The organism is Roseofilum capinflatum BLCC-M114 (assembly GCF_030068505.1).
GTDB lineage: Bacteria > Cyanobacteriota > Cyanobacteriia > Cyanobacteriales > Desertifilaceae > Roseofilum > Roseofilum capinflatum.
Genome location: NZ_JAQOSO010000028.1, coordinates 1 through 46,462 on the forward strand (window position 1 = coordinate 1; position 46,462 = coordinate 46,462).

The 46,462-nt window shown below is 46.0% G+C and carries 44 protein-coding genes; 12 read left to right on the plus strand and 32 right to left on the minus strand.

The genetic code is table 11. The features are described 5' to 3' along the window. Window positions 1-313 precede the first annotated feature (313 nt). From PMG25_RS06270 to PMG25_RS06280, 3 genes are all read right to left on the minus strand, one after another. Complete coding sequence (locus PMG25_RS06270; RefSeq protein WP_283766047.1) at window positions 314-1,585, minus strand: DUF3747 domain-containing protein; 1,272 nt, start codon at window positions 1,583-1,585, stop codon at window positions 314-316. Between the two features lie 140 nt (window positions 1,586-1,725). Then, window positions 1,726-3,963 (minus strand): CHASE2 domain-containing protein, encoded by a 2,238-nt coding sequence (locus tag PMG25_RS06275; RefSeq protein WP_283766048.1) that lies wholly within the window; start codon window positions 3,961-3,963, stop codon window positions 1,726-1,728. A gap of 75 nt (window positions 3,964-4,038) precedes the next feature. After that, the gene (locus PMG25_RS06280) at window positions 4,039-4,770 is read right to left on the minus strand and encodes a DUF928 domain-containing protein (RefSeq protein ID WP_283766049.1); all 732 of its coding nucleotides are present in this window, start codon (window positions 4,768-4,770) and stop codon (window positions 4,039-4,041) included. Between the two features lie 258 nt (window positions 4,771-5,028). Between PMG25_RS06280 and hypE the strand changes: the two genes are divergently transcribed. Then, window positions 5,029-6,093 (plus strand): hydrogenase expression/formation protein HypE, encoded by a 1,065-nt coding sequence (hypE, locus tag PMG25_RS06285; RefSeq protein WP_283766050.1) that lies wholly within the window; start codon window positions 5,029-5,031, stop codon window positions 6,091-6,093. On the opposite strand, the gene PMG25_RS06290 is transcribed toward hypE, so the two are convergent. From PMG25_RS06290 to PMG25_RS06320, 7 genes are all read right to left on the minus strand, one after another. Further along, window positions 6,094-6,894, minus strand: coding sequence for a ParB/Srx family N-terminal domain-containing protein (locus PMG25_RS06290; protein ID WP_283766051.1), 801 nt, complete (start codon window positions 6,892-6,894; stop codon window positions 6,094-6,096). A gap of 115 nt (window positions 6,895-7,009) precedes the next feature. Beyond that, entirely contained in the window at window positions 7,010-8,650 is a 1,641-nt protein-coding gene (locus PMG25_RS06295) for an adenylate/guanylate cyclase domain-containing protein (protein ID WP_283766052.1), read from the minus strand. Window positions 8,651-8,813: 163 nt separating this feature from the next. Further along, the gene (locus PMG25_RS06300; RefSeq protein ID WP_283766053.1) at window positions 8,814-9,803 is read right to left on the minus strand and encodes a GNAT family N-acetyltransferase; all 990 of its coding nucleotides are present in this window, start codon (window positions 9,801-9,803) and stop codon (window positions 8,814-8,816) included. Window positions 9,804-9,844: 41 nt separating this feature from the next. Next, a complete protein-coding gene (locus PMG25_RS06305; protein ID WP_283766054.1) occupies window positions 9,845-11,164 on the minus strand; it encodes a diacylglycerol/polyprenol kinase family protein in 1,320 nt (439 codons plus the stop codon). A gap of 21 nt (window positions 11,165-11,185) precedes the next feature. Next, on the minus strand, window positions 11,186-12,361 hold the full coding sequence (locus PMG25_RS06310) for a GTPase family protein (RefSeq protein ID WP_283766055.1): 1,176 nt from the start codon (window positions 12,359-12,361) through the stop codon (window positions 11,186-11,188). A gap of 9 nt (window positions 12,362-12,370) precedes the next feature. Then, window positions 12,371-13,447 carry an anthranilate phosphoribosyltransferase family protein gene (locus PMG25_RS06315; RefSeq protein ID WP_283766056.1) on the minus strand — a complete coding sequence of 359 codons (1,077 nt, stop codon included), beginning with the start codon at window positions 13,445-13,447 and terminating at the stop codon, window positions 12,371-12,373. A 14-nt stretch (window positions 13,448-13,461) separates the two neighbouring features. After that, a complete protein-coding gene (locus PMG25_RS06320) occupies window positions 13,462-14,409 on the minus strand; it encodes a LysR family transcriptional regulator (RefSeq protein WP_283766057.1) in 948 nt (315 codons plus the stop codon). A gap of 180 nt (window positions 14,410-14,589) precedes the next feature. Here PMG25_RS06320 and PMG25_RS06325 point away from each other — a divergent pair, with 180 nt between their 5' ends. Beyond that, entirely contained in the window at window positions 14,590-15,207 is a 618-nt protein-coding gene (locus PMG25_RS06325) for a chorismate lyase (protein WP_283766058.1), read from the plus strand. Between the two features lie 29 nt (window positions 15,208-15,236). Here PMG25_RS06325 and PMG25_RS06330 read toward each other — a convergent pair whose 3' ends face one another. After that, window positions 15,237-15,659, minus strand: coding sequence for a GPW/gp25 family protein (locus PMG25_RS06330; RefSeq protein ID WP_283766059.1), 423 nt, complete (start codon window positions 15,657-15,659; stop codon window positions 15,237-15,239). A gap of 138 nt (window positions 15,660-15,797) precedes the next feature. On the opposite strand from PMG25_RS06330, the gene PMG25_RS06335 reads away from it, so the two are divergent. The 3 genes from PMG25_RS06335 (at window position 15,798) to rsmI (ending at window position 18,046) form a co-directional block, all read left to right on the plus strand. Next, complete coding sequence (locus tag PMG25_RS06335) at window positions 15,798-16,325, plus strand: DUF1269 domain-containing protein (protein WP_283766060.1); 528 nt, start codon at window positions 15,798-15,800, stop codon at window positions 16,323-16,325. Window positions 16,326-16,480: 155 nt separating this feature from the next. After that, a complete protein-coding gene (locus tag PMG25_RS06340; RefSeq protein WP_283766061.1) occupies window positions 16,481-17,158 on the plus strand; it encodes a response regulator transcription factor in 678 nt (225 codons plus the stop codon). Between the two features lie 51 nt (window positions 17,159-17,209). Further along, window positions 17,210-18,046: a 16S rRNA (cytidine(1402)-2'-O)-methyltransferase gene (gene rsmI / locus PMG25_RS06345; RefSeq protein ID WP_283766062.1), complete on the plus strand. Its 837-nt coding sequence runs from the start codon at window positions 17,210-17,212 to the stop codon at window positions 18,044-18,046. Here rsmI and PMG25_RS06350 read toward each other — a convergent pair. Further along, complete coding sequence (locus PMG25_RS06350; RefSeq protein WP_283766063.1) at window positions 18,043-18,642, minus strand: DUF4126 domain-containing protein; 600 nt, start codon at window positions 18,640-18,642, stop codon at window positions 18,043-18,045. The genes rsmI and PMG25_RS06350 overlap by 4 nt on opposite strands. Window positions 18,643-18,718: 76 nt before the next feature. Between PMG25_RS06350 and PMG25_RS06355 the strand changes: the two genes are divergently transcribed. After that, entirely contained in the window at window positions 18,719-18,856 is a 138-nt protein-coding gene (locus PMG25_RS06355; protein WP_283766064.1) for a hypothetical protein, read from the plus strand. Further along, entirely contained in the window at window positions 18,843-20,195 is a 1,353-nt protein-coding gene (locus PMG25_RS06360) for a hybrid sensor histidine kinase/response regulator (protein ID WP_283766065.1), read from the plus strand. The genes PMG25_RS06355 and PMG25_RS06360 overlap by 14 nt, the downstream gene beginning before the upstream one ends. Window positions 20,196-20,241: 46 nt before the next feature. On the opposite strand, the gene PMG25_RS06365 is transcribed toward PMG25_RS06360, so the two are convergent. Then, entirely contained in the window at window positions 20,242-21,153 is a 912-nt protein-coding gene (locus PMG25_RS06365; protein WP_283766066.1) for an FTR1 family iron permease, read from the minus strand. A gap of 217 nt (window positions 21,154-21,370) precedes the next feature. Between PMG25_RS06365 and PMG25_RS06370 the strand changes: the two genes are divergently transcribed. The 3 genes from PMG25_RS06370 (at window position 21,371) to cbiM (ending at window position 23,458) form a co-directional block, all read left to right on the plus strand. After that, complete coding sequence (locus PMG25_RS06370; RefSeq protein ID WP_283766067.1) at window positions 21,371-22,231, plus strand: hypothetical protein; 861 nt, start codon at window positions 21,371-21,373, stop codon at window positions 22,229-22,231. Window positions 22,232-22,329: 98 nt separating this feature from the next. Continuing rightward, a complete protein-coding gene (locus PMG25_RS06375) occupies window positions 22,330-22,833 on the plus strand; it encodes a carboxypeptidase-like regulatory domain-containing protein (RefSeq protein WP_283766068.1) in 504 nt (167 codons plus the stop codon). After that, a complete protein-coding gene (gene cbiM / locus PMG25_RS06380; protein WP_283766069.1) occupies window positions 22,820-23,458 on the plus strand; it encodes a cobalt transporter CbiM in 639 nt (212 codons plus the stop codon). Before PMG25_RS06375 ends, cbiM begins: the two co-directional genes overlap by 14 nt. Before the next feature lie 18 nt (window positions 23,459-23,476). Here cbiM and PMG25_RS06385 read toward each other — a convergent pair whose 3' ends face one another. From PMG25_RS06385 to PMG25_RS06395, 3 genes are all read right to left on the minus strand, one after another. After that, window positions 23,477-23,926 carry an SRPBCC family protein gene (locus tag PMG25_RS06385; protein ID WP_283766070.1) on the minus strand — a complete coding sequence of 150 codons (450 nt, stop codon included), beginning with the start codon at window positions 23,924-23,926 and terminating at the stop codon, window positions 23,477-23,479. Window positions 23,927-24,034: 108 nt separating this feature from the next. Next, window positions 24,035-24,445, minus strand: a complete 411-nt coding sequence (locus tag PMG25_RS06390) for a hypothetical protein (RefSeq protein ID WP_283766071.1) — start codon at window positions 24,443-24,445, stop codon at window positions 24,035-24,037. Between the two features lie 146 nt (window positions 24,446-24,591). Next, window positions 24,592-26,196, minus strand: coding sequence for a B12-binding domain-containing radical SAM protein (locus PMG25_RS06395; protein ID WP_283766072.1), 1,605 nt, complete (start codon window positions 26,194-26,196; stop codon window positions 24,592-24,594). A gap of 288 nt (window positions 26,197-26,484) precedes the next feature. Here PMG25_RS06395 and PMG25_RS06400 point away from each other — a divergent pair, with 288 nt between their 5' ends. Further along, window positions 26,485-27,567, plus strand: a complete 1,083-nt coding sequence (locus tag PMG25_RS06400; protein WP_283766073.1) for a tetratricopeptide repeat protein — start codon at window positions 26,485-26,487, stop codon at window positions 27,565-27,567. Here the strand turns inward: PMG25_RS06400 and PMG25_RS06405 are convergent. From PMG25_RS06405 to PMG25_RS06475, 15 genes are all read right to left on the minus strand, one after another. Beyond that, window positions 27,564-28,529: an Npun_F2552 family protein gene (locus PMG25_RS06405; protein ID WP_283766074.1), complete on the minus strand. Its 966-nt coding sequence runs from the start codon at window positions 28,527-28,529 to the stop codon at window positions 27,564-27,566. The genes PMG25_RS06400 and PMG25_RS06405 overlap by 4 nt on opposite strands. A 51-nt stretch (window positions 28,530-28,580) precedes the next feature. Continuing rightward, the gene (locus tag PMG25_RS06410; RefSeq protein WP_283766075.1) at window positions 28,581-29,519 is read right to left on the minus strand and encodes an isopenicillin N synthase family dioxygenase; all 939 of its coding nucleotides are present in this window, start codon (window positions 29,517-29,519) and stop codon (window positions 28,581-28,583) included. 162 nt (window positions 29,520-29,681) lie between these two features. Continuing rightward, entirely contained in the window at window positions 29,682-30,623 is a 942-nt protein-coding gene (locus tag PMG25_RS06415; RefSeq protein ID WP_283766076.1) for an isopenicillin N synthase family dioxygenase, read from the minus strand. A gap of 114 nt (window positions 30,624-30,737) precedes the next feature. After that, window positions 30,738-31,469 (minus strand): sulfotransferase-like domain-containing protein, encoded by a 732-nt coding sequence (locus tag PMG25_RS06420; protein ID WP_283766077.1) that lies wholly within the window; start codon window positions 31,467-31,469, stop codon window positions 30,738-30,740. Window positions 31,470-31,525: 56 nt separating this feature from the next. Then, window positions 31,526-32,629: a mandelate racemase/muconate lactonizing enzyme family protein gene (locus tag PMG25_RS06425; RefSeq protein WP_283766078.1), complete on the minus strand. Its 1,104-nt coding sequence runs from the start codon at window positions 32,627-32,629 to the stop codon at window positions 31,526-31,528. 298 nt (window positions 32,630-32,927) lie between these two features. Beyond that, window positions 32,928-34,238, minus strand: coding sequence for an NAD(P)-dependent oxidoreductase (locus PMG25_RS06430; protein ID WP_283766079.1), 1,311 nt, complete (start codon window positions 34,236-34,238; stop codon window positions 32,928-32,930). A 22-nt stretch (window positions 34,239-34,260) separates the two neighbouring features. Next, window positions 34,261-35,331 carry an alcohol dehydrogenase family protein gene (locus PMG25_RS06435; protein ID WP_283752954.1) on the minus strand — a complete coding sequence of 357 codons (1,071 nt, stop codon included), beginning with the start codon at window positions 35,329-35,331 and terminating at the stop codon, window positions 34,261-34,263. Window positions 35,332-35,519: 188 nt separating this feature from the next. Next, window positions 35,520-36,212, minus strand: a complete 693-nt coding sequence (locus PMG25_RS06440) for a class I SAM-dependent DNA methyltransferase (RefSeq protein WP_283766080.1) — start codon at window positions 36,210-36,212, stop codon at window positions 35,520-35,522. A gap of 298 nt (window positions 36,213-36,510) precedes the next feature. After that, window positions 36,511-38,397 (minus strand): precorrin-3B C(17)-methyltransferase, encoded by a 1,887-nt coding sequence (cobJ, locus tag PMG25_RS06445; RefSeq protein ID WP_283766081.1) that lies wholly within the window; start codon window positions 38,395-38,397, stop codon window positions 36,511-36,513. Between the two features lie 151 nt (window positions 38,398-38,548). Continuing rightward, window positions 38,549-39,460: a glycosyltransferase family A protein gene (locus PMG25_RS06450; RefSeq protein WP_283766082.1), complete on the minus strand. Its 912-nt coding sequence runs from the start codon at window positions 39,458-39,460 to the stop codon at window positions 38,549-38,551. 124 nt (window positions 39,461-39,584) lie between these two features. Further along, window positions 39,585-40,649, minus strand: a complete 1,065-nt coding sequence (locus PMG25_RS06455; protein WP_283766083.1) for an ABC transporter ATP-binding protein — start codon at window positions 40,647-40,649, stop codon at window positions 39,585-39,587. Window positions 40,650-41,210: 561 nt separating this feature from the next. Then, window positions 41,211-41,549: a HepT-like ribonuclease domain-containing protein gene (locus tag PMG25_RS06460; RefSeq protein ID WP_283766084.1), complete on the minus strand. Its 339-nt coding sequence runs from the start codon at window positions 41,547-41,549 to the stop codon at window positions 41,211-41,213. Continuing rightward, a complete protein-coding gene (locus tag PMG25_RS06465) occupies window positions 41,546-41,890 on the minus strand; it encodes a nucleotidyltransferase family protein (RefSeq protein ID WP_283766085.1) in 345 nt (114 codons plus the stop codon). Before PMG25_RS06465 ends, PMG25_RS06460 begins: the two co-directional genes overlap by 4 nt. Before the next feature lie 119 nt (window positions 41,891-42,009). After that, window positions 42,010-42,861, minus strand: coding sequence for a carbohydrate ABC transporter permease (locus tag PMG25_RS06470; RefSeq protein WP_283766086.1), 852 nt, complete (start codon window positions 42,859-42,861; stop codon window positions 42,010-42,012). A 178-nt stretch (window positions 42,862-43,039) separates the two neighbouring features. After that, window positions 43,040-43,642 carry a Uma2 family endonuclease gene (locus PMG25_RS06475; protein WP_283766087.1) on the minus strand — a complete coding sequence of 201 codons (603 nt, stop codon included), beginning with the start codon at window positions 43,640-43,642 and terminating at the stop codon, window positions 43,040-43,042. Window positions 43,643-43,931: 289 nt separating this feature from the next. Between PMG25_RS06475 and PMG25_RS06480 the strand changes: the two genes are divergently transcribed. Next, complete coding sequence (locus tag PMG25_RS06480) at window positions 43,932-44,930, plus strand: PEP-CTERM sorting domain-containing protein (RefSeq protein WP_283766088.1); 999 nt, start codon at window positions 43,932-43,934, stop codon at window positions 44,928-44,930. A gap of 492 nt (window positions 44,931-45,422) precedes the next feature. Here the strand turns inward: PMG25_RS06480 and PMG25_RS06485 are convergent, their stop codons facing one another. Continuing rightward, window positions 45,423-46,334, minus strand: coding sequence for a carbohydrate ABC transporter permease (locus PMG25_RS06485; protein ID WP_283766089.1), 912 nt, complete (start codon window positions 46,332-46,334; stop codon window positions 45,423-45,425). Window positions 46,335-46,462: the final 128 nt, after the last annotated feature.

The following is a 46,462-nucleotide window of genomic DNA, read 5'->3' on the forward strand; positions in this document are numbered from 1 at the left end:
ACAAATACGAATATAACCAATCCTTCTCTTCCTTGTCAACCCTTTTTTTGGAAAATCTTGAAATTATTTTTCGAGAAACGCTACAAACTATATATGGCGAGGAGTTGAAGCTTTCAATATTTTTGGACATTTTGGAGATCCTTGAAGAGGTTAGGGTTGCCTTTGAACCGGAATGAGTCTAAATACTCAGTAAAATTATTTTGAAATTCTTTGAGGGGGATGAGTGTACCTGAAATACGATCGCCAGAAAAAAGAAGGAGGAAGGATTGATATCCCTCCCTCCTTGATAGGATGAGTCTTTGAACTCCGAAGGCTACTGAGCAGAAGCAGTGGGAATATCCGATTTCACGCAATTGAGCATTCGTAGAGTTGCGGCGGCAGCATAGTTGCGGCGAGCGTTATCGTTGGGAACAAACTGAGTTCCAGATTCATTGAGTGGAGAGGCAACAGAGCAATAGGTAGACATCTGGGTAATGAGATCGGAGGCCCAATGATTATCAACATCACTAAAGGGTTGGGGATCTTGTTTGGCTTGAAGTTCGGGATTTAAGCCGCTAGTTTTACGGGCAAACTCGGCTGCACGACGTTGAACTGCCATTAGTTCTGCACGGGTGACGGATTGAGCGGGTTTAAATGTACCATCTGTATAGCCACTGACAATGTTGTTGTCTTTTGCCCATTGGATTTTGGCGGCACTCCATCGAGAGGAAGCTACATCAGGGTAGGGATTAGTGGCGGTATTGGTGGGAATATTGACGTTAGTGCCAGGAATGGTTTTGAGAGATTCTAAAACCATGGATACTAATTGTTCGCGTGTAAGGGGATTTTGGGGACGGAAGGTGCTATCTTCTGCAAAGCCAGAGATAAAACCGATATCGACTGCTTCATTAATTTCGCTGGCATATATATCATTGGCGATATCTTTAAAGCTGGGAGTTGTGGGATCAACGGGATTGGGATCAACGGGATTGGGATCAACGGGATTGGGATCGACCGGATTTGGGTCAACGGGATTGGGTGTTGTACCAATTAATGAACTGAGCTGTTGATCGTTGAGAAGGTAAACATGGCCTAGGGTTTGACCTTCATAGGAGCGTTTGGCAAAGCGCCAACCGGGGTTGAGATGAATTTTGACAAAATCGGAGGTTGCACCATAGGTGCGACCAATTTCTATCTCTGGGCCTCCTGGGGTATTGGACGATCCAACTAAGACTAAATCATTGTTGCGATTGACGATTCGTAGGCTGTACTGGAGGGCAAGATCTTGATTGTTAACTCGAATGGAAAATCCGTTACTGTCGGTGCTGCGGCCACAAATACCGCTAAAGTCAAAGTTGAGCAAAAGAGGATCGACAATCGTGGGACTTTGGCCGGTTTCACTCCAACATTGACGGGTACTGGATTTTTGTTCCAAAATAAGGAGTTGATGGGCGTTTGTGCCTCGTGGAGCGGCGATCGCAATAAAATCATCCTGTCTAACTTCGCTATGATCGAAGAAGGCGCGAGCGGTAGCCACCCAGGTGGTCATCCCAACGACAGTAGTGGTGGCAATAGCAGCTAAACGGGAGAGGAGTGATTTATTCATAGTTGTAGAAGAGTGAGTAGACTTAATTTAAGCAGTGTACAAGAGAGGTGTTCTGTTCTCCAGTACCTCCCCAGTCGAAAGGTATCCGTAAATTGTTGCTAGGGGGTGTGACAGTTTTAGAGCTGTCTATGGCTACACAATTAGGCGCTTTTAGAGATCGCTTGATATAAGGTCTTTAACTTGGCTTCTACAGAGGGGGGTTTAGAGGTAAATCGGATGGAAAACCGATCTTTAGACCGATGGTTATCTAGAACTTTGGCATACACATCTTCGCGGTTTTCTGGTTGCTCATCCTTAAAGAAATTAATTTTTAAGTTGGTTAACCCGGATGGAATTCGATCGCCGGATTCTGGGGTGAGCAGAATGGTTGCACCTTTTTCTGATAGGGCAATCAATTGACCCTGGTTGACGCGATCGCTAATATTTTTACCTTCTAACACAGCATACTGAAGGGGAAGGGCTGGGGATAAGGGAAAGAAATGCTCTTCTTCTTTAGGCAGATCGAGCTGATAGGGGCCAGCAATCCCGCCAATATCGTAGATAGTAATAGGGGTTTTCACTCCCTTGGGGGTAACTTGTTTCTCGCCATTGATTTTGACTTCTGGGCCGGCTTCAAGCAGGGTGGATTCAGAAACTAAGATCTGGCCGGCGGTGGTGTAGGATTCAATGCGATAGGTTAAATTCACTTGAGAGCCGACTACGCCGTATTTGGTTCGTTTTTCAGAGCCAATGTTACCGACGACGACCTCACCGGTATTGATACCAACTCCCATTTCTAGGGAGGATAGTCCCCATTCTTTCATTTGCACGTTCACCTGTTTCATGGCTAGTTGCATGGCTATGGCACAGGCGATCGCCCTTTGAGCGTCATCTTCACGGGGAATGGGAGCGCCAAATAAGACCAAAATGCCATCACCCATAAACTCATCAATGGTTCCTTGATATTCGGTAATCACATCGGCCATGTAGCCTAAATAGAAGTTGAGGATTTTAATCACTTCCTCTGGGGAAAGGCGTTCAGACAGGGCGGTAAAGCCCCGTAAATCTGAGGTGAGAATGGTGATTTTGCGTCGTTCACCACCTAATTTTAGGCCTTCGGGATGCTCTAATAGGGTGGCGACAATTTCCTGACTTAGATAGCGGCCAAAGGTTTTGCGGATATCGCCAGCACTGCGGGCAATATAGGCGGTAATGGCAACACAGGAGCCAACTAAGCTGAGGACTGGCGGAACGACAGGTAACCACCATCCGATGAGAAAAGCTCCATAGGTGGCAGCCATGAGCAGGGGGAGCGTGGCGATGGGGGCGATCGCCTTACGAATGGTGGATGAGTTCAAACCGGTACTATGGCGTAATCTCCAGGTTAAAACGGCTCCGACCCAGGCCCAGAAGAGAATCCATAGGTTTTCCTGAGTTTCATTCCAGGTTTGAATCAGGGGTCGTCCTTCTAGGGCAGAACTCAGGATCAAACTGGTAATGTTGGCATGGATTTCTACGCCAGCCATCCGTTGAGAGGGAGTCCTGGTATAGGGAGTGGGAAAGAGGTCTTGAAAGGATTCTCCCACCGCACCAATTAAAACGATGCGATCGCTTGCCCAATCCTCTGGGACTCGATCCTCCAAAACATCCATCAGAGAAACGGTCTCAAAAGACTTGCTGGGGCCATGATAATTGAGGATTAACTGATATCCCCCCTCTGCTTCCCCCAAGTAGGCCCCAGCATTGGGTTCAATGGGAGAAAAGATGCCTTTTCCTAAACGCCAAGTGTTTTCACTGACGGATTCAGGAACAATTCCTTCGGGTTGTAGATAGAGTAGAGCCAGATAAAGGGGCAGACCATGAATCCTTTCCCCTTCTGGCGTGTCCAGAAAGGCCAAAGCCCGACGCACTTTACTATCGGCATCGGGCAACAAATCATTGGCTCCCACCTGGTTTTTCGCTTTTAGGGCTGGAGGAGGATCGACGCGATCGCGTTGGTCATCTCCAACTGCCTTTTCAATGCCGATCAAATAATCGGTATTCTCAAAAATCTCCACTAGAGCTTGATGGCCGGGTTCAACGGGTAAATCCCGGTAAATATCTAAACCAATGGCTCTAGGTTCCATGGCGATTAACTTTTGGAGCAGGTCGGCATAAATTTGATCGGGAATGATGGCCTGACCAATGGCTTCTACATCTGCTTCATTAATGCCGACGATCGCAATTCGCGGATCGCGAGGTTCTAGAGGTCGCCAGCGCATATATAAATCAAATAGGGCCCATTCTCCTCCTTGGAGAGCGCCTATAAATCGTAACAGAATGACCAATAAAGCTACAGAAGGGGTCGCAATCCACACCCCTCGCTGTTGCCATAACCAATCCTTAATTGTTTCCCACATAGAACCCAGGGTTACAGTAAACAGTAATCTTCAGTTATGCTGCCTGTGAATCTGCACCCTAAAATCTCAATGATACTAAGGATTTCCGGTAATTCTTTCTATGGAAAGCATCGGCGTTTGGGTTAATTTGTCCAAACCTACGGATTTCAAGAGACTTTCCCAAGGGCCCGCATCTAAATCTCGTAACTGAGCGGCGATCGCCAGGCTATCGTACCAAACTTCGGCCTGAGCCAGCAGTTCTGCTTGTTTAAGTAGGTCTTCTTCGGCTTGGGCTTCTTCCAAAGCCGTCATTACATTTGGATCTAGAGTAACATGACGAATTTGCCCTTGAATGGACTCATCAGCTCCTCGGTCACTGGGATTACACACCAGGAGAAATAACCAAGTATATTCAGTTGAATCGCCCATAGCTTCGGGGAGTGTCATGTTTACACTGACTAATCCGCCATCTTTAGAGAGTTCTAGCTCCTCAGTATAGACATCATTGCCTTGCCGATCGACTAAAATAAACTCTGCCGATCTAGCTTTGGTTTTGGGCACATAAAAGAACATGGTCGGGGTATCACTGACCGTTTGACCGACATAATTATCGGGTTGAGGCGGTTTTAAGGCCATTAAGGAGAGTTCATTTTGGGGAGTGACGCAAGCCGAAGCTCCTCTGACTCCGCCCCCAGCACTTCCTCCTGTAGGAGCGCCCACCCCACCAGTGGGAGGAAATTCTAGGGCCAAAGCTCCTGGAGCTAGGAGAGCGGGAGCTAGGGCAAATGCCAGCAATTTCAGAGGGGAAGGGAAAAGTTGAAAGGCCATAACGTGAATACATCTCCTTGTGGGCAAACAGTTGGGTCGCTTGATCTACTCTGGCATAGAATCCCAGGTCAAGGGTTGACTGGGTAGGCTAATCTCTATTGTGTCTACTTATCTTTGTCTGAGAAACTCTCATGTGATAAGAATTGAGGGTTAGATTTCAGGTATGGTTTAAAATTACCTGAAACTGAAACGTCTTGATGAGAAGACGCTGAAAAAGAGCGTGAGTTCCAGGCTGTTTTATCCTATTTAACTACGAATATGGCTTCTGCACCGGATTTTTCCCTATCTTGTCCGATTCCGATCCAAAACTATCCCCAGGTGCTGTTAGCCCATGGAGGGGGCGGTAAGCTTATGCATCAGCTCATTGAGCAGATGTTTCTGCCGGTTTTTGGTCGTCCTGATGTTTCCCATGATGCTAGTGTGTTTGCTGTTAAGGGCGATCGCCTGGCGTTTACCACAGATTCCTATGTGGTCAATCCCCTCATCTTTCCAGGGGGGGATATTGGCTCGATGGCGGTTTATGGGACGGTGAATGATTTAGCTATGGCTGGAGCGAGGCCGCTGTATCTAAGTGCGGGGTTTATCTTGGAGGAAGGGTTATCGATGGAGACGCTATGGCAGGTGGTGCGATCGATGCAAGGGGCTGCCCAGAAAGCAGGAGTACAAATTATTACCGGAGATACCAAAGTGGTCGATCGCGGCAAAGGGGATGGAATGTTCATTAATACGTCTGGTGTAGGGGTAATTGAGTCAAAAAACAAGATTTCTCCCCAACAGGTGCAGTCAGGAGATGCCATTTTAATTAATGGGGATTTAGGCCGACATGGGATCGCGATTATGGCTGTGCGTGAAGGATTGGACTTTGAAACGACCATTGAGAGCGATTCCGCTCCCGTTGCAGCACCAGTTCTCCGGTTACTTGAAGCAGGGGTTCAGATTCATTGTTTGCGGGATTTAACCAGGGGAGGATTGGCCAGTACCTTAAATGAAATTGCCCTCAGTTCAGGATTAAACTTGCACATTGACGAATCCTTAATTCCCGTTCGGGAAGACGTGCGCGGAGCTTGTGAAATTCTGGGTTTCGATCCCCTCTATGTTGCGAATGAGGGAAGATTTGTGGCCTTTATTCCCCAGTCTGATGTGGAGTTAGCCCTATCGATTTTAAGGGAAACTTCAGAAGCAGACAGGGAAGCATCAGTGATTGGACAAGTAGGGGAACCAGCAATTTCAGAGTTTTCTGCTCAGGTGAGTCTAAAAAGTCAGATTGGGGCCAGTCGCATTCTGGATTGGCTCAGTGGCGAACAGTTACCCCGGATTTGTTAATTATCGTTCATTTTGTTGGGCAATGGCCTCTAATGATAGCTCTTTAGGGGGAGGAATCGTACAGGCAGAACTGTTTTCATAGGTGTACTGAGGATCGTGAATCATAGCCAGGGTTTGATAGACATGGGAACGGTTAATTTCCTCTGGTAAGGTTAAGCCAAATTCTTTTAAACAATCTGCTAACTTAAATTGGTAGAAAAAGATTTTTTCGCCTTTCGGTCGCTCAAAAAATCCCCAGTAAAGTGCCATTCCCACTGCGGCCCGATAAGGGTCGTTTTTTAATTCACCGAGGTTACGGGGCAAATTTTCAGGATTGATTTGATTTCCAGGGGTTCCCAAATAAGTATAGTTTTGTGCTTGCATTGCTGACCAAAAATCGGGCCGGTTTCTCCAATCTTGAATAATCTCAATGTTGACCCTAATGTTGGGATCGCCCTGATAATATTCCCAGATTGAACTCATGGTGTGGTGAGAGTCAACCATATAAAATTGATTATTTGGCCCTAAGACAACGGGGACTGTTCGCTGATTTACATAGTCTTCAACGGTGGCATATTTAGAGGATTCTCCGCGCTCGATAACTTTTAAAAATGCGACTTGATATTGGACTTGGTACTTGCCAACGACGGGTTGTGTGGGATGCAAGTCACCGATCGCCATCTGACACTCTAGGGGTGTTCTCAGGAAGAGAGGACGGGAGGGACAGGGGGCAATTCTAGCATCTGCGGAGGGAGGGATAATGAGGGATAAACCGATCGCTGTCAGGATCAAACAGAAAAGCCAAATTTTTTTCACAGTCATATTCACCTAAGTCATAGACACTTGTTCAGGGTAAAAGGGAATGGTCTCATCCGTCAAATCAAGTAAAAATTGCCTATTCCGTAACTCTCAAGGCTATATTCTAGGGTTACCTACCTCAACTTTCTTCTACATTTAAGGTGTCTTGATGGGGCAGTTCTTCCCAAAGAACGCGATAGACTTGTAGGGGATCTTTTTTTCCTTTGACTTGTACAAGAGGTAAACGTTCTACGGGAATTTTGTTCTGCTTCAGTTTAAGAAAAGTGCTGGCAGAAATGAGGATTTCATTGGCTTTAGCTTCGCTACAAATACGACTGGCGACATTCATGGTATCGCCAATATGGGCATATTGAATCAGACGTTCTGTACCAATATTTCCGGAAGCGACTCGTCCTGTATTTAAGCCGATATGAATATGAATAGGGTGATGGTTGCGCTGTTGCCGTTGGATATTGAGCCGTCTGACCGCCCATTGCATGGCGATCGCTGCTTTGACGGCTCGTTCTGCATCATCTTCTCTTTGGTAAGGCGATCCCCAGACGGCAACTAAGGCATCTCCAATATATTTTTCTAGGGTTCCTTCGTAGGGAAAAACAATTTCTTCCACCATCATGCCAAAATATTCATTGAGCATTTCAATCACGGCACGGGGAGACATGAGGGAGGACATCTGTGTAAATTGACTGAGATCAGAAAAGAGGGCAGTAACTTCTGTATCTACAATTTTGTTGAGGTTGCCTTCTTCCCGCAGTTTACGGCTCACGGCTTTGGGGAAAAATCGCTCTAGTTTGTCCCGGAGAACGGCTTCTGATTCCATTTTTTGATAGAGTTGACTATGGTCAATGGCGATCGCTGCTTGATTGGCTAAAGCAGTTAGAAATTCTACATCTTCATCAGAATAAACATTAGCTAAGGATAAATTATCCACATATAACACCCCAATCACTGTATCGCGGGGTTTGAGAGGGGCACAAATAGAGGCGTGAATGCATTGACTAATTACCGAGTCAGAATCCCTAAATCGACCATCAATTTGGGCATCTGCGGTCATGATAGTTTGTTGTTTTTCACAGACAAAATCGGTGATTTTTTTACTATAAAATTGATAGTCTGCATGAATGCCGGGGCGAGAATTGACCGCTTTGACTTGGAGTTTATTGGTTTGGGGATTAATTAATAAAATAGCAGCACGATCGATCTGCATTAAATCTAACAGAATTTCTAGGACTTTCTTGAGTAATTTATCTAACCTTTTTGGATAGGAGAGCTGTTTACTGACCTCTAACAGAAGTTTCAGCTTATCTTCTTTGCGCTTTTGCTGATCTTGCTCTCTTAATTTGAGTAAGGATAAGGATTTTTCCTCATCTGATAATAATTCTGGCATTCCTACCTCTCCTTGTTCTACGGAGAATTCTTTAATAATGGTAGGATTTTGCTGAGGATCTAAACCTGTTTTTTCTTCCAATACTTCGAGTTGCTCTCGATATTGGAAACTTACTTTACCACATCGAATAATATCCTTATCCTTGAGCCATTTCTTTTCAATGCGACTTTCATTAATAAACGTATGATTACTGCTATGAAGATCGCAAATTTCCACCCCTCTCGGTGTCCAGTGAATTTCTGCATGGTGTCGGGAAATACTGGCGTGACTGATGACGATCGTATTATCAAGCGATCGCCCCAGGGTATTAATTCCCCAACGTAATTCATAGAGTTTTTCATCCTGACTATGGGGAGCGTAGATTAAGTACGGCATGGCGTTCTCAAGCGGGATGATATAGCGCTTTCCGCTTTCGCGGACATGAAACGCGCTGGTTATGGAAATGGGTAATGGGTAAACCGTTTTCCCTTAACGTCACACTTTTAAGGCTTCCCCTGCACTCTACTGAAGGGGAGATTTATTTCCAAGTATAAGCGATTTAAATAGCTTTGGCAAACAGGGTATACTGACGGATAGGTTGGGCATATCGATGGCTGATGTTCAGGGATGAATTGCCTTGATACATAAGAGCATGAATTACGGATTGATAGCCTAATTTTTGGGCAATTTGATGACATTGGTAGACCAATAAACTCCCTAGTCCGGCGTATTCCCTTTGGGGCAAGACGGCAACGGTCTTAAGAATAACGGTCTCGATAGGTAAGTTCTGTTGTCTTAAGCAAAAATCCGGAAGAGAAAATAAAAACCCTACAATCTTTTTTCTCTGGTGGGCTAATAATACCAATTCTGGCTGAATGTAGTCACGAACTGGGCTATATTGGGCGATAAATTCGGACTCAGGGAGGGGGGTATATAAGAAGTTTCGCGTAAAGGCAATGCGAGAGACTTGATAAATTTGATGCAAGTCTTCTTCCCAGTCTTCTAAGTTGAGGGGGCGAATGGTAATGTCGAGTTTTTTCAGGCGATCGCTCACTCGCTCTAAGCGGCGATCGCTTTGATTTAAATCTGTAACTAAGGCAGAATAGTAGCGAGCCAAAGGACTAAAACCAGCTTCTAGAATTTGCTCAACGTACTCTGGAGGATGATCGGGTTCGAGAAAAAAAGTCGAATGATTTCCTCGATCCGTAATCCAGCGATAATTTCGCCAGGTATTGCCATCAATGGGGGAAACCGCTAAGGTACAGTTCTGTTGCCGCAGAATTTCTAGACTATGACTAAATAAAGCCTGGGCACTGGCCTGATCTTGAGCAGCATAATGGCCGATTAATCCTAATTTTTCTTGACTATAGTTTGGGGTATTTTTCCACCAAAGGGAACAGCGAGCGACTAAGGTTTGATCCTGCAAAACGGCCAGATGTGAATCGGGTTGATGTTGCTTAAAAAGGCTTCCACTTAAGGCAGTAATCCGATTATTACCCGGTAAAGAGTTTAGCTCGGAGGCTTTTTGAATTAAATGATATTTGTACATATAGCATCTTCATTTAAGTTGTAAACGGTTAGCAATCTCCATTACCCATTACCTATTACCCAAATGCTTAAACTGATGGCCGATCCGAAAGCAACGATCGCCGATCGCCCGATCCACATCCAAGTCTCATCGAGTTCCCGGCAACTCTGTTGTAGGATAGCAAAGGCAATGGCTATCAGTCCCACGGTAACCAATCCTTCTCCAGCATAGGCGATCGCCTGAGCTTCCCAACCTTGAATCCAGAGAAATGGTACAAAAATTAACACCCAGCCTTTAAGAACAGAGCGCCCAATAAACGCCCCATTAGGTAATTGGGGATGAAATTGAGGTACAGCAATATCAATGATAGCTAGATGAGCCGCAAAGGCCAGGGTATAAGCATAAAAACAAACCGGTTGACCCGTTACTTTTCCCAGCAATAACCATAAAATCCCCGTTGAGCCAATACTCAAAACGGCACGCATATCATGACGGCGTTCCTGATATTGTTGAGTCCAAGGACAGAGCAAAGAATAGGCTAAAAATAAAATAACTGGGGGAAGAAACCAGCGCCAATCTGCTAATACCCAGGTTAAATACCCCAACCAAGCACTTCCCAGAACGGCGCTATCATTCAGGGTCGTTCGGTTTCGCCAACCCAGGGTTAATATGCCCACAATTAAGGTAAGGATGAGACGAAAAATAAGGTCAGGAATATCCATCGGCAGAAATAGCTTTAACATGATCAATCCACCGACGGGAATAAATAAATTATCCAATCCTTGCCAGGCGATCGCCTCTAAAACCATGACCTGCAAGCCTAAAATCACCCCAATTAATAGGCTTTCGGCTCGTCCTGTATCTGTGAGCAACAATAAAGGAACATGGGTGCTTAAAAAAGCAACGGTGAAAAAGGCGATCGAGCCTTCCGCACTTTTACGCCCTTCTGAGGTGCTGTAGGTGTGCAATCCATAGCTGACCCCAATAAGTGCTGCTACTGCATCTCCGAGGGTTAGAAGCAACATGGGAATCAGATAGCAAACCAGATCGCCTTGGGATAAGGTAAAAACTAAGGCAACTGATAGGGGGAAATACACCTCTCCCCAGGAGCTACGGCCGACACCATCGGTTACACTGCCGAGCCGTGCATGAAAGAAAGGGATAAACTTAATACTGCATAAAAAGGCGATCGCCCCTATGGCCAACCCGATTACCGGTACGGGAGAATCAAATAACCAGGGAAAGCTTAAGGTGACTAATCCCATTCCCACATGAAGCAATTTACGCACCCATTCTGGATGGGGAGAGTACCACTGCTGATAGACCCGCAATAGTATGATTAATCCTGCCAGAATTGATAAAACGAAAAGGACACTCAGCATTCAATTTAATCCTAGCGGTGATCATTGATTTTTAAACCGTTCTTTTGCTCCTTGAAAGGCTTCGCGCATCACGGATTGAATTTTACTGGGATCGGGTTTTTTGCCCCCCATTAAATCGCCAAAATAAACACAAGCAGTTTCTCCTAATGCAAAGGTATAAGCGGCGGCCCAAGACGCGGCGATCGCACTGCCAAAACCGGGAATAAACTTCACCAGCTCTCTGCCAATGGCTTGAGCTAAGAATCCACCGGCGATCGCACTCACCAACCCTCCCGCCTGAGACACGCTCAAGGTTTGGCCATAAAGTTTACCCAATACGCCCACCATTGACGCTTGCAGCGCCGTTAACACCGGCATGGTGGCAAAGGGCAAAGGAACTGCCGCAACCGTTGCTGCCATCACCGCAAATGCTGCAATATAACGCCGTCCCACATCTCTATATAAACTGCCTAACTGCTTACCAACCCCTTGATCCAAAAGCTGATAAATGGCACGAGACTCGGCTTCTGGCAGCAAATCTCCCAAAGTATCCCGCAATTGTTCTAGACCGTAAAATACGGGTGTATACCCATCTTCCTCTAGGGTAAAATCAATTAAAATGACCCGATCTGGCTCTAGAGCGCGATCGCCCTTCAATCCCTCTTCAATGGCAGAGGCTGCCCGTTGTAAAGACTCGAACTCTGGAGGATAAACCGGGTGATTCTCCACATCCGCAGGATACAGCTCATGTAAACAAGTAATTGCCAACAAACAGGGAACCTGGGGATACTTTTGGCGCAGTTTTTGCACCACTTGACGCAGAGTATCGGTGGCAAAATCATTAATCTTAACCGTTAAAATCAATACCTTAGCGCCCTTTGTCTCCCCTTCCAACTCCTGCGCCAACTCCTCAATAATCCGATCCGTATCCTGCTCAACATCTCCCAACCCCACTGTATCCGTAAAAATCAATAACGGTAAATCCTCTGAGGGATAAGCATAGCGTTCTGTATGTTGGGTATGGGGACGGAACCCTTGACCGACAATTTCCGCCGAAACTCCGGTTAGTCCCCTGACTATGGAACTTTTTCCGGTTTGTGGTTTGCCAATGAGTAGCGCTTCTGTCGTGGGTAATTCCGATCGCACCCGATCCAGAATTTCGGCGATTTGCTCCTCACTGACTTGAAACCACTGATTCACCCTAAACCACTTATGCATTGTTAAGGATTAATGATTAATTATCTGACGCAGATCCTGTAAGGTTTTGGCTATTTTGTCCCCAGAAAGGAGATCTTGAGCCATGGATAAACCCGTCTCTACGCTACCACAATACCCACAGCGCCAGAGATAAAATCCACCGTTCCAGATTGCAGAGTTCAAGAGGGGGGTGGGTTGATGGTCTAAAATGGCTTGGATTGAGGCGATCGCCATCTCTTCCGATTCTAATCCTACATCCGATGGGGTTAATCCATAGTCTCGACAGTTAATCGAGAAGCGTTCGAGAACTATTTCCGGCTCTTGAGTGTCCGAAACCTCAGCCTGTTGCTCCTTACTCAGTCCCATAATAGCGGTGCGAGAGAGGGGTAAATCGCAACTCCCTTCTAATCCTTTAATCGTTGTTAGTTGCTCTATACCCCGCAGGGCTAAGGTGCGTTTAAATAGAGTTTCTGTGGGAGGATGCACATACCCAGCTATCAGATGAACTGGCCCCCAATAGGGACACCACATGAGTTCAACCGTTGCAAAGGGGGGGCGTTTACCGATTTCTTCTCGGAAAGGAATTAAACTATTTGCCTGCGGAAAATGCTGAGGTAAATAAACAAAGCCTAAACCCGTGTGATTAAAGATCTCCTGAGTGCGATCGAGGGAAAGGGAGTCCCAATTGACTCCTAATCCTTTCCAAAGGTCAATTAAGGGAATGCCGTATTTCGTTGGCATCCGACTCCCTCCATGGAGAATTACCGGAATCCCCACGGTTTTGAGAATGAGGGCTGTAATTATATTGACTGGAACCAGGCGCGATCGCCCATCATAGGGAATTCCCAGAATCACCACCTTTTCCCCATCCTGACGAGGCTGCAATTTTGGCCCTAACTCATCATAAGCATCCAAAATTCCCGCTAACTCTTCTGGTGTCGGTCGTCGAATGCGGTGAGCAATCATAAAGGCCCCAATTTGCGCTGGTGTCGCTTCTTGCAGCAGCATCTGTCGCGCAGCTTGGGCCGATTCTGTGCGCGTGAGGAGTTTTCCAGTATGGGGGCCACTGCCTACTTTTTTTAACAGTTCTCGGAAGGAATCACTCATAATTTATGGTTTATTTATCTTCGAGTGGCGATCGCCGCTTGTCGAGTAAATTGGGGCGGAATATATTCTAGGGCTAAGGCACGGAATTTTTCAATAGGTGGAATTTGTAGTCGATCTTTAGTCGTAACCAATACAACATTACGAATCAAGGGTTTTCCCCCATCCTGAAGGCTCGGTTGTAGAGGACGAGAAATCACGCTAGGGTCTTGGGAGGCTAATCGTACTGCTGATTCGGGTAATACAGCGATAAATTCTCCTTGGCGAATCACACCTCGAAAAGCGTCTAAGGTATTGAGTTCTAAAACGGCTCGATATTGAAGATTGTGCTTGCTAAATTGCTCATGAACCAGTCGTTGCATCCCATATCCATCCTTAAACATCACTTGCGGATAGTGGGAAATTGCCTCCCAAGATAACAGTTGTTCTTGACCTAGGGGATGATCGGCCGCCATTAATACGGCTATGGTTTCTTCAAAGAGGGGATCGACGACTAATTCAGCACTAGCCGTTAAAAAGCGATTTTGCATAATGAGTGCTAAATCTACTAAACCATCTTTCAGCACTTTCAAGGCGCGATCGCTCCCTAAAGCCGTTACCCGTAATTGCACCTCTGGATGAGACCAACAAAATCGCTGTAACACTAAAGGTAATCCATAGGAACACAAAGAAGGAATCGCCGCTACACAGAGTTCCTGCTGTTTTCCCGCTAACAGTTCCGAAACTTCCTCTTGAGCGGTTTGCCATTCTTGGCAAATGCGTCGAGCATGGGGAAGCAGCACTTCACCTCCGACCGTCAATTTGGCGATCGAAGAACGATGAAATAAGGGAATCCCCAAATCTGCCTCTAATCCCTGAATTTGCCGACTAATGGTAGATTGAGTGACCCCACACTCATGAGCTGCCTGTTGAAAATTGCCAGTTCTAGCAACGGATAAAAATGCTTGTAATTGCTCTAAACGCATAGGCTGCCTAGCCTATTCCTAGTTTAAGTGATTTCCAAACCTTAGCGAACCTCAAACCAGGATTTAGTATTTAAGACTACAAATAAAAAGGGAACTCCCCATTACCCATCACCGATTACTCATTACCCAACCGATAGCGCTATCATAAGACTGAGAAAACGTTAAGTTATATGAAGAGCCTTGACTGTAACCGCCCAATCTCAAACCCGAACCCCAGTCCCCACCACTTGGTATCGCCTGCATCCCCTATGGCAAGGCGATGAAACCGAGATCCAAACCGGACTACCCCACGAACAACTCTCTCCAGCTTGGCAAATTCTCTTACTTGGCGATGGTTCCCCCACTCGTCACTTGCAATTGTTAACCCGCGAACGGACGGAAGTTGATGTAATTGATATGTCCTCCATTGGCATGAATCCCGATGGCGCACCTGCCCAGATTTCCGCCATTCCGGGGCCGAGGTTAAGGCGACAGGTTTGGCTGAGAACCGCATCAGGACAACGGTTAGCCTATGCCACCTCTTGGTGGGAAGCCAGCCATGTGGATGACTATCTACAAAACCGCTCGTTACCCATCTGGGCGAGTTTAGCTCGGTTGCGAACGGAGTTGTATCGAGATATTCAAGGGCTTTATTATGGCCATTCCCAAGCCTTAGAGGAGGCATTTGAGCAACCAGGGCCGTTTTGGGGTCGCCATTATTTATTTTGGCATCATGGACGACCATTTACGTTAATTTATGAAGTATTTTCCCCCTATTTAATTCAATATTTGGGGCCAACGGTAATGAGTCAGGAGTAAATTACACCCTACCGAACATCAATTAAAAATCACCCTTCTTCGGACTTGAGATAAAACGGGAACACCATACTGCGCTGATCGTGATTGGCCCGAATTTCATATTGAATAATCAGGTCAACTCGTCCTTCTTCTTGACGAGGAAGGGTTAACACTTGTCGCACAATAATTCGCGGTTCCCACTGTTCCAAGGCTTCTTGCACCCAAATTCGCATCAGAGTTAAGGTCTCTCGGTTCATGGGTGCAAAGGCTAATTCTGATAACCGACAGCCAAAGTTAGGGCGATAAACCCTCTCCCCCAGGTCAGTCATCAAAATAATAACGATGGACTCCCGAATATTGAGATCTTCGGCACTCAAGGCCAAACTACCTTGACGAGTCACCTGCAAGGGGAAGGAGACTCCCTGACCGACGAAGGGACGACGCTGTTTAGATAAACGAGATGAATTGACCATAGGGTATGGCACTGTACGCTGGGGACATCACTCTTATATAATAGAGTAGAAATAGGTTAAAAATCTCCTTTTTTAGGTCAGACAGATAAGCCTAAATGTTGTTTGAAGTATTGCAGAAACTTGAGCAAGGTGCTTTCTATGAGTAGTGAATTAGTTGTTTTAGCCTTCGATAATGAAGCAGATGCTTATGCCATGCGGGATAAACTAGCCCAATTGCAAAAAGAATATCTGATTGAGTTAGGAGATGCTGCCATTGTTAAACGCAATTCCAAAGGTAAAGTTAAAATTGACCAAGCGGTTAATTTAGTGAGTGCCGGTGCATTAGGGGGTGCATTTTGGGGTATGTTAATTGGCCTACTGTTTTTTGTCCCCTGGTTTGGCGCGGCTGTTGGAGCCATTACCGGTGCTTTGAGTGGCAAAGCGACCGATTATGGAGTAGATGATAATTTTATCAAGGATGTGGGTAAAACCATTGAACCCGGTCATGCAGCTCTGTTTCTATTGATTCGGAAATGGACAGAAGATAAAGTGATGGAGCAATTAACCCAATTTAATGCCACAGTTTTGCGAACTTCTTTGTCTAAAGAAGATGAAGAAAAATTGGCTAAAGCTTTCTCAAAAGAACAGAAAGAGCAAGTTATTAGTGCTTTAGAAAAAGAAGAGTAGTCTGAAGGATTGAAGAGTTGACTGACTCTTAAAATTCATTATCAATAAACTCAAGATGAATGGGGTGGTTGGGTGATGGCCCGATCGCCCTAAATTTATAGAGTGAGTCAAAAAATTGTTACAATAGTAAGGTTAACCCTATCGCTTAAAACGCTATGTCAGCAAAACTGTTATTGGTCGATGATGAACCGGGACTACGGGAGGCGGTGCAAGCTTATCTCGAAGATTCAGGCTTTACGGTAGAAGTGGCGAATAATGCTATTGAAGGTTGGGAAAAAGTCCAACACATTGTGCCCGATCTAGTGATTTCGGATATTATGATGCCGCAAGTGGATGGCTATCAGTTCCTGCAACAGTTGCGGGAAGATGAGCGGTTCAAGTCTTTGCCTGTTGTATTTTTAACAGCTAAGGGGATGACTTCCGATCGCATCCAAGGCTATCAAGCGGGATGCGATGCCTATTTACCGAAACCTTTTGATCCAGAAGAATTAGAAGTAATCATCAAAAACTTACTCGAACGACGAGCAGCAGCGAGTAATTCAACAGAATTGGATGATATTAAACAACAACTCAATCAAATTCAGGGCATTCTGCAACAAGGGCATACGGTATCGACTCAAACCAGCCCGATTCAAATTGATTTTACCCCTAGGGAGCAAAGTGTTTTGAACTTAGTCACAGAAGGCTTGATGAATAAGGAAATTGCTCGCCGTCTGGAAACCAGCGTGCGGAATGTGGAAAAATATGTGAGCCGATTGTTTGTCAAAACGGGAACCAACAGCCGCACGGAGTTAGTCCGGTTTGCGATCGAGCATGGATTAAATCAATCTTGAGGGGAATGGGGGAATAGGTATATGCCCTATGACCCATAATTTTTAATTGAAATGACATTATATGTGGTGGGAACGCCGATTGGAAATTTAGAGGATATGACGTTTCGGGCGGTGAAAGTTTTGCAGTCGGTGGAGATCGTTGCTGCTGAAGATACTCGCCATACGGGTAAGCTATTGCAACATTTCCAAATTCAGACTCGGCAAATGAGCTGTCATGAGCATAATCAACAGCAGCGTATTCCAGAACTGTTGGCGCTGATGCAAGAGGGAAAGGCGATCGCCTTAGTCAGTGATGCGGGGATTCCAGGTATTTCCGATCCGGGCTATGAATTAATTCAAGCTACGTTAAATGCTGGACTAGATGTGATTCCTATTCCTGGGGCAAATGCGGCTCTAACGGCTCTGTCTGCTTCCGGTTTGGGGAGCGATCGCTTCTGTTTTGAGGGCTTTTTACCCCCCAAAGGGAAACCCCGTAAACAGCGTTTAGAGATGCTCAAAACAGAGACTCGTACGGTTATTCTCTATGAAGCGCCCCACCGCTTGCCAGCGACGCTGCAAGATTTAAGCCATATTTGTGGAGCAGAGCGCAAAATTACTATTGCTCGCGAATTGACTAAACTCTATGAGCAGTTTTGGCGAGGAACACTAGAGGAAGCGATCCAATATTATCAAGAGCATCACCCCAAAGGAGAATTTACCCTGGTGTTGGCAGGTGCAGAGATGGAGACTGTAGCGTTATCTGAAAGTGCCCTGAAAGCAGAGTTAGCTGATTTATTACAACAAGGATGGTCGCGATCGCAAGCCAGCCGCCATTTAGCCCAACTTACCCATGTTCCCAAACGCAAATTGTACCAAATGGCTTTAGAGCTGCCGGATGCGATCGATTAATCGGGATTCTGTTTATGGCGACGGGGATGGTGGCGATCGCCCGATTTTGCCTGCTCCACATACCAGCGATACCACTCCTTAGAACTGCGAATCGCCAACCATAACAACAATAAAGCAATCAATCCCCCCTGTTCTGGGGCATCAAAGGCAAATAACACCAAACATACACAGAGAAAATCTTGCAGAAAAATGGCCCATAGGGGAAGTCCTCGGAGACGATAAAACCATCCCGCTTGTACTAATTGCAAGACTAAAGCTAAGATCCCACCCACTCCACCAACGATCCAAGTCATCCAGGGGGGGTGTTCCAGAGCAGTCTGGGCGATCGCCATTCCCATGATCGTTCCCACCACAGGACTCAACACGATCTGAAGTAACTGCTGCACCCGTTGACCTAAAAGTTGCTTAGGTGCAAGCAACTCAAATAATGACCAACTCACCAACACTCCCAACACAACTTGGGGCGGAATTAAAGATAGAATAGGAACACGAGACCAGAGGGAATCACCGTGTAATAGACCAATCACTAATAATGGTAAGGCAATTCTCAGACCTGCCGACGCAGAAGCTGAGAGAGCAGCCAAAAGCTCAATCATAACTTATGAACTTGCACACTCTGTGAAGTATCAATGAGGAATCCTCCATATTTGGATCAAAACCGAGACCAGTCTGATGATAGAGATCACCCCCGTCCCTTCAGATGTTCCTTATGAGTCAGCACTCTCCCTCTACTGTGAAGCTTGCCGATGGGGAACTCCTAAAGTTAGTCTAACAAAAGAGAATGGAGAAATGACCTATGGAAACACCTAAACAAGACTTGATCTTAATTGTCGATGATAATCCGACAAATATCAAAGTCCTCTTTAGCTTTTTAAAAGAATCTGGGTTTAAGGTTTTGGTGGCTAAGGATGGGGAAAGTACCCTAGAAAAGCTCCAGGAAATTACCCCCGATCTGATCTTATTGGATGTGATGATGCCTGGGATTGATGGGTTTGAAACTTGCCGTCGGATTAAAGCGTCTCCCCAAACCCAGGATATTCCCGTTATTTTCATGACGGCTTTATCAGATACGGTTGATAAAGTCAAAGGGTTGAAGATTGGCGCAGTGGACTATATCACCAAACCGTTTCAACAGGATGAAGTTTTGGCTCGGATGAATATTCATCTTAAGTTACAAAACTTAACTCATCAATTCAAAGTTCAAAATGAACAGTTAAAAAGCTTAACAGAAGATCTCGAACAACGAGTGGAAGAGCGCACCGCACAATTAAAAGACTCCCTCAGTCAACTTCAGCAAGCTCAAATTCAACTCATTCAAAGTGAAAAAATGTCGAGCTTAGGGGAGTTAGTGGCTGGAGTTGCCCATGAAATCAATAATCCTGTGGGCTTTATTGCGGGGAATATTAGTATGGCGATGGAATATACGGAAGATATTTTTGAGCATTTGAAGTTATATCAAAAACAGTTTACCGATCCGGGAGATGAAATTGCTGAACATGCAGAGGATATTGAATTAGATTATTTAATGGAAGATTTGCCCAATATGCTCTCTTCTATGGAGTCAGGAATTGAACGAATTCGCAATATCAGTTTATCTTTGCGTAATTTTTCTCGGTCTGATAGTAATACTTGTACGGATTTGGATATCCATGAAGGTTTGGAAAGTACGTTGATGATTTTGAGGCATCGTTTAAAGGCTAACGATCAACGACCAGAAATTCAAATCAATAAACATTATGGAGATGTACCGATCGTTAATTGTTATGCTGGCCCCTTAAATCAGGTGTTTATGAATTTGTTAGCTAATGCGGTTGATGCTCTAGATGAGCAAAATGAGAATGAGCATAAAAGTTATGATGATTTGAGAGAGAATCCCAATGAAATTACGTTAACGACTAAGGTGATCAGTGGAGGTAAAGTGGAAATTAAGATTGCGGATAATGGGCCAGGGATTCCAGAGGATAAAATTAAGGAAATTTTTAGTCCCTTTGTGACGACAAAACCGGTAGGAAAAGGTACGGGTTTAGGATTATCTATTAGTCATTCTATTGTGGTGGAAAAACATAAAGGTTTTTTAGGCTGTAATTCTGAGTTCGGAAAGGGTACGGAGTTTATTATTCAAGTGCCAGTTAAACAAGCTGATAATTAATCATTAAGGCAAAACGTACAACCGGGTTTTTGCTTTTGCCTTTTGCCTATTCCTCATTCCCTCTCATAGGATTGAGGGCACGAAAATATAGACCACCCATGAGGGTTATGAACATGAGATAACTGACAGCTTGCACCAGATAGAGGTGTTGTCGATACCCGAAGAGGGCTTTGAGGAGAATACCAGGAAATTGGCGATCGGGTAAAATCGCGGAGGTATCCCAAACTCTGGGGCCGAGAATACAGGAGGATTCGGAAGGATTGATACAGAGGGATTGGGCTTGAGGATGGAGGTGAACCCAACGATAGAGGGCGATGTCATAGTGGATGAGGGCAGAGAGTAATAAGCCGCCAATGATGAGGAGTAAAAGTAGGCCCATGATTTGAAAGAAAAGACGGATATTGATTTGAATTGAGCCTTGGAAGATGAGGAGGCCTAAGACGATCGCCAAACTGAGACCGATCGCTCCTCCAAACCAGGGTGCAAATCCTTCTTGGAAATAGGATAACAGGAAGATGACGGTTTCAAACCCTTCTCGCAAAACGGCGATCAGCACCAGGGTGAATACGGCCCATCCTGCGCGAGAATTTTGCTGCAAAGCTTGGGAGAGGGAAGTTTCGATCTCCGTTTTGAGCGATCGCGATTGTTGGGTCATCCACAATAACATCCAACTGAGCATCACAATGGCGATCGTGCCAAATACAGCTTCTAATAACGGTTTAATTACCGTCTCATATTGGGGATAGGCCACACTTAGGGCCTCAATCCCCCAGGTTAACAACAGACCTACCAGCACACTCCCCACTAACCCCAAGCCAATTCCCCCATACACCCAGGGATTCAAATGGGTTTGTTTCGCCTTGTATAAACAGGCCAGAATTAAACCCACCACTAAAGCGGCCTCAAATCCTTCCCGTAGGGTAACCAACAATGTGGGCAGGGCTGCTGTCCAATCCATAATGATAATGACTGATAGACTTATACACTCAAAAAGATTATATCGGATACAGGAGAGAGTTTTCCCTGCTGCAAAAAAAAGATCATCATTTTTTAACAGAGGTCGTAAACCCTTGATTGGATAGGGTTTAAAGCCCCTAGTTGACTCATCGCGTCCCACTTTTTATCCCCACAGGGGGCATTGTAATCCCTACAGAGATTCGCTTGACTAGAAATAGATGTCAAGTCAAAAAGATATGGTCAATCAACGTTTTCAGAACTTGCTGATTTCCCTTATGGTCACCAGTAGTTTGATCGGGTGTAACAGCTCTTCACCTCCAGAAGAAGTTTCTCAAGAGGGGACAGGAAGCTTAACGTTTCAGGCGAATGGTGAAGATTTTGTTCGCCAAGGATTTACTTCTAAAGATGGTTGGCAAATCGATTTTAACCATGTCTATGTGACTTTAGATCAAGTAACGGCTTATCAGACTGACCCAGCTTTTAATTCGGAAGAAGATGGCGAAATCGACGCAACAACAACCCTAACCTTTACTTCTCCCCAAACCGTAGATTTGGCGGCTGGGGATGCTGAGGCGGAACCGATTGTGGTCGATCAGCTCCAGGAGGTTCCAGTCGGGGTTTATAATGCTGTCTCTTGGCGAATGGTTCCGGCTTCAGAAGGGCCAGCCGCCGGTCACACCGTGGTACTCGATGGTATTGCTCAAAAAGAGGATGAGACAATTAATTTTCAGGTCAGTATCAATCAAGAGTATACCTATACCTGCGGTGAATTTGTAGGCGATCAAAGAAAGGGAATTGTGATGGCCGATCAAGGGGCTGATGTGGAAGCAACTTTTCATTTCGATCATATTTTTGGGGATGCTAGTGCCCCTGCTGATGATGCGATCAATGTGGGTGCGTTAGGGTTTGAGCCATTGGCAAAATTGGCCAACAATGGCACAGTCGAGTTGGATGAGTCCATGTGGCGATCGCAACTGACCCCCGAAGAGGTGAAACGCTTGGATGTAGCACTGAACTCCCTAGGCCACGTGGGTGAAGGCCATTGTCGTCAATCTGAGGCCATACCCACACAACCTTAAGTTACTCTTCAAAAACCTCGATCTGCACTTCAGCCCTGACTATGCTGATTCTTAGAGGTTCATTGTCCTCACCTGTCCCAGTTACCCAAGTATTGTTTATGAGATGGAAAACACTAATCCCACTAGGGATCGTCTCCCTGTTGGCGTTCTCGGAAAAAGCGATCGCCCATGGGGTACAAATTCAACATCATCAGATCCCGGCCGTTCAAATCCAAGCCACCTACGATTCTGGGGAACCGATGGATAACGCTCAAGTGACTATCTACGCTCCTGATGACCCGGCTAACCCTTGGATGCAAGGCATATCCGATACTCAAGGTGAGTTTGTTTTCGTACCCGAACCGGGTCAAACCGGAACATGGACAGTCAGAATTCGTAAAGCGGGGCATGGTCAAATTTTCCATATTCCCAACCCTGAAGCCCAAAACTCTGACTCTCAAGCCTCCCAACCGGCGATCGCCAATGCGACTTTAGGAGGGTATACTTCTATGCAAAAAGGCTTGATGATTGCCTCAGCGATCTGGGGATTTATCGGAACCGCCCTATTTTTCTCCCGCAGTCATCCCCGCAGTAATCGGAGTCAGTCGAATGCACATTCCTGATGGTATGCTTCCCCCGCAAGTGGCGATCGTGGGATATGCCATGAGTGGGGGAATCATGGCATGGTCTTTAAAACAGATTGAAAGAAGCGATCGCACCCAAGAACAAATTCCCAAAGCCTCCTTACTCACGGCTGCTTTTTTTGTCTCGTCCTCCATTCATCTTCCCATTCCTCCCGCCAGCGTCCATTTAGTTCTTAATGGATTACTCGGAGCCATATTAGGCTATTATGCCTTTCCCGCCATTGTGATTGGATTATTTTTTCAAGCCGTCATGTTCCAACATGGAGGACTATCCACCCTCGGAATCAATGCTCTATTAATGGGACTTCCCGCCTTACTTGCCGGATATATCTTTCGCTCTCGCTTTGCCTTCGGTGGTAGAGATCGACCCTGGACGGGTTTATTTGGCTTTCTTTCTGGCAGCACTGCCGTCGGTTTATCCGCTACCATGTTCTTAAGTGTGGTATTACTCACCTTACCCGTTGATATTGACCAAACCCTAGAACAAGCCTCTTTATGGGGCTTAATGTTTGCCCATATTCCCTTAGTCATTTTAGAAGGCCTATTTACCGCCATGGTGGTCATCTTTTTGGAACGAGTCAAACCTGAATTAATTAATGGGTAATCGGTAATCGCTAATCGGTTAATTACCTCCGCAGTAGCGTTGAATCACTTGGTGACGATAAGTAAACATATCCTCCAACCGGTCAATTACAAAGCGACCCAACAAAAATTCTGTTATCTCTCCCCCAAACAATTCCAAGCGAATGGTATCCGTTAAGCGGGTTCGATCGCCTTCGCGGGTGAACTCATGGCGATGCACCCAACTCTGACAAGGGCCTTCCATTTGGCGATCGACAAAATATTCATAGGGAACACAATCTGTATGACGGGCCAACCATTTAATCGGAATTAAGCCCAATTGAATTTCAAACTCTGTAATTGCCCCCACTCCTAAACCCCCTTCCCGACGCAACACTTTCACCGGTTGCCAAGGGGGAGTTAACACACTCAAAATATCCTCCCGTTCATGGAATTCCCAAACCCTTTCTACGGTTGCATCAATTAAAGTCGATTTCTCAAAATTCAGCATAATTCTAATCCAGAATAGCCTTAAAATTGTTAATCAACTTCCCTTCTTCCACAGGAGAAGGGAATGGGGGTGAGGGCAAATCATCCTTACCTGGTGGGTTATTGCTGCCTATTCCCAATTCAGAATTGGTTCTTGCAAAATTTGCCTACCGTCCTCTTCAACAACCAAAAAAGACCCTTTAGCGGTGTTAAAAATAATATAATACAGATAGTTACCATTCCGAGCTTCAAAATATTCTCCACTAGAATCATAATCGCTCAATTCTAGGCGAATATCATCTCCTGTCTGTTTATCTACACCCACATAAGTGTAAGGGGCATCACCGCCACAAATACTCACCCAAAAATTGGCAGTTTCGGCTAATAAATAAGTGCTTTCACTCTGATAACAATAATCTTGTAGTTGAGCCATTCGAGTTTGCCCCAGCACTTGACGGAATGGAACCAGAGTGGCTAGTACACCCAGGAGAACAGAGGCACTCAGGGTTAACCCCTTGTGAGTTAAAAATAGATGCTTCATAGTTTTGTAAGGATGATGGTGCATAAGTTGAAATGCCCTCATCATAGCAAGCCCATTCCTTTGATGTCATCCTCTCTTTTTCCAAGGGAGAAGCACTGCTCTACCAACAGGGAAGGTTGACTGCTTTTAAAAAAGAGCGCCAATTGCTATATCTTCTGACTCATGGCTAAATGCTGTTTCAGGGTTTCTACTGATAGGGTTCCTTGGATATGCTGCCAAGGTAAAATTCTGTCAGTTGACCAGTTTTCATGCACATAATCTTCTAAGTCAGGAACTTGTCCTTGAAAATGCTTAAACGCTTGCCGATAACTCCCTAGGGAATCCCCGGAGTTTTGCGTGAATTCTAGGATATGGGATAAGCGGCGATCGCCCCTAGAAATAAGTGCTTGAATCACCGACCAGTTGTAACTCTCTGGGCGGAACTGTACGCCCATTTTTCCTAATCCTTTTTGTAAGAGCTTTAATCGTTTCTTGGCTTGGGGGTTTACCCCATACCATTGAAAGGGGGTATGAGCTTTGGGAACAAAGGTGCTACATCCCAAGGTTAAGCGCAATCCAGGCGCAGCTTTTTTCAAGTCTTGCATTAAGTCTAAGGTAGGCTCTAAATCCTCGACTTCTTCTCCGGGAATGCCTACCATACCATAAAATTTAATTCCTTTGAGTCCTCCAGCTTTGGCGTTAATGGCAGCTTGGAGTATTTCGTCTTGTTGCAGTTTCTTATTCACAATGGCTCGCAATTTTTCCGATCCACTTTCGATGGCAATGGTGATCGAGCGGCTATCCCGTTGACTGAGAATGCGGGCGAGTTTTTCGGTGACTGTATTGGTGCGGACGGAAGCTAGACTTAAGCGCACTTGGTCGTATTTGGGTTGACTGAGATAATCGAGAAGGGTATTAAATTCGGGATGTTGGGTGACGGAAGCGCCTAATAATCCCAGCCGGTTGGTGAATTTTAATCCTTGTTCGATCGCCGGAATTAATCCTTCTTGTAAATTCGCTGTCCGAAAGGGTAAGGTCAGATAACTGGCTAAACAAAATCGGCAGAGTTCGGGACAAGACCTGACGACTTCTACCATATAAATGTTTTCCCAGGCTGCTTGTGGGGTAACGACTCTAGAAGCGAGGAGGGTTGTACCGCGATAGGTTTGTTTCGTGGGTCGTTCGGGAATGGTATCCTCAAGGGGAGTAATTGCGGCGATCGCCCCCGTAGGACTCTCGTAGGTTACCTCATATAAACTGGGTACATAAATTCCTTCTCCCTGAGCCAGATATCTCAATTGCTCTGCTCTTGATGCACCCCGCACCTGTTGATAGCGGGCAATGAAGTCCCCTAATAACTGTTCTCCATCCCCCAATAAAATCACATCAAAAAAGTCGGCAAAGGGTTCTGGATTGGCTGTTAATACTGGGCCACCGCCGAAAATTAGGGGATGATGGGGGTGGCGCTCCTGGCTCCGTCTCGGTATGCCTAATTGATCGAGCAGGGCCAAAATATTGCCATAGTCCAATTCCCAGGATAACGAGAAACCAAGCAGTTCAGCCTGTCTGGGCAGTTTTTCCTGCCCATCGGTAAATAAACGACTCACAGCCACGTCCGATCGCTGGCATAACTGCGACCAAATCACCTGATAACCTAAACTGGTGATGCCGATACTGTAGCTGTTAGGAAAGGCGAAGATTGCCGGAATAGCAGTGCTTTCAGGAGAGGCTGGAGAGAATAGAAGCTGTTCTTCATGCAGGGGAATAGACAAGGAACGATCCGGTTAATTTAAATTTTTGACATAAAACGGGCAGAATAACTTATAACTTTACAAAAAAAACGCTTCTTTGTCAAATTGATAGAAATTGCCTCAAAAATTGGTTGGATTGCTAATAATAATAGTCCTTTTTTAAAGACTTGATAAAAAATCAGCAAAAATACGGAGTGATTCCCCCTATCCGGTCGGCTATCCTAAAAGTATACCCTTCTTAATATTTAATTCAGGTGCAGTCGAAGGGGGTAAACCGGGTGAATCTGTTAGAAGGGAGCGATCGAAACGATGAAATCGAGATCAACCTATTTAAAGGGGAAAGCACAAACCGTGGTTAGTCTTCATCGAGAGGGGGTACACCGGGATACATTGGTTCCGCGCGAAGAGGGGGACTTTAATCCAGCCAGTCTATCCATGATTACCCTTGCCGATCAAGCCGATCTCCTTTTTGAACAAGCCAGGATTTCTCAGCAACAAGGAAATGTGAAACAAGCTCAAGCCCATTGGCAAGAGTGCTTAACCCTCTATGAAGCGCTGCAAAACCATCAGCGAATGAGTCAAATCTTGGGTTATTTAAGTCATACCTATTATGCCCAAGGGGACTACGATCGCGCCATTGCATATCAACAACAACGATTAGAATTAGCCCACGAACTGGGTAATGTACGCCTAGAAGCTCAAACCTGGGGCAATTTAGGCAATGCTTATCGCCATCAAGGAAACTACACAGAAGCTATTGCTGCTGAAAGTCGCAGTATTGAACTGGCGCAACAAATCGGAGAGGATCGCCTATTAGCGATTGGTTATAACAATTTGGGCCTGGTTTACAAAGCTCTCAACGACTTACCGGAAGCGATCGAATACCAAACTCGAAGTTTACACCTGATTCAAGAGCAAGATAACCCCCTAATGGAGAGCCAAATTTTGCGGAACTTGGCCAACGCCCACCATGCCCTAGGGAATTCCGATAAAACCATCGACTATTACCAACAACTCCTAGCATTAGCTCGGAGAACCAACAATCAACGTTTAATCACCAAAGTGCTAAGAAACCTAGGCAATACGTTCCACACTTTGGGAGACTACGCCCAAGCAATTACCTATTATGAAGAACGGCTACACTTAGCCGAACAAATGCAAGATCAACGGGTAAGAGAACAAACCCTAGGCAGTTTAGGGGTGGCTCACGATGCCCTCGGTAACTATCAGAAAGCAACTCACTATTACGAGCAGCGCTTGCAAATTGCCCTACGCCTCAAAGACAAACGCTTAACTGGACAAACTCTAGGCAACCTAATTGTTGCCTGTAGTGCCCTCGGTGACTTGCTGAAAGTGGAGCAATACCGAGAGCAACGCAAAGCACTGGCTTAGGAAACGTTCTGAGCTTGATAGGCGCTGATGGGTTCTTTAATTAAGCGAATATACAAATGTTTAAATGTAGATTTAATCACCCGTGGCATTCCAAAATCAATGGGTTGCATTCTATCGGGTAACTTCCAATCGGCGATCGCCAACTCCTGGGGATGACACAAGGGAAACTCCACAGCCTCCTCAGCATAACACCCCGCCGCCAGAGCCGCCTTATGGGTAGGAACCATCATGGGATCGACTCCCAACAGCTCCAACAGGCTCAAGTCTAGAGCAAACACATCCTCAGATGCCCCTAAAATGCCCAGGAACCGGGGTGTACCGTTCATCGGCCCATTTCCCTCATGGGCAATAATCCCATCAATAATGGTCAAATTTGGCGCAAGGGTACGAGCTGTTTCTACAAGCATCGCCCCAAATTCTTGGGGATTTTTCCCGGCTTGCATATGCCACCATGCCTTCATTTTACCGGGCACACAGCCAAATAAATTCTTAACCCCCAAGGTCATAGTCAACTGTTGATGGGATTTAATCTTGGGTAAATTAATCACCACATCTGCCTCCATCGCTTCCTTAGAGAGCAACAAATGACCCCAGCGATCGCCCTCCGTTTCATATCGTCTTCCCCGAAATTCTACGATCGGTAATTCTACCTCCTGCAAAAATGGTAAATAACCATTAGACTGAGCCACCCCTTCAGCCGTGCCAAACGCCGGACTATCGCCCAAAAAGGGGATACCTCCCGCTTGTTTGACCAACCGCGCAACCTCAACAACTAACTCCGGACGAGTCACACACTCATTTTTCGGTCGCGATCCCGTTAAGAGATTGGGCTTCAGGAGAACGCGATCGCCCGGTTTAACCAGCGACTCGATCCCTCCCAGAGGAGCCAAAACCTGCACCAAAGCAGCCTGTAGAGCTTCGCGATCGTAGGAGTTGGCCCGCACAAAACTAACTGTAGTCATTGTATTTTTTAACCCGTTCACCACTAAGCACAAGATAGCACGATCAACTCATTACACTAACTCTTGAGCGCGACCGCCTCCCGTTTTCTCCACCCAAATGGAATTAAAATTTTTCAACATAATCTCAGTCGGATTGATCTTTTCATCGCTGCCGATGGGCTGAAAAACGGCATTCACCTTGGGATAAACAAAAAATGGAATCGAAATCCGACTTTTCGCCAGAGTATGAATCACTTCATGGGGAGTGCTGATAAATAAGCCATTAGTCCACAGTTGTAACATATCCCCTAGATTCACCACAAAGGCATCTTTGAGACAGACCGCATCAATCCAAGCCTCTTTAGCGTATACACGCAAGGAAGGGTTGGGAAAATATTCCTGGATTAAGATCGTGAAAATCCCATTATCGGTATGTTTCCCGGCAATCCCACCTTCGGGGGGATAATGAATGGTGCGATGGATTAAGATCGGTTCATCAAAATAAGGGTCAAAGTAATCGGGTTCCTGCCCTAAAGCAACGGCTAATCCTCGTAAAAGATGGGGAACAATTTTGGTCAGAATTTCCCCTTGAAGCTCATAGTGACAGGAGGCAAAACCCGGAGCTACCGTATCATCAGGAATCAGGGTGGTTCCGGTAAAAGGTTGGTCAGCATGGGGGCGTTCTATGCCTAAATCAAACAGCTCTTTGGGATCGGGCCCTTCTTCTCCATTGAGAGCTTCACCATAGAGGGGGCTGTATCCTCTACAGGTATTTGGATAAACAGTTTGTTTGTCTTGACTATAGGCTTTTTTCGTTTCTTCCGGCAACTGGAAAAAATTGCGAGAAGCCTGAATGGTTTTCTGGACTAATTCGGAGGAGATACCATGATCTTTAAGATAAAAAAATCCATGCTCTAAGCAAGTATCATATAGCCGTTTGTGTTCTTCATTTCCGGAGGGAGAACTTGATTTTTTAAGTTGGGCTAATGAAATAATCGGTAACGTATTCATTTGTTTTTCTCCTAATTGTTAATCCCATAGGTAACGATATAGGGCTTGTATCTGCACTGATTATATCATCTTTTAGTCCTCTCCCATCACGAGAGAGGACTAAAAACCCTTAATTGCCAAACTATACGATCAAACACTTAGGGGGCAATCTAGGAGACCGGTCTATTGTGTTAATTCTTTAGCACGACCTGAACCGGATTTATCTACCCAGATAGAGTGAAAATTCTCTAACATTACGTCAGTCGAATTGATAGTTTCCTCGGTTCCCATGGGCTGAATCTGGGTATTGTGATTGGGGAAAACAAACAAGGGAATAGAAATGCGAGTCTGAGGCAGTTTGTGAATGACTTCGTGGGGGGTACTGACAAATAAACCATTCGTCCAATATTGCAACATATCCCCCAAATTGATCACAAAAGCATCCTCTAAACATCCCGCATCAATCCAAGCATCTTTCGCATACACTCTTAGGGAAGGAGTGGGGAAATATTCCTGAATCAAGATGGTAAAAATGCCGGTATCTGTATGTTTTCCGGCAATTCCTCCAGAAGCAGGGTAGTAAATGCTTCGATGGATTAAAACGGGGTCTTCAAAGTAGGGATCAAACCAATGGGGGTCTCGGCCCAGGGCAACCGCTAATCCTTGTAACAGGGGGGGAACTACTTGATTCATAATTTCCCCTTGAAGCTGATAATGGGATGAGGCAAAACCGGGAGCGACTTCGTTATCAGGAACAACAGTTGGCCCGGTAAAGGGTTTATCGGATGGAGGGCGTTCTAAACCTAAATCAAAGAGTTCTTTGGGATCGGGCCCCTCCTCTCCATTGAGGGCTTCACCATAGAGGGGGCTGTAGCCTCTAGAGGTTTTTGGATAAACAGTTTGCTGGTCGTGACCATAGGCTTTTTTAGTTTCTTGGGGAAGTTGAAAAAAGTTTCGAGAAGCGTCTATGGTTTGCTGAACTAACTCTGAAGAAACGCCATGATCTTTGAGGTAAAAGAAGCCGTGTTCTAAGCAAATGTTGTAAAGTCGTTTATGTTCTTCATTTCCGGATGAATAACTGAGATCTTTGAGTTTTTCTAATGAGATTACGGGTAAGGTATCCATTAGTTAATGAGCCTCCGGGTTGGGTAGTTCTCCTTTTTTCTACAAAATTAGGTTAAATAATGTATTCAATGGAATTATACCATGAAAAGGGGGCTTAATTATAGAAATTCTGGGTTAATCAATGCGTAGTCGCTGTTCGTATAGTTTTTCATAATAGGGTAAACAATACTTATAAGCTTGCTGCAAATGCTCGTTGTCTTCAATCTTCACATAATTGTTGGGTTTCGTTGGTTTAAATCCTTGACTCGATTGGACTTGTTTATGCCAGCTTTTCCATGGAAGGAGTTCTGGTTGTTGCTTGGCTTCCCAGGTTAAGGCTTGAGGGAGAAAGGGAATGCCCACTGCATGACAATAGGCTTTGACAGTTGCTTCTGGTTTATGGACTAAATCATCGGAATCAATCAAAGGGGGGACTTTTCCCAGATAATTTTTGGTTGCTTCAAACAAGTGGTAAATTGCTGCATAGCCGGTTTCGACTAGACTAAAATCGGGCCGACGGGCGAAGAGGGAGGGAAGGGCTTTAGCTGGATGGCGAATCAAGAAGGTGTTCTCAAAGTGGGATAAGAAGGTTGGATCGGCCCGATCGCAAATACAACGAGCCATATCTTTCATAAAGATTTTTTGGCTTTGGGCCTTATCAATCAGGCTTTGCAAGACGGGTTGAAAGCTCTTGGACTTCTGAATGTTGTCATCACTATAGCGATCGCTCTTTCTTTCCTCGCTACAGCAAAAGTACAGACCAAAGGGTTCGTGAAGAACCAAAAAGTCTCCCCTTTGGCGCATCATGGTTTCAAAAGCAGTAGAAGTCGATCGCGGCACTGCCCAAAGTGCAAGTATTTTTTGCATCAGAAAATTTCTCCCAGTGTCAGCCATAACCATCCTTTCATCTGTACCCAGACCTATTATTGATAGACGGCAATGGGTTCACCCAGCACCTCCATAATCGGCTCTACCCCTAATCCTGGCCCCTCTGGAGCCACCGTTTTACCCCCTTGACCCCGCGGCCCACCCGTGGCTGTATTCACTGTCAGCATCTCATGGCACAACCACGTCGCCCGCAGGTGAGTCGCTGGAGTAGACTGGGCCAAATGCACCGATCCCGCATCCCCGATCGCACTGCCCCCCGTCACCTCAATATTCATGCGAATCCCCGTTTCCACACAGAAATCCCGAATCCGCTTGGCCTTCGTCAAACCTCCCACCCGACCAATTTTCAACCCGATCGCCTCACACGCACGATCCCCTTGAGCGCGAACGATATCCCCATAGCCCTGAATGCATTCATCCAGGATAATCGCATGATTCGTTAGCCTCCGCAGTTGTAAGCACTCTTCATAAGTTTCACAAGGTTGCTCAAAATAGAGAATCGGCTCTTTCACCGCATTCATCACCCGCATCCCCTCATCCACCAACCAAGCGCGGTTCACATCAAAGGTCGCCGTTTCATCGGGGGGTAAATATGCACCAATGGCTTTAATGCGCTCAATATCTAAGGCCACATCTGCGCCAATTTTACAGGTATGGACTTTTTCTCCCCTAGCTTGACCCCGTTTAATCGACTCAATCATGCCCTCTGGAGTATCTGTGGGCACAGAATTTTGAATCGTAATCTCTTGGTCAATGCGACCGCCAAACAATTCACACAGGGATAATCCCGTGAATTTGCCCAGGATATCCCAACAGGCCATATCCAGAGGGGATTTAATGTAGGGATGACCCGGTAGAGCCATATCCATCGCCCGATACACAACATCGATCCGTCGGGGGTCGAGGCCAATCAGTTGGGGCGCTAACTCCTCAATTCCCGCCCGAATACCTCTGGGAAAGGCGGGTAAATAAGTTGACCCCCAAGGGCAGCCTTCCCCCCAGCCCCGGATGCCTTCATCCGTATCCATGGCGATAATGGTGGAATCGAGTTTATCAAAGTACAATCTTCCTCCAGAGAGTCGGTAGGGATGCTCCAGGGGTAAGGTCACTTGATAGACGGTGATTTTTGTGATTTTCATAGAGTTTTAGGCAAAAGTGTTGAATTGTAGTGCCGTGACACAGCTAAAATAGGGCTTTGTTTGTAGTAAGCACTTTAGTGCTTAAAAGCCTAGCTGGAGATGGCTTGAGCAATCACTACAAACAAAATCTATTGCATCAAATTAGCTGTGTCACGGCTACAAGGATTGGTAATTATAGCTGTTTAATCGGACTTGGTATTACTAGCGAGCGAGACGCTCGCACTCCTCGTATTGCTTCATTTTATTGCGGTCACGGGACTACCCGCTTTTCACCATTGGGCAATGGGAGAGCTAGGGATTAACTCAGATGCTTGAGGATTTTGGTTAAAACCGGGAGCTTGGCGTGACGACCGAAGTCAAAGGATTGGATTTTGGGGACAATGGCTGGATCGGGTTGGTAGGAGGTTATATTATCAAATACCCAACAGGTTCCACAACTCCAGCGAATCACATCCTCGATTAATTGGTCGCTTAAGCCCATGTTTTTGCCCAGGTGGTGAGCTTCCCCTAAAATCAGGTAGTTGATATAGGCCATGAAGTCGGTGAGCGATCGCGCCATATCCATTAGAATTGGATCGTCTAAGGGTTCCGGTGCAGGATATTGGAGTTCGTAGGGACGGGGTTTGATGCGACCGAAAATATCGCTGATTTTTTCCTCAGAATGAATATAGCTGCGATTCAAACCATAGGGAGAGGGAGCGGTAAAATGGGGCACTCTCAGATTCACCCCATTATCCTCTTCGATCAGCTTAGTGACTTTCACATGGTTATCATGGGCATCATATTTCTGTCCCGCTTCCCGGTATCGTTCTTCGATGATGCGACCGATGGGGAGGGGAACGTTGAGTTCGTTGGCTAAGTTTACCGTCAAGTCCGTATCTTTAACGGTGATTTCTAGGGAGCAGGAATAGTCGTAGCTGCCGTCAAAAATAAACGGGGTAACTTGCTCGGCCACGAAGCTACTGCCTTGGGAAGAGCGGATTAAATCCCACATCCAGAGCAGGGGAATGCCATAGATTTTACAAATCATCAGCACTTCGCCCACGGTCACCATGCCGGTGTAGAAGAGCAGGTTGGTCAACAGTTTGATGGTCTGTGCTTCGCCGATGGTGTCACTGACAAAGAACGAGATTTCGCCCATGGAGTCCAGGGAGCCTTTACTGAGGTCGTAGCCTTGGCGATCGCCGCTCACATAGAAGCTAACGTTACAAAAATCAACCCCCATATGCGAGAGATTACTAACCGGCGACTCCAGACTAAAAATCCCTTTTTTCCTCGCTTCTCTGGCAATATTTTGGGTATTGTGGTAGTCCGTTGTCGAGAAATCCATCCAAGTTGACCCCGGTCTCATCCCTTCCACCGCTCCACTCGGCCCTAACATATTCTCTAAAACATGATGGGGTAGGGGCAAATTGGTAATCACTAAATCTGAGCCTTGAGCCGCTTCTTTGGGGCTGTTTTTCCAGATGGCTCCTTTGGCAATCACCGGCTCGGCCGCTTCTTTGTACTTATCGTACACTTGCACGTGATAGCCATCTTTGAGCAGTTTGTAGATCATCTGCTTGCCCATAGCGCCTGTGCCAATATAGGCAATTTTTTGCTTACTCATCCGTGAGTTTCCTTTCTCTTACTTAAGGATTGTTTTCAGGCGTAATTACAACTTTGCCAAAAAAGCTTTTGCTTTGAAAAAATTTCTGCGCCTCTTGCATTTGACTCAGGGGAAAAACTTTAGCGACTGGAGGTTTCAACAGACCTCGTTCGATATATCCGAGCAAATTCTGAAATACTGCGGGTTCATAACGGTTGCCTCCATGCATCTCTACATCTTTGTAGATCAGATCTCGCAAATCCAGCTCAACCAGTGGCCCGGCGATCGCTCCAGAAGTCACATACCTTCCACCCACCACAAGGCTCTTGAAGATCAGACTAAAGTATTCTCCGCCCACTACATCTGCAACTACTGTAATTTCATGCTTCCCAACATTAGAAGCAAGTTGGTCATCTCGGCAATAAGCATAATCAGCACCCAACTCCTTAGCTAAATGCTCTTTGTTTGCTCCCACAATCGCAATCACAACTGCGCCTCGAATTTTCGCTAATTGTATGGCTGCACTGCCCACACCACCGGAAGCTCCTGTAATCAGGACTGTATCTCTAGCTGCGACTCTCGCCTTAGTTAACATATTCTCTGCTGTGGAATAAGCACAGGGCAGCGTTGCTAACTGAGTATCCGGTAGAGGGGAATTAATGGGGTAAGCATTAGTCGCAGGAACTACTGCATATTCAGCAAAACCTCCATCGAGTTCGCTGCCCACATACTGATATTCTGCGAATTGAGCAGTACGAATCCAAGGATATACAATCACCCGTTGATTGAGGGTTTCTGGCGCGACACCCTCACCCATTCCGACAACTTTTCCCACGATATCAGCTCCCTGAATACGAGGAAATTCTACTCCTAGCTGATTCCAGGTTGCTTTTCCTCCTTCGTTGGTCTTTGTATCTTGCAGAATTTCTTGAAATCCTTGATCTGCTGCATACCAACCTGTACGAGTATTGATATCTGCATTGTTGATCGAACAAGCTCCTACTTTAATCAGGATTTCTCCTTTCTGGGGGGTTGGTTTAGGAACTTGAGTATAAACTAATTGTTCTGGGCCGCCATATCCGTTGAGAAGGACGGCATTCATTAATTCTGTCATAGGTGTTAATAGTCGGGGGTAAAAGTCTCTCTTCCTGGGGAAAGGGATTTTCCTTCGGACATGAAAGGGAGAGGGCGCAACCTTTAGCTAATAGTCGTTTGCCCTCTTCCCCCAGCCCCTTCTCCCGTGGGAGAAGAGGGGTAAGAAGTCCCTCTCCCTGGGGAGAGGGATATAGGGAGAGGGCTTTCTTAGAGAACCTCAAACGCCCAATAGTGAGCGCCTTCTTCGGCAATATAGGGGCCATCGATGATGGAGCTAACGAGCTTCACTTTCTTCTCGGCTTGTAGGCGATCGCACTCTTCTTGGAAGTTAGTGCTATCGTAATAGCTCTTCCGGGTGCTGACGACCACCAGACCACCGGGTTTGGTAAACCGGATCATCTCTTCTATAGCAGTGGGGGGCACATGACCCAGGGTAAACACCCCGCAACTAATGGAAGCATCATACTGGTTATCGGCATAATACTTGATCCGTTGGGTCAGATCGCATTCTGTTCCCCCCTCTAGCTTCCGATAAGAATCGGTTTTTTCTGCCGCTTCCACCATCCCTGGGGAGATATCAAAACCATCCACATTCTTATAACCTTTGCGACGCAGAGCTACACCGACCAATCCTGTACCACAACCCGCATCTAGGATTTCGATCTCTGGATCGCGCAAATTCAGGAATTTACCAAATTTTTTGGGTAATAAATCAAAATAGGCACTAATGTATTCCGGGCCACAATACGCTTCATTTTCTACATCATGGTCATACTTTTGAGACCACTGGTCATAATAGTCTCTGAGGACATCAGCATCGCCAGAAAGCTTGTGGGCTTCCTTGATCGCATCAAAACTGCTCTGATTTTCTTCGGTTTTGACTTGACTTGTATTGCTCACAACTTGTACCTTGGGTAACAACTTTTGATATATCTCTCGATATTTCTACAATTGGGGGCGATTACGATTATTGGTCATAATTAGCCCGTTCTTATCAGACCAAGATTTCTGCGGTTTGTCAAGCGATCGCCGGTTCAATGAAAAATTAAAAATTGACCATCGGAATAGGGCGGTGGGGCGATGATCGCCTCCTAAACACAAAAAATCACCCCAAACCCCCTACAAGATTTGGGTATAACCCGCCCCTACAGAGATCTGTAGCGCAAATAAATAGATTTGATATAACTATATAACTGATTCACCGTAAAGGAAAATAACCCCTGGGAGTAATCATCCATTGACCTTGGGTTCGGGTCGTGGGATTACCGATGAGGACGGTGGTTAACATATCAATGTCGAGTTGGGCAAAGTCTTCTAATGTGGTGAGGGTAATTTGCTCGTTTTCCCGATAGGCACAGCGTACAAGAGCGACGGGGGTTTGGGGATGACGATATTGGAGGAAGATGTCTTGCGATCGCCGAATTCCCTCGGTGCGCTTCTGGGATTTCGGGTTATAGATAGCGGTGACAAAATCCCCCTGTGCAGCCGCTACTAAGCGCTTTTCAATCACTGGCCAAGGGGTTAACAGGTCGCTTAAACTAATGGCACAAAAGTCATGCATTAGGGGCGCTCCCACCCGTGCAGCGGCCGCTTGTAGGGCGGTAATTCCGGGGAAGACTTGGACTCCGGGAACTTGGCCATCCCAACCTTGGTTTTGCAGTTCCTCTAAGACTAATCCGGCCATGCCATAAATGCCACAATCTCCGGAGGAGACCATGGCCACGGTTAACCCCCATTGGGCTAATTCTATGGCTCGTTCGGCCCGTTGGCGCTCTTGGGTGATGGGAAACTGTTCAATGATTTGACCGGGACGACGCAGGGGGGCGATCAGGTCTAAATATAACCCGTAGCCCAGAACAGAATCGGCTTGTATAACGGCGGCTTGGGCGGCTGGAGTCATCTGTTGCAGCGCTCCGGGCCCCATGCCTACTAACCACAGTTGACCGGTTCGGGCGGTATATTCTTGGGGAGATTGGGCGATCGCCACGGTAACCGCTCCAGATAAGTCCCGAAAGCGATAGATTTGCTTCGTCACCAACAGTTCAGAGACCCCGGCCGCAGTCAGGGCGGCGGCTTCGGCAACGCTGGGTGTACCCACCGTTTCGGCGACCAGCGCCGAGGGATTGGGCACAGAAACCCCCTTTAACTGCTCTGATGGGAAGGGGATCAAGGGCCAGCCTTTCGCCTCACACAGAGCCAATAACCCCGGCTCATCGGCCTTGCGATCCAGGGTGGCAATACCAGCGATCGCCCCTTCTGCCAGATGTGCAGCAGCCAGAACCTGCTCCAACGCTTGGGAAATCACCCGCTCATCGGTTCCCCGTTCGCACCCCATCCCCACCCACAACACCCTCGGATGCCATTGCACCTTGGGAAAGGTTCCCTTGGGGGTAAACTGGCGCTGGGTGGCGCTGATCCAAACCCTGGCTCCTGCGCTGCTAGAGTCGAGTTCAAATGCAAAGGGATGATCGTTGGGGAGATGTTCTTGCCACAGGGTTGATCCGGCATCTTGAATGACTTGTACAGAATGTTGTTGGGCGATCGCCGCGCTCACTCCTGTCCAGTCTCCGCTTCCTCGTCTCCATCCGAAGGGCAACCCCAAGGTATCGATCGCCGGTAAGTTGAGGCTATCACAAGCACCGGTAACGATCGGCGCTGCTCCCAATTGGGTCGCGACTAACCGCGTCAGGCGATCGGCTCCTCCCTGATGTCCCCCACAAACACTAATCACATGGTTTCCCGTTTCATCCACCACCACCACCGCCGGATCGGTGCTTTTATGGTTCAATAGGGGAGCAATCAGGCGCACTACCGCACCCACAGCTAACCCAAAGATCAACCCTTGATGGTTTGACCAGAGGGTGGGTAAGTAGTCTGATAAGCTACCTGGATAGACTTCATAGGATTGACCTTCCTGTAGGGGCGAGGGGCCCCTCGCCCCAGTTTTTAAGGCAGTATGGCAAGACGGAGAGACGATCAGCTCTGCTCCCAGGGACTCGGTAAGGGGAAACAGACGATAAGCCGATCGGGGTGTCGTGGCGATCGCCACCAGAGACCCTACCTCAACATTCCCAGATTGAACCATCGCTTTCTCTCCTTTTCCCCGCACCCTGTAGGGACTGTAAAATCCATCATACCTTGTAATCTAAGGATTGATCGTGCTTCAGGGTGCTGCTATTGAAGTAAGCGATCGCCCGCATCCACATCAAACCAATGCATCGCCTTTTGGGGCAGTCTTATTTAGGGGAAAATTTCATCTTCAGATACTTAGCAATTGTTCTGGGCAAAGCATAAGCCTTACTCAGAAATAGACTCCAGAAATAAGGGTATTGAGGAAAATACTTGATCAGCAGAAAATCTGAGACAACATGAAAACGGGCTGCCTTAAGTGCAGGGTCTGAAGAAATAAAACGAATTTGCTCGTGGCCAGAAAGCCAATGTCCAATGATTTTATCCGGTGCAAATAGAGTTGCCTGGACAAATAAACCTGATAAACGATCAAATCCCGATCTCGGTATCCATGTCACAATACCTAATAACTCTGTAGCTTTTGAGAGTTCAGGCATCGCCTTCTGGATCGCCTCAGTTTTCCAGATAATATTATTAAAATTTTCAAAATGAAGTCCCGTTTTTTGAAACGGGAAGATCAAATAAGAAAGCTTAAATGAAGCGGTCAGAGGTGCGATCGGGACTTCTAATAATCCTTCAAACTTTCCTTTATCATAGCTTTGACAAACTGGCATATGTTCGAGATCGGGAATAGGTTCCCACTCTGACTCTATCCTTTCTTTTTCTTGGGAATCAATAACTGCTTTTTTCAACCGTAAAATAACACTTTCTGGGAATCTAGAGAAGTAAGTAGAAATCATCTTGATGATCTGGGGATGAGCATAATCATCATCATCTAGAGCCAATAAATAAGTCCCACGAGCATTAAGCAAACCCACAAAACGCTGCATCATTTCTCCTTTATAGGGACTGATCAACGTTCTCACCCTAGGATCATTCATATCGCCGGGTATCACTCCTGGTGGATAAATCAGGATAAATTCAATATCACCTTCAATCTTTAAAAGCTGTTCCAACCAATAGGGCGAAAACTTTCCCAGTGTTGGTGTGATAATAGATAACAAAGGCTTTGTATTCATAAATATTTACGTTACCTAACGAATTTTCTGGCTTTGTATTTCTTCGTGACTTAGCGGTTAACCCTTCCCATTCATTAAGAATTGAGTATCAGTCTTTCCTGTATTTTTCACGCCTTAAATCACTTTATGATATACGATCGCCCGCATCCACATCAAACCAATGCATCGCCTTTTGGGGCAGTCTGAGCCGAATTTGCTCCGTAGAGAAGGGGCGATCGGCTGGAATGAGCGATCGCACCGTTTTATCCGATCCGGCAACACGCACACTCAGCAACCGCTCTTTCCCCAAATCTTCCACCAAATACACCACTCCCTCCACCGCTTCCTTGCTCTCCTCTGGAGCGATCTGAATATCCTCCGGACGAATACCCAAAACGATCGCCCTAGGAACCCTGGACAGAGCGGGTAAAGGCAGGGCAAAATGACCCAAAATGGCTTGATTTTGCTCGCAAGTCAACGTTAATAAATTCATTTGCGGACTACCCACAAACCCCGCCACAAACTGATTCGCGGGTTGACGATAAATCTGTTCTGGAGTCCCCAACTGTTGCACAAATCCCTCATAGAGTACAGCAATTTTCGTCGAAAGGGTCATGGCTTCCGTTTGGTCGTGGGTGACATAAACCACCGGTTTCTGTTGTGCTTCAAAGAGCTGCTTCAAATCTGCCCGTACCTGTTCCCGCAACAGGGCATCCAAATTACTCAACGGTTCATCCAACAAGAATACATCCGGATTGCGTACCAGCGATCGCGCCAAAGCTACCCGTTGACGCTGACCTCCTGAAAGTTGCCCCGGCTTGCGATCGAGCAAATACTCTAATCCTAAACGACTCGATACACTCTTCACCCTCGTTTCAATCTCATTCTTATCCACTTTCCGCAACCGCAGAGCCGTCGAAATATTCTCAAAAACCGTCATATGGGGATAGAGCGCATAACTCTGAAACACCATGGCCATATTCCGTTGACCTGGAGGTAATAAAGTAATATCTTCTCCCCCTAAAATCACCTGACCTTCCGTTGGTCGATCCAATCCTGCAATCATCCGTAAAAGCGTCGATTTTCCACAACCCGAAGGCCCCAGCAAGGTCAAAAATTCCCCCTCCTCAACCTTCAGACTTACATCCTTAACCGGAATACTCTTGCTCGTAAATTGCTTGCGTAAATTTTTTAAGATTAGTTTAGCCATTTTAGAGATTGACCATCGCAGAACCACAAGCTATCCCTCTTCTGTCACTTTCGGAACAAAGAGGGTGGAACCCTGATTCTTTCGTTCGCGATAATGCTCCGCATCGCTTCGCGATCGCGGGCTGTAATGCCGGAAATTCGTCAGAATTTCCCAGTTTAACAGAAGAGAGCTACAATACTAGAACTATTTTAACCCATAATTTAAGCCTAATACAGCGTTTCGCGCTGTTATGAGGTACAGCATTAATCTATGGGTTAGAATTGTCATTGCGACCGGAGGGAAGCATTCGCGCTTCGCGCAAGCTTCGCTAACGCCAAGATTGGGGGATTTTGCGATTGCTTCATTCCACTTCGTTCCATTCGCAATGACTTATCTGAATAAGACTGTACTCCGTTACAGCGCAAAGCGCTATATCTATTCGCATCGATCTTACGTCTCGGACTCGTCTAGAAAATTATGAACGTTTAGGGGTATTGGAAGTCTGGAGATATTCGCAAAATGGATTAGAAATTATCGTAGAATTTGAATCATACGGCTTATTCTCCTGCCTACCCTACTCGCTTATGGTTCAGGCAAACGGCTGTTTTCCAAGAGTTGACGGAGTTCAGGTATGCTAGTCTCAATAACATTCCAAAGAATTTTGAGATCCACCTCTTTGTACTCATGGATCATGCGATTTCTCATTCCTCGGATCGCATCAATGGGGACTTCGGGGTTAGCAGCAATATAAGCTGGGGATAAACGATTGACGATTTCGCCAAGGATAGCGATTTGGTATAGCACAGATGACTGGGTTTTGGGATCTCCTTCAAATTGAACCCGATCAAACCCCTGGCTAAATTCCAGGATCTTAGTACAGGCTTGGATAGCATCAAGGAGATATTCCAGATCGCGGCTCATCGGCAGTAGATAGTGTAAGTATGACTGAGAATGTTTTGGCGGCGGATGGGATTATGGCTGTTTTCGATCGCATTACGGGTTACCAAGTCGATGGGGCGATCGCCAAACAGTTGGCTCAGTTGTGCTTCAATAATATCCAGGTCAAAAAAAGTAATTTTCGCTCTCTCAGAAAATTGCACCAGTAAATCAATGTCGCTATCGGGGCGAAAGTCATCACGCAGCACAGAACCAAACAGAGCCAGTTCAACAATTTGCCAGCGATCGCATAGTTGATTGAGTTGAGTGCGATCGATGTGCAAGTCAGGGCGTAGGGGGAGGGTGTTAGAGACTAAAGTAGACATAATTGTTAATTGTAGCGACTTATAACCCGTTTAGGATCGGAATCATAGAGTGTAGACAAGGCAAGCGATCGCGCCATTTTTTCTGAATATTAATTCCGGAGAGTGACAGAAAAGAGGTATTACCCTTTCACTGCACCTGCGGTAATTCCTTGCACAATGCGGCGCTGGAAAATTAGCACCAAAATGACTAGGGGAACTGTTCCCGCAATGGTTGCCGCAGCCATGGGGCCGTAGGGCACTTCAAATACGGAAGTTCCTCCCAGTTGGGCAACTGCAACCGGGATGGTATATAGACTTTCTTGGGTGATAAAGGTGAGGGCAAAAATGAACTCATTCCAAGCAAAAATAAACGTTAAAATTCCCGTTGTGACTAAAGCGGGTACGGTCATGGGTAGAATGATATTCAGCAACATGCCCAAGGTGCTGTAACCATCAATTTTGGCTGAATCTTCTAAGTCTTTGGGCAATTGTTGAAAGAAGCTTCTCAGGACTAGAATGGTTAAGGGTAAGTTGATCGCCGTATAGGGAACAATCAGCGCCAGATAATTATTGCCCAATCCCAAGGCTTTCACCATTTCTAAGAGTCCCAGAAACAGCAGCACGTAGGGAAATAGGCTAATCACTAAAATAAAGGCCAGGATAATTTTTTCTCCCGGTATGTTTAAGCGAGTGAGACTATAGGCGGCGGGCGCTCCGATGCCTAAGCAGAGAAGGGTGGAGAGGATGGAAACTAGGGCGCTATTGAAGCCATAACGAAGGAAGCCTAAGCCTAAACTTTGATAGTGTTTTAAGGTGAGTTGATCGGGGCTGGGCAGATAAATATTGGGAATGGCAGAAATGGCTTCATTAGTCTTGATGGAGGTCAGAATTTGCCACAAAATGGGAGTAACAAAAAATAAAGTTGTACCTAAAATGCCGATCCATAATAGGAATTTTATCCAGTTTAATTTAGGCTTCATTTCAGATTTCATAGATTACTTTCCTCCGCTATGCAGTAGATTTTGATATGAAGTCCGGTTTCCGCAAGCGGACATGAAAATGGGAAAAGAGAAGCGGGCAAGATGCCCACACTCCTGGCATTCCTTGATATTATTTGGAGTGGTAGCGTCTCACTCCCTAGATTTTTAATGATCGAAAAATGCATTGGTTTTACGTTTTTATCCATCTGCGAAACTCATTTGCAGCTTCTAAGCGTGATGTTTGTGCCATCAACACGCAGCGAGTGAGAAGTTCTATATCCAAATCAATCAGTTCCGGGATTTCACTGCGGGCAATTTGACTGTAATTTTCCCCTTGCAGTCGATAAAGGCTAAATACACCATCTTCCCAAAACCATACTTCTGGAATACCTAGGAAACGGTAGCGTTGCAGTTTGTTGGAGCTGCCACTGGTAAAGATGACTTCGACGACTAAATCCGGGCTAGGCTTAGATGTACTGAAACAATAGGATTCATCGGGTTCGGCGGAAACTGTACCTTCGTACTCCTGCGTAGTCGAGCCAAGGGGTTCAAATTCAATACCCATTTCCAGGCAAAATAACCCAATCAGAAATCCAATTAAGCGACTGAAAAATTGGTGTTCTCGTCCCGGCATGAAAATTTCTACGGTATTTTGGGTGTAACAAAGCCGCAGATTTCGGCGATCGCCAAATCCAGACTGAAGGAGTTTGAATTGCTCCCAAGTAATCCCAGAATGGACAATACGCTGATCCGACGATGGAGACTTGATTTGTTCGGATTGCAGTTGAACCATAGGCCTATCAATTAAAAATGGGTTATGCCCTATTCTCCATAAAGATGCGCTTCACAAGGGGCGATCGCGCTGCCTTTTTGTAAAGAAATATTACAATATCCGCGATTTTGCATAAAATCGCCCCGAAAAAACAGATTAACTAATAGGAGGGTGGGTTAGTGTCTGGGAAAATCCCGACGGGAAATTACCCAGAAACTGAACTTTAACAGCCTCCTATATCCATCCAGAGAGGGATTCTACGGATTGAAACCCCTGCTCTGGAACTGAAAACGATTAGGAGAATAAATCCATGTTAACGAACCAATCTGGGATTAGTGCAGTTTCTCGCACCGTTAAGCGCGTTGCTCTTGGGGTAACCTCTGTGGTTCTCTGTTGGAGCGGTTTGAACCTGGACTCGAAAGCCAATGCTGCTCAGTTTTCCGTCTTGTGGTGGGATACAACACCCGTGAATCCTTGGATCAATAGTGAACTTCGTCAAGAAATGTCTACTTTTCTAGATGATTTTGGTGGTGGAAATCTCTTTGATACCACGTATGTCTCTCATAGAACATCTGGAGGACTGCAAGCCCATTTAGCCTCTAATAGCTATGATGTTGTGGTTTTAGATACTTTCTATAATCCTCCTTACAGTCCTGATTTTCCATTTGATTTAGGAGATCGGGAAGCCCTAAAACAGCATTACACCCAGAAATCGAATTTGATGCTTGATGGAACTCTAAGCATTCGTAGTTTGCAAGCTATCCCAGAAACTGATTTTCCCGGCCCCAATAATGCCTTTGGTAACTTTACTGTGAATCAGATTTATGAACTGGCGAGACGAGGAGGAGGGATTTTTATTGGTACTGATGATTATACTGTTCAACATGATGGTAACTATATGCTTGATGCTCTTTTCCCAGGGCAACCAGCTAGGTTTAGTGGTTTAAGGAATCCTTCTACAGATGGAGTGTTCTACGGTTCAGATTTGATCAATAACCAGGTAGCCGTTTCACCTAATGATATTTTCACGCATTGGAGTGCGGCTCCCAGTCAAGGGGTTGCTCCCACGGGAGATTTTATCGACTTCTTGGGCAACTCGGTCACTCTTTACAGTCAAGTGGATGTTGCCGATAAACCCGGTGGTGGGCAAAAGTATTCCTATATTTCCACCAGTTGGAAACCGGATGAGTGTACAACTGCCGTCACCGGTACAAGTTCTGCCTGTAATCCGGAAAAAGTCCCCGAACCTTCCGCAGTTTTGGCACTGTTGGCGGTTGGGGGTCTCGGTTCCCTGTTGAAGCGGCGTTAAGGTTGATACCGTAGGGGTGGGTTCACCTAAATTTAGAAAACCCACTCATATCAAGTCCGAATAATCAGCTATGATTTGTCATTGCGAACGGAACGCAGTGGAGTGAAGCAATCTCATCATCTCGATAATTGTGGCGATTGCTTCCCTGCGGTCGCAATGACATCTATTTAACCGGACATCATATCATCAATGGCGTGAACCTGACCCTTGTATCTTAAAAGAGTCGGCGATCATTAAACAGAAATGTACCTATAGCAGGCCTAAATGAGTTATGTAACGATTGCCCCTCATCCCCCTGCCCCCTTCTCCCGCAGGCGCTGCCCTGAGCGAAGTCGAAGGGAGAAGGGGGAAAAGTCCCTCTCCCACGGGAGAGGGATATAGGGAGAGGGCATTTCCCGTTGTACAACTCATTTAGACTAGCTATATTGCCTATTACCTATTCCCTATTCCCTATTCCCTATTCCCTATTCCCTATTACCTATTACCTATTCCCTATTCCCTAGCGCGAAGCGCTATAACTGGAGTGCGAAACTTAGTGAGCAACAAAGCGGCAACTGCCACGGCTAAAATGAGTAACAAAAACGTGACCACAACCAACGCTGCACCATAGCCAAAATCTAGATAGCGGCGCACCGTAGCATAGATGTAAATGGAGACGGTTTCTGTGGCTCCGGCTGGCCCTCCTCCGGTCATCACTTGGACTAAATCAAAGATACCAAAGGCTTGGGCAAATCGGAATAGCAGGGCGATAATCAGTTGGGGGGTAATTAGGGGGACTGTGATCTGCCAAAAACTCTGCCAAGGGGTGGCTCCATCTATGGCATGGGCTTCATATAAATCGGCGGAAATGGATTGCAAACCAGCTAATAAAATGATGGCAATAAAAGGGGTGGTTTTCCAAACATCGGCGATAATCATGGCAATCATAGCGCGGGTGGGATCGCCGAGCCAAGTGATGGAGGTTTCGATTAAACCTAAACGGGTGAGTAAATCGTTAACTACTCCATATTGATCGTTAAAAATCCACGCCCAAGCTAACCCCATGACTGCCGTAGGAAGAGACCAGGGAATCAGGGTGAGGGTACGCACAAATCCCCGACCAAAAAAGGCTTGATTGAGGATTAAGGCGATCGCCATCCCTAACGCGACTTCGAGTACAATGGATACAGTCGTAAAAATCGTCGTATTGCCGAGACTCTGCCAAAACCGACCATCGCCCCAAAGCCGTTGATAGTTGGCAAATCCCGAAAAAACAGCTTCGAGTTGCGTGCCCAAATTCTCCGTATACAGACTTAACCAAAAGGCGCGAACAATGGGATAAATAAATACTAAGCCCAGGATGATTAGGGCAGGCGCAATTAAGATTAAACCGGTCTTTTGGTCTCGTCCAGGCGTTTGAGTCATGATTTCTCTGGTTTCTGTCATCGATTTTATCGTAGGGTGGGCAGTAGGAAAAGATCCCCCCTTGCCCCCCTTAAAAAGCAGGGGGTTTTCAAAGTCCGGGGCAATCTTTAAAAGAAAAGTGAACTTTT

What these genes read in the sequence shown, in the direction of transcription:
- PMG25_RS06270 (WP_283766047.1), bottom strand. Translation starts at nt 1,585, where the DNA reads ATGAATAAATCACTCCTCTCCCGTTTAGCTGCTATTGCCACCACTACT.
- PMG25_RS06275 (WP_283766048.1), bottom strand. Translation starts at nt 3,963, where the DNA reads ATGTGGGAAACAATTAAGGATTGGTTATGGCAACAGCGAGGGGTGTGG.
- PMG25_RS06280 (WP_283766049.1), bottom strand. Translation starts at nt 4,770, where the DNA reads ATGGCCTTTCAACTTTTCCCTTCCCCTCTGAAATTGCTGGCATTTGCC.
- hypE (WP_283766050.1), top strand. Translation starts at nt 5,029, where the DNA reads ATGGCTTCTGCACCGGATTTTTCCCTATCTTGTCCGATTCCGATCCAA.
- PMG25_RS06290 (WP_283766051.1), bottom strand. Translation starts at nt 6,894, where the DNA reads ATGACTGTGAAAAAAATTTGGCTTTTCTGTTTGATCCTGACAGCGATC.
- PMG25_RS06295 (WP_283766052.1), bottom strand. Translation starts at nt 8,650, where the DNA reads ATGCCGTACTTAATCTACGCTCCCCATAGTCAGGATGAAAAACTCTAT.
- PMG25_RS06300 (WP_283766053.1), bottom strand. Translation starts at nt 9,803, where the DNA reads ATGTACAAATATCATTTAATTCAAAAAGCCTCCGAGCTAAACTCTTTA.
- PMG25_RS06305 (WP_283766054.1), bottom strand. Translation starts at nt 11,164, where the DNA reads ATGCTGAGTGTCCTTTTCGTTTTATCAATTCTGGCAGGATTAATCATA.
- PMG25_RS06310 (WP_283766055.1), bottom strand. Translation starts at nt 12,361, where the DNA reads ATGCATAAGTGGTTTAGGGTGAATCAGTGGTTTCAAGTCAGTGAGGAG.
- PMG25_RS06315 (WP_283766056.1), bottom strand. Translation starts at nt 13,447, where the DNA reads ATGAGTGATTCCTTCCGAGAACTGTTAAAAAAAGTAGGCAGTGGCCCC.
- PMG25_RS06320 (WP_283766057.1), bottom strand. Translation starts at nt 14,409, where the DNA reads ATGCGTTTAGAGCAATTACAAGCATTTTTATCCGTTGCTAGAACTGGC.
- PMG25_RS06330 (WP_283766059.1), bottom strand. Translation starts at nt 15,659, where the DNA reads ATGGTCAATTCATCTCGTTTATCTAAACAGCGTCGTCCCTTCGTCGGT.
- PMG25_RS06335 (WP_283766060.1), top strand. Translation starts at nt 15,798, where the DNA reads ATGAGTAGTGAATTAGTTGTTTTAGCCTTCGATAATGAAGCAGATGCT.
- PMG25_RS06340 (WP_283766061.1), top strand. Translation starts at nt 16,481, where the DNA reads ATGTCAGCAAAACTGTTATTGGTCGATGATGAACCGGGACTACGGGAG.
- rsmI (WP_283766062.1), top strand. Translation starts at nt 17,210, where the DNA reads ATGACATTATATGTGGTGGGAACGCCGATTGGAAATTTAGAGGATATG.
- PMG25_RS06350 (WP_283766063.1), bottom strand. Translation starts at nt 18,642, where the DNA reads ATGATTGAGCTTTTGGCTGCTCTCTCAGCTTCTGCGTCGGCAGGTCTG.
- PMG25_RS06355 (WP_283766064.1), top strand. Translation starts at nt 18,719, where the DNA reads ATGATAGAGATCACCCCCGTCCCTTCAGATGTTCCTTATGAGTCAGCA.
- PMG25_RS06360 (WP_283766065.1), top strand. Translation starts at nt 18,843, where the DNA reads ATGGAAACACCTAAACAAGACTTGATCTTAATTGTCGATGATAATCCG.
- PMG25_RS06365 (WP_283766066.1), bottom strand. Translation starts at nt 21,153, where the DNA reads ATGGATTGGACAGCAGCCCTGCCCACATTGTTGGTTACCCTACGGGAA.
- PMG25_RS06370 (WP_283766067.1), top strand. Translation starts at nt 21,371, where the DNA reads ATGTCAAGTCAAAAAGATATGGTCAATCAACGTTTTCAGAACTTGCTG.
- PMG25_RS06375 (WP_283766068.1), top strand. Translation starts at nt 22,330, where the DNA reads ATGAGATGGAAAACACTAATCCCACTAGGGATCGTCTCCCTGTTGGCG.
- cbiM (WP_283766069.1), top strand. Translation starts at nt 22,820, where the DNA reads ATGCACATTCCTGATGGTATGCTTCCCCCGCAAGTGGCGATCGTGGGA.
- PMG25_RS06385 (WP_283766070.1), bottom strand. Translation starts at nt 23,926, where the DNA reads ATGCTGAATTTTGAGAAATCGACTTTAATTGATGCAACCGTAGAAAGG.
- PMG25_RS06390 (WP_283766071.1), bottom strand. Translation starts at nt 24,445, where the DNA reads ATGAAGCATCTATTTTTAACTCACAAGGGGTTAACCCTGAGTGCCTCT.
- PMG25_RS06400 (WP_283766073.1), top strand. Translation starts at nt 26,485, where the DNA reads ATGAAATCGAGATCAACCTATTTAAAGGGGAAAGCACAAACCGTGGTT.
- PMG25_RS06405 (WP_283766074.1), bottom strand. Translation starts at nt 28,529, where the DNA reads ATGACTACAGTTAGTTTTGTGCGGGCCAACTCCTACGATCGCGAAGCT.
- PMG25_RS06410 (WP_283766075.1), bottom strand. Translation starts at nt 29,519, where the DNA reads ATGAATACGTTACCGATTATTTCATTAGCCCAACTTAAAAAATCAAGT.
- PMG25_RS06415 (WP_283766076.1), bottom strand. Translation starts at nt 30,623, where the DNA reads ATGGATACCTTACCCGTAATCTCATTAGAAAAACTCAAAGATCTCAGT.
- PMG25_RS06420 (WP_283766077.1), bottom strand. Translation starts at nt 31,469, where the DNA reads ATGCAAAAAATACTTGCACTTTGGGCAGTGCCGCGATCGACTTCTACT.
- PMG25_RS06425 (WP_283766078.1), bottom strand. Translation starts at nt 32,629, where the DNA reads ATGAAAATCACAAAAATCACCGTCTATCAAGTGACCTTACCCCTGGAG.
- PMG25_RS06430 (WP_283766079.1), bottom strand. Translation starts at nt 34,238, where the DNA reads ATGAGTAAGCAAAAAATTGCCTATATTGGCACAGGCGCTATGGGCAAG.
- PMG25_RS06435 (WP_283752954.1), bottom strand. Translation starts at nt 35,331, where the DNA reads ATGACAGAATTAATGAATGCCGTCCTTCTCAACGGATATGGCGGCCCA.
- cobJ (WP_283766081.1), bottom strand. Translation starts at nt 38,397, where the DNA reads ATGGTTCAATCTGGGAATGTTGAGGTAGGGTCTCTGGTGGCGATCGCC.
- PMG25_RS06450 (WP_283766082.1), bottom strand. Translation starts at nt 39,460, where the DNA reads ATGAATACAAAGCCTTTGTTATCTATTATCACACCAACACTGGGAAAG.
- PMG25_RS06455 (WP_283766083.1), bottom strand. Translation starts at nt 40,649, where the DNA reads ATGGCTAAACTAATCTTAAAAAATTTACGCAAGCAATTTACGAGCAAG.
- PMG25_RS06460 (WP_283766084.1), bottom strand. Translation starts at nt 41,549, where the DNA reads ATGAGCCGCGATCTGGAATATCTCCTTGATGCTATCCAAGCCTGTACT.
- PMG25_RS06465 (WP_283766085.1), bottom strand. Translation starts at nt 41,890, where the DNA reads ATGTCTACTTTAGTCTCTAACACCCTCCCCCTACGCCCTGACTTGCAC.
- PMG25_RS06470 (WP_283766086.1), bottom strand. Translation starts at nt 42,861, where the DNA reads ATGAAATCTGAAATGAAGCCTAAATTAAACTGGATAAAATTCCTATTA.
- PMG25_RS06475 (WP_283766087.1), bottom strand. Translation starts at nt 43,642, where the DNA reads ATGGTTCAACTGCAATCCGAACAAATCAAGTCTCCATCGTCGGATCAG.
- PMG25_RS06480 (WP_283766088.1), top strand. Translation starts at nt 43,932, where the DNA reads ATGTTAACGAACCAATCTGGGATTAGTGCAGTTTCTCGCACCGTTAAG.
- PMG25_RS06485 (WP_283766089.1), bottom strand. Translation starts at nt 46,334, where the DNA reads ATGACTCAAACGCCTGGACGAGACCAAAAGACCGGTTTAATCTTAATT.